Annotated in this window: 47 protein-coding genes and 3 rRNA genes (2 of these 50 only partly in view); 2 read left to right on the top strand and 48 right to left on the bottom strand. The window is 30.0% G+C overall.

The genetic code is table 4. From position 1 onward, the window contains the following. The 27 genes from ftsZ to SCLAR_RS02425 form a co-directional block, all read right to left on the bottom strand. Window positions 1-906, bottom strand: partial view of a cell division protein FtsZ gene (gene ftsZ, locus SCLAR_RS02555; RefSeq protein WP_100254382.1) — the 5' portion only. It extends 315 nt beyond the left edge of the window; the window shows 906 of its 1,221 coding nt (coding positions 1-906); its start codon is at window positions 904-906; the stop codon falls past the left edge of the window. Between the two features lie 67 nt (window positions 907-973). Next, window positions 974-2,575 carry a hypothetical protein gene (locus tag SCLAR_RS02550; RefSeq protein WP_100254381.1) on the bottom strand — a complete coding sequence of 534 codons (1,602 nt, stop codon included), beginning with the start codon at window positions 2,573-2,575 and terminating at the stop codon, window positions 974-976. A gap of 2 nt (window positions 2,576-2,577) precedes the next feature. Beyond that, a complete protein-coding gene (rsmH, locus tag SCLAR_RS02545; RefSeq protein WP_100254380.1) occupies window positions 2,578-3,522 on the bottom strand; it encodes a 16S rRNA (cytosine(1402)-N(4))-methyltransferase RsmH in 945 nt (314 codons plus the stop codon). Next, window positions 3,522-3,953, bottom strand: coding sequence for a division/cell wall cluster transcriptional repressor MraZ (mraZ, locus tag SCLAR_RS02540; protein WP_169921840.1), 432 nt, complete (start codon window positions 3,951-3,953; stop codon window positions 3,522-3,524). Before mraZ ends, rsmH begins: the two co-directional genes overlap by 1 nt. Window positions 3,954-4,085: 132 nt before the next feature. After that, window positions 4,086-4,397 carry a hypothetical protein gene (locus tag SCLAR_RS02535; RefSeq protein WP_100254378.1) on the bottom strand — a complete coding sequence of 104 codons (312 nt, stop codon included), beginning with the start codon at window positions 4,395-4,397 and terminating at the stop codon, window positions 4,086-4,088. Window positions 4,398-4,497: 100 nt separating this feature from the next. Next, entirely contained in the window at window positions 4,498-4,674 is a 177-nt protein-coding gene (gene rpmF / locus SCLAR_RS02530; protein WP_100254377.1) for a 50S ribosomal protein L32, read from the bottom strand. Window positions 4,675-4,697: 23 nt separating this feature from the next. Next, entirely contained in the window at window positions 4,698-5,198 is a 501-nt protein-coding gene (locus tag SCLAR_RS02525; RefSeq protein ID WP_100254376.1) for a YceD family protein, read from the bottom strand. Next, the gene (gene pheT / locus SCLAR_RS02520; RefSeq protein WP_100254375.1) at window positions 5,198-7,612 is read right to left on the bottom strand and encodes a phenylalanine--tRNA ligase subunit beta; all 2,415 of its coding nucleotides are present in this window, start codon (window positions 7,610-7,612) and stop codon (window positions 5,198-5,200) included. The genes SCLAR_RS02525 and pheT overlap by 1 nt, the downstream gene beginning before the upstream one ends. 19 nt (window positions 7,613-7,631) lie before the next feature. Continuing rightward, window positions 7,632-8,684: a phenylalanine--tRNA ligase subunit alpha gene (gene pheS, locus SCLAR_RS02515; RefSeq protein ID WP_100255217.1), complete on the bottom strand. Its 1,053-nt coding sequence runs from the start codon at window positions 8,682-8,684 to the stop codon at window positions 7,632-7,634. 127 nt (window positions 8,685-8,811) lie between these two features. Continuing rightward, window positions 8,812-9,672 carry a hypothetical protein gene (locus SCLAR_RS02510; RefSeq protein ID WP_100254374.1) on the bottom strand — a complete coding sequence of 287 codons (861 nt, stop codon included), beginning with the start codon at window positions 9,670-9,672 and terminating at the stop codon, window positions 8,812-8,814. After that, a complete protein-coding gene (locus SCLAR_RS02505) occupies window positions 9,650-10,366 on the bottom strand; it encodes an ABC transporter ATP-binding protein (protein WP_244900144.1) in 717 nt (238 codons plus the stop codon). The genes SCLAR_RS02510 and SCLAR_RS02505 overlap by 23 nt, the downstream gene beginning before the upstream one ends. A gap of 4 nt (window positions 10,367-10,370) precedes the next feature. Continuing rightward, window positions 10,371-12,911 (bottom strand): endo-beta-N-acetylglucosaminidase, encoded by a 2,541-nt coding sequence (locus tag SCLAR_RS02500; RefSeq protein WP_100254373.1) that lies wholly within the window; start codon window positions 12,909-12,911, stop codon window positions 10,371-10,373. A 32-nt stretch (window positions 12,912-12,943) separates the two neighbouring features. Further along, window positions 12,944-13,588, bottom strand: coding sequence for a hypothetical protein (locus SCLAR_RS02495; RefSeq protein ID WP_169921839.1), 645 nt, complete (start codon window positions 13,586-13,588; stop codon window positions 12,944-12,946). Window positions 13,589-13,921: 333 nt separating this feature from the next. Further along, on the bottom strand, window positions 13,922-14,371 hold the full coding sequence (locus SCLAR_RS02490; protein ID WP_100254371.1) for a hypothetical protein: 450 nt from the start codon (window positions 14,369-14,371) through the stop codon (window positions 13,922-13,924). Between the two features lie 573 nt (window positions 14,372-14,944). Beyond that, window positions 14,945-15,050 (bottom strand): 5S ribosomal RNA (gene rrf, locus SCLAR_RS02485). Between the two features lie 101 nt (window positions 15,051-15,151). Next, a 23S ribosomal RNA gene (locus SCLAR_RS02480) occupies window positions 15,152-18,061 on the bottom strand. Window positions 18,062-18,370: 309 nt separating this feature from the next. Continuing rightward, window positions 18,371-19,890: ribosomal RNA gene (locus SCLAR_RS02475) — 16S ribosomal RNA — on the bottom strand. Together the 16S, 23S and 5S rRNA genes form the textbook arrangement of a ribosomal RNA operon. A gap of 542 nt (window positions 19,891-20,432) precedes the next feature. Continuing rightward, window positions 20,433-22,658 carry a glycosyl hydrolase 53 family protein gene (locus SCLAR_RS02465; RefSeq protein WP_100254369.1) on the bottom strand — a complete coding sequence of 742 codons (2,226 nt, stop codon included), beginning with the start codon at window positions 22,656-22,658 and terminating at the stop codon, window positions 20,433-20,435. Window positions 22,659-22,680: 22 nt separating this feature from the next. After that, the gene (locus tag SCLAR_RS02460) at window positions 22,681-23,031 is read right to left on the bottom strand and encodes a hypothetical protein (protein ID WP_169921838.1); all 351 of its coding nucleotides are present in this window, start codon (window positions 23,029-23,031) and stop codon (window positions 22,681-22,683) included. Between the two features lie 440 nt (window positions 23,032-23,471). Continuing rightward, on the bottom strand, window positions 23,472-24,092 hold the full coding sequence (locus tag SCLAR_RS02455; protein WP_100254367.1) for a hypothetical protein: 621 nt from the start codon (window positions 24,090-24,092) through the stop codon (window positions 23,472-23,474). A gap of 213 nt (window positions 24,093-24,305) precedes the next feature. Beyond that, entirely contained in the window at window positions 24,306-24,434 is a 129-nt protein-coding gene (locus SCLAR_RS07300) for a hypothetical protein (RefSeq protein WP_257789169.1), read from the bottom strand. Between the two features lie 38 nt (window positions 24,435-24,472). After that, entirely contained in the window at window positions 24,473-25,333 is an 861-nt protein-coding gene (locus SCLAR_RS02450) for a hypothetical protein (protein WP_100254366.1), read from the bottom strand. A 69-nt stretch (window positions 25,334-25,402) separates the two neighbouring features. Further along, window positions 25,403-26,263 carry a hypothetical protein gene (locus SCLAR_RS02445; RefSeq protein ID WP_100254365.1) on the bottom strand — a complete coding sequence of 287 codons (861 nt, stop codon included), beginning with the start codon at window positions 26,261-26,263 and terminating at the stop codon, window positions 25,403-25,405. 643 nt (window positions 26,264-26,906) lie between these two features. Beyond that, window positions 26,907-28,751: an ABC transporter ATP-binding protein gene (locus SCLAR_RS02440; RefSeq protein WP_100254364.1), complete on the bottom strand. Its 1,845-nt coding sequence runs from the start codon at window positions 28,749-28,751 to the stop codon at window positions 26,907-26,909. Window positions 28,752-28,765: 14 nt separating this feature from the next. Next, window positions 28,766-30,571 (bottom strand): ABC transporter ATP-binding protein, encoded by a 1,806-nt coding sequence (locus SCLAR_RS02435; protein WP_244900151.1) that lies wholly within the window; start codon window positions 30,569-30,571, stop codon window positions 28,766-28,768. A 409-nt stretch (window positions 30,572-30,980) separates the two neighbouring features. Continuing rightward, window positions 30,981-31,331, bottom strand: a complete 351-nt coding sequence (locus tag SCLAR_RS02430) for a hypothetical protein (RefSeq protein ID WP_100254362.1) — start codon at window positions 31,329-31,331, stop codon at window positions 30,981-30,983. A 13-nt stretch (window positions 31,332-31,344) separates the two neighbouring features. Then, on the bottom strand, window positions 31,345-31,572 hold the full coding sequence (locus SCLAR_RS02425) for a hypothetical protein (protein WP_100254361.1): 228 nt from the start codon (window positions 31,570-31,572) through the stop codon (window positions 31,345-31,347). A gap of 197 nt (window positions 31,573-31,769) precedes the next feature. On the opposite strand from SCLAR_RS02425, the gene SCLAR_RS02420 reads away from it, so the two are divergent. Continuing rightward, window positions 31,770-32,633, top strand: a complete 864-nt coding sequence (locus SCLAR_RS02420; RefSeq protein ID WP_100254360.1) for an ROK family protein — start codon at window positions 31,770-31,772, stop codon at window positions 32,631-32,633. Window positions 32,634-32,657: 24 nt separating this feature from the next. On the opposite strand, the gene SCLAR_RS02415 is transcribed toward SCLAR_RS02420, so the two are convergent. The 7 genes from SCLAR_RS02415 to SCLAR_RS02385 form a co-directional block, all read right to left on the bottom strand. After that, on the bottom strand, window positions 32,658-33,560 hold the full coding sequence (locus tag SCLAR_RS02415; protein WP_100254359.1) for a ribokinase: 903 nt from the start codon (window positions 33,558-33,560) through the stop codon (window positions 32,658-32,660). Window positions 33,561-33,566: 6 nt separating this feature from the next. Then, a complete protein-coding gene (locus SCLAR_RS02410; RefSeq protein ID WP_100254358.1) occupies window positions 33,567-34,535 on the bottom strand; it encodes a substrate-binding domain-containing protein in 969 nt (322 codons plus the stop codon). Window positions 34,536-34,547: 12 nt separating this feature from the next. After that, entirely contained in the window at window positions 34,548-36,302 is a 1,755-nt protein-coding gene (locus SCLAR_RS02405) for an ABC transporter permease (RefSeq protein ID WP_100254357.1), read from the bottom strand. A gap of 14 nt (window positions 36,303-36,316) precedes the next feature. Then, complete coding sequence (locus SCLAR_RS02400) at window positions 36,317-37,822, bottom strand: sugar ABC transporter ATP-binding protein (RefSeq protein ID WP_100254356.1); 1,506 nt, start codon at window positions 37,820-37,822, stop codon at window positions 36,317-36,319. Then, the gene (gene rbsD, locus SCLAR_RS02395) at window positions 37,822-38,214 is read right to left on the bottom strand and encodes a D-ribose pyranase (protein WP_100254355.1); all 393 of its coding nucleotides are present in this window, start codon (window positions 38,212-38,214) and stop codon (window positions 37,822-37,824) included. Before rbsD ends, SCLAR_RS02400 begins: the two co-directional genes overlap by 1 nt. 116 nt (window positions 38,215-38,330) lie before the next feature. Then, window positions 38,331-38,762, bottom strand: a complete 432-nt coding sequence (rpiB, locus tag SCLAR_RS02390; RefSeq protein WP_100254354.1) for a ribose 5-phosphate isomerase B — start codon at window positions 38,760-38,762, stop codon at window positions 38,331-38,333. A gap of 14 nt (window positions 38,763-38,776) precedes the next feature. Then, window positions 38,777-39,433: a ribulose-phosphate 3-epimerase gene (locus SCLAR_RS02385; protein ID WP_100254353.1), complete on the bottom strand. Its 657-nt coding sequence runs from the start codon at window positions 39,431-39,433 to the stop codon at window positions 38,777-38,779. 266 nt (window positions 39,434-39,699) lie between these two features. Between SCLAR_RS02385 and SCLAR_RS02380 the strand changes: the two genes are divergently transcribed. Next, window positions 39,700-40,386, top strand: a complete 687-nt coding sequence (locus SCLAR_RS02380) for a MurR/RpiR family transcriptional regulator (protein ID WP_100254352.1) — start codon at window positions 39,700-39,702, stop codon at window positions 40,384-40,386. A gap of 27 nt (window positions 40,387-40,413) precedes the next feature. Here SCLAR_RS02380 and SCLAR_RS02375 read toward each other — a convergent pair whose 3' ends face one another. The 14 genes from SCLAR_RS02375 to SCLAR_RS02310 all read right to left on the bottom strand — a co-directional run. Beyond that, complete coding sequence (locus SCLAR_RS02375; protein WP_100254351.1) at window positions 40,414-41,778, bottom strand: glycoside hydrolase family 1 protein; 1,365 nt, start codon at window positions 41,776-41,778, stop codon at window positions 40,414-40,416. After that, window positions 41,778-42,647 (bottom strand): alpha/beta hydrolase, encoded by an 870-nt coding sequence (locus SCLAR_RS02370; protein ID WP_100254350.1) that lies wholly within the window; start codon window positions 42,645-42,647, stop codon window positions 41,778-41,780. The genes SCLAR_RS02375 and SCLAR_RS02370 overlap by 1 nt, the downstream gene beginning before the upstream one ends. A 59-nt stretch (window positions 42,648-42,706) precedes the next feature. Next, complete coding sequence (locus SCLAR_RS02365) at window positions 42,707-44,290, bottom strand: hypothetical protein (RefSeq protein WP_100254349.1); 1,584 nt, start codon at window positions 44,288-44,290, stop codon at window positions 42,707-42,709. A gap of 102 nt (window positions 44,291-44,392) precedes the next feature. Continuing rightward, the gene (locus SCLAR_RS02360; protein ID WP_100254348.1) at window positions 44,393-46,213 is read right to left on the bottom strand and encodes an ABC transporter ATP-binding protein; all 1,821 of its coding nucleotides are present in this window, start codon (window positions 46,211-46,213) and stop codon (window positions 44,393-44,395) included. Then, window positions 46,206-47,294 (bottom strand): ABC transporter ATP-binding protein, encoded by a 1,089-nt coding sequence (locus SCLAR_RS02355; protein WP_100254347.1) that lies wholly within the window; start codon window positions 47,292-47,294, stop codon window positions 46,206-46,208. The genes SCLAR_RS02360 and SCLAR_RS02355 overlap by 8 nt, the downstream gene beginning before the upstream one ends. A gap of 5 nt (window positions 47,295-47,299) precedes the next feature. Beyond that, window positions 47,300-47,665 (bottom strand): ABC transporter permease subunit, encoded by a 366-nt coding sequence (locus SCLAR_RS02350; RefSeq protein WP_157795129.1) that lies wholly within the window; start codon window positions 47,663-47,665, stop codon window positions 47,300-47,302. 151 nt (window positions 47,666-47,816) lie between these two features. Further along, complete coding sequence (locus tag SCLAR_RS02345) at window positions 47,817-48,530, bottom strand: hypothetical protein (protein WP_100254345.1); 714 nt, start codon at window positions 48,528-48,530, stop codon at window positions 47,817-47,819. Window positions 48,531-48,748: 218 nt separating this feature from the next. After that, on the bottom strand, window positions 48,749-49,615 hold the full coding sequence (locus SCLAR_RS02340) for a hypothetical protein (RefSeq protein ID WP_100254344.1): 867 nt from the start codon (window positions 49,613-49,615) through the stop codon (window positions 48,749-48,751). Between the two features lie 3 nt (window positions 49,616-49,618). Next, on the bottom strand, window positions 49,619-52,006 hold the full coding sequence (locus SCLAR_RS02335) for a carbohydrate ABC transporter permease (RefSeq protein ID WP_100254343.1): 2,388 nt from the start codon (window positions 52,004-52,006) through the stop codon (window positions 49,619-49,621). 16 nt (window positions 52,007-52,022) lie between these two features. Continuing rightward, the gene (locus SCLAR_RS02330; RefSeq protein WP_100254342.1) at window positions 52,023-52,517 is read right to left on the bottom strand and encodes a hypothetical protein; all 495 of its coding nucleotides are present in this window, start codon (window positions 52,515-52,517) and stop codon (window positions 52,023-52,025) included. A 9-nt stretch (window positions 52,518-52,526) separates the two neighbouring features. After that, window positions 52,527-53,447, bottom strand: coding sequence for an ROK family protein (locus SCLAR_RS02325; protein ID WP_100254341.1), 921 nt, complete (start codon window positions 53,445-53,447; stop codon window positions 52,527-52,529). 1 nt (window position 53,448) lies between these two features. After that, window positions 53,449-54,825, bottom strand: coding sequence for a glycoside hydrolase family 1 protein (locus tag SCLAR_RS02320; protein ID WP_100254340.1), 1,377 nt, complete (start codon window positions 54,823-54,825; stop codon window positions 53,449-53,451). A gap of 142 nt (window positions 54,826-54,967) precedes the next feature. After that, window positions 54,968-55,747: a MurR/RpiR family transcriptional regulator gene (locus SCLAR_RS02315; protein ID WP_100254339.1), complete on the bottom strand. Its 780-nt coding sequence runs from the start codon at window positions 55,745-55,747 to the stop codon at window positions 54,968-54,970. A 185-nt stretch (window positions 55,748-55,932) separates the two neighbouring features. Continuing rightward, window positions 55,933-57,671, bottom strand: partial view of an ATP-binding protein gene (locus tag SCLAR_RS02310; RefSeq protein WP_100254338.1) — the 3' portion only. Its footprint extends 277 nt past the window's final position; 1,739 of the gene's 2,016 nt are visible here — the last part of the coding sequence; its start codon lies off the right edge, out of view; it ends in the stop codon at window positions 55,933-55,935.

Raw genomic sequence — 57,671 nt, 5'->3', positions numbered from 1 at the left:
GATTTCATCATCCAAATGCTCATTTACTGAGAAACCAATAATTGGGTCTAATTCAACTCCAGCAGCTTGGTTAATAATGTCAATTACATCTTCAGCATCTTCAAGAGAGTGGTTAACACCTCCAGTAATGTTGATTAGAGCATTTTTTGCACCATAAATTGAGGTTTCTAGTAGTGATGAAGTTACAGCTTTATTTGTAGCTTCAATTACTTTATTTGGTCCTCTACCAATTCCAATTCCAAAAATTGCATTACCTTGACCTTCCATAATAGTTCGCACATCAGCAAAGTCAACGTTCATAATAGCAGGTACTGCTGTTAAATCAGTAATTGCTTGAACTCCTTGTTTTAAAATGTTATCTGCTTCTTTAAAGGCTTTCATAACTGGCAGAGTTCCCCCAATTTGACGTAAACGGTCATTTGAGATCACAATAATTGAGTCAACATTTTTTCTTAGTTCATCAATACCATCCATTGCAAAAATTGTTCTATTTTTACCTTCTCATTTGAATGGTTTGGTCACAATAGCCACAACTAAAGCACCTGTTTCTTTGGCAATTCGAGCAACAACTGGAGCTGCACCAGTTCCAGTTCCTCCACCCATTCCAGCAGCTAAAAAGATTAAATCAGCACCTTCTAGTGCTTTTTTAAGCTGTGGTTCTGCTTCTAAGGCTGCTTCTCTCCCAATATTTGGTTTTGCACCAGCTCCAAGTCCTTTTGTTAATTTCTCCCCTAAAACAATTTTGTTTTCAACTGGACTTTTATATAAATCTTGTAAATCTGTATTGGCAACAATAAATTCAACACCATTAACCCCATCTTCAATCATGCGATTAACAGCATTTCCACCACCGCCTCCAACACCGATGACTTTAATTTTTGCAATATGGTAATTCTTTTGATTCATTTTTAACCCTCTTTTCCTTGCTATATTTTCTAAATTTTAACCATTTACTCTATATTACCACCTAAAACTAAGAATTGTTATGGTTTTTATAATAATTTTGTCCATAGTTTTGTTGATGTTGGTTTGAATTTTGGTTTTGGTATTGGTATTGATTTTGATATTGATTTTGGTATGGGTGTTGCACTGGTTGGTTGCTCATACCATTTGGATTAAAGTTTCGGTTTGGTTCAGCTACTCGCTGTCTTTGAACGTTAGTTGGTTGAGGTACATAATGACTTGGTGGCATTGGATACCACTGTTGATTTGGATTAAATTGACCTCTTGGGCTTGGTGGCATAGTAGTGACATTTTGTGTTTGATACTGTGCTTGTGGCTTCATTCCATATTGGACTGGGTTTGGTTGGGGATTAAAGTTTGGTTTTAAATTAAAGGTAGGTATAGTCTTGGTTTGATTAATTACTTGAGTTTGACCTAAGTTTTGGTGTAAAGTTAGATCTAAAATTCCAGTTGATGTTTTAAAAGTGTGTGTGCTATTCTTATTTGCTTGTCTTTGTTGTTTAACTGCACCAATTGCTGAAGTTAATCACAATTCATTGCCACCAATCATATTTGAGTAATAAACTTTGGTGCGTTTATATAATTCACTTTTCATCAAAATATCTGGAAAACCAGTGACTTCAGTGACTCTACCATAGTAAAAAACATTGTAATCAATTGCTAATGGAATTTCAGTCTTGATTCTATCATCAATAATGTCAATACATTTTTTAAATTCTGTGTAAATGTATTCTCGCATAGTTTGTGCATTATAAACTAGTGATCTTTGTTCAGTTGAGCTGTATTTCCTAAAAACTAACTCTTCACTACCAAAAGTTTCTTTTGAACAATCAATTAGTTTAAATAAGTATTTTTCTATATCTCTTGTTTTAACACTTAAAGCTTCAGACATGCGCTTGATAATTCAAGCTACCCCAAAGTTTAAAGAAATCACTTTGTTAAGTGCTTCTCTAGCATAAAACCCAACTTTAATTGTATCATACCCTCAATTAACTACAACCTGAGCATTTCTAAATTCTCGCTCACTGATAATTGCTTTACCAATTGAAAACATGTCAATGGTGATTGTTAAAAGCTCAAGGTTGGCAGCAGTTAATACTCCAAGATGAGATGTGTAAACCTCAGCAGCCACTGTGTAAATTTTTGTTCTAATTAGTAAGTAATTACTTTTAATTGTAATTGGAGCATAAGGACTTTCTGCACCATCTTGAGTTTTAAAACTGTAAGGTCTAATTGAAACAATTTGACGTCCAGCAGTTTTGTTATCATTTTTAATTTTTTCAAGCATACTAGTGACAACATTTTCAGAGATACCTGCTTTGTCACTCAAATCCATACTATCATCTTTATCCAAAATTTGTAATGTTTTTGATGGTAGCACTAAGATAACTCTTTGAATTTTTTGGTTAAAAGTTTTTTCAAAACTATCAATAACTCGACGAAATTTTTGAGCAGCATGCTTATGATCATTTACTATATCATTTTCAGATAATCACTCCCCAGCAATTTTTTCTTTAAAAATTACTGAGGTTGAACCTTGACGATATCTCACAACAACAACTCTAAGTTCTTTTTTTCTAATTTCTAAAGTTGCATAGATTTCAGTATTCATAATTACACCACCTTTTGGATTGCTCATAGTTTAGCACTATGGCTTCTTCTATTGTTTTCTAATTCTGCTTGATTTGGTGAAATTGGTTTTTTATGAACCAATGCAAATTCTTTGGCTTTAATTAAATTATCAATTGGTAATTTAGCTAAAAATTTGTCCTCACTGTTGGTTGTTTTGCTTTTAAACAATTCTTTGACTATTCTTTCTTCATGAGATTGAAAAGTAATAACTACTACCCTTCCTCCAGGTAATAAAAGATCTAGTGCTTGATTTAAGGATTTTTTTAATACTTCTAATTCGTTATTAACATAAACCCTTAATGCTTGAAAAGTTTTCTTTGCTGGATGCTTTTTTTGTTTTAAAACTTTTTGTGGAAGTGCTTGCTTTATAACTTCCACCAATTCATTAGTTGTAGTGATTGCTTGTTTTGTTCTTACTTTAATAATATTTTTAGCAATTTGGTATGAAAATTTTTCATCTCCATATTGATAAAATATATCAGCTAACTGTTTTTCACTAAAAGTATTTACAACAATTTGTGCAGTCATTTGGTTGTTGTTAACATCCATTCTCATATCAAGAGGTGCATCAAAACGGTAACTAAAGCCCCTATTGCCTTCATCAAATTGTGGTGATGAAACACCTAAATCATATAAAATTCCATTAACTTGTTTGACATTGTTTACAGCTAACATTGCTTTAATATCAACAAAATTACCTTCTAAGATAGTAAAATTTTCACCCACTTTTTTAAGTGTGGTGTAACTAGCTTTGATGGCTTCTTCATCTTGATCAATAGCATATAAATGCCCAGTTGTTAATTGTTTTAAAATCTCAACACTGTGTCCTGCACGGCCCAACGTGCAATCAACATAAACTCCTTCTGCTTGAATATTTAACAAAGCAATTGCTTCATTCAATAACACAGAGACATGTTTTTGTGTCATTATTTTACTCCGCCCAATTTTTCAGCAGCATCATAAATCTCACTAGCATCCATTTCAGATTCTAATTGTTCATATGCTGATTTATCTCAAATTTCAACTCTATCTCCTAGCCCTAGAATATAGACTTGCTTGGTAATACCCACTTTCTCTAATAGCCCATTAGAGATTTTAATTCTACCTGCATTATCAAATGATAACTCCTCAGAATTTGAAAGTATTAAACGTTCAATTTTACGAGTGGCTGCGTTGAAACTACTGTTTTTACCTATTTCTTCACGTAGTCTTTCAAAAGAATCGGGGGTGCGAATTTCTAAACAGTTTTCAATACCTTTAGAAACAATGACTAATTCTCCAAGTTTATTCCTTAATTTTGAAGGAACTGTTAATCTTGCTTTATCATCAAGGTTATGTTCAAATGTACCTAATAACATGGTCAATCGCCCCACTTTCTCCCACTTAGTTATTATTATATACCACTTTGACACATTTTCAATACTTTTTACAAATTTTTTCCCACAAATTGCATAAATTAACTTAAAAGGTTAATTAAATAAAAAAAGTTGTTAATGAACAACTTTATTTTGAAAATTATCTAAGAATTGAAGACAGGCTTCCAGTTCTCAACGTTCAATTAAATCTACAAAATTACTGAAATCTTGACAATCTGCTAGTCTATTAACAAACATAAAGTAAGTGTTAATAAATGTTCGAGTAATTTTCTCCCTTAATGGTTCTTTGAAGTTTGCTAGAAATTCACCCAGTGTTTTGAACTTTAGATTAAGAAACTTTGAATCAATGTTATTTGTCACTAAAGCCACTAATAGTGAAGAGGTTGCTAATTTTTTGAGCAACTCTTTTAATTCATATTCTGACACCTAACCACCTCCTAATATATTAATCGCTTAATTTGAAGGAATTTTGCCAAAAATATTTAACTTTTTTAATAAAAAAAACAAGCTTTAACTTGTTTAAGAATTAATCAACTTTTTTAACTTCTTTGTTTTTGTAATAACCACATTCACGACACACACGGTGTGGTTTGATCATACTTCCACAGTTTTGACATGAAATGATTGCAGAACTTACTAATGCTAAATGACTTCTACGTTTATTTTTAACAGCCTTACTGGTCTTTCTAAATGGTACAGCCATGATTACACCTCCTATTTACTTGACTATTTATCAACTTTAAAATCTTTAAGAACTTCCCAACGTGGATCTATTTTATCTAATTGTTCTTGTTCAAATTCTTCTTCGGATAGCAATTTAAAATCTTTACCGACAAATGAAATTTTACCACAATTTTTTGTGAAATTTAAAGGAATATTTAAAACTATTTGCTCAATTGCATAACCTTTAATGTCAAAGTCATCTCCCAAAACTAAGTTGTGTTGGTCAGCTGCAATTTGAGCAAAATAATATTCATCATCTCATTCAAAACTTTGATTTTCACTAACAATAATTTGACCATCACGAGCATCAACTGCTTCAATTGTGGCAAATATTTTGGCTTGAACTAATAGACATTTTAAATTATCTTGATAATTTAAAGTTCCAACCACTGAAATATTGTCAATTTTTTTAATTAAATCATGGTGATATTGATCAGTTGGTTCATAACTAAAATTTAGATCAATTTTTTGATGTTTATTCATTTCAATGATTTTTTTTAACATTATTTCACCTCAATTTTTAATTTAGCTAGTTTTTGTAAAACTTGCTCTCACTCTTTACTTACCATTTCATCAGTTAACTGGGTTGTAACACTGTTAAAAACAAAATTAACTGAAACTGCTTGTAAATTTTGAGTTTTTAAAGCTTCATCTTGGTAAATATCTACCAAACTAGTGGTTTGTAAATATTTTAAACCTTTTGTAATTTCTTTAATGACTGAATTATATTGGTGTTTATCACTCAAAAGCATTGTAACATCTCTTGATGTTTTTTGGAATTTTGAAACTTCATTAACAACAACTTGTAAATTAGCTAATTGTTCAAGTAGAGTTAAATTAAGTTCTAAAACAAAGGTACTATCAAGTTTTTGAGCTTGTTCAAACCTTGGATTCAGTTTATAAATAAACCCTACCAATTGATTATTTACTTTAATTTCCCCATTAATATATGGGTGAATTTCTTCAAATAAATTTGTGAAATTGTTTATCTCTACATGATTTGTCGAAATTTGGTACTGTGCACAAATTTCATCAAAAACCCCTTTTAAATAAGCATAATTTGGTTTTAACTCAAGTTTGTAAGCTTTTTGACTAAAACTATCTCCAGTTACTAACATTGCTAAATGTTTTTCACGAGTATTGTTTAAGTTATAAACGTCTCCCACTTCATAAAGTTTTAAATTTTTATTACCTTTTGTTGAATTAAAGCTAGCAGCTTCAATTAAACTTCTCGAAAGACTCAAACGATAAGCTTCTCGATTTTTACTTAATGGAGCCATTAATTTAATTGGGTCTTTTAAACCAAATAAATCCCATTTTTCCACTTCTTGAAGGTTCAGCAAAGCATAAGTTTTAACATTATAAAAACCTAAACCTGTTAGATAATTTTCAACTTGGTTTTTTAAAACTACCTCAAGTGCTTTTGGTTTTGCTAGAACTTTAATTTCTGGAGCAAAACTTGGAATTTTATTATAACCATATAAACGAGCAATTTCTTCAACCAAGTGAGCTTGGTGACTAATATCTGTTCGAGCAAAATCAACTTTAAAACTCAACAATTGTGGATTAATTTGTTTTACTTCAAAATTTAAACCAGAAAATAACTCCTGAATAGTTTTAAATGGCAATTCAATTCCCAACATTTGGTTTAAATAAACCAAATCTAACTCAATTTCTACATCAACTTCTTTGCTTGGGATTTGTACTTCTAATTGACTTGAAGCACCATATAAATCATATTGGTCTAACCAATGCACTGTGTGTTTTGCTGCAATTTCATAAAGACGTGAAGAAATTGGTTTCATTCAACGTTGTAAAAAAACTGAAGAACTGTTAAATGATTTTTGTTGTTTTCTCATAGCAACTGGATCTAGACTTAGATAAATTGCTAAAATTTGCTCACTATCAACTGTTGGTAAAAAAGCCTCATTAAAGTCAACACCCAAAGTTGCCACAACATCTTTACCATGCATTAATTGAAAATTAACTGGGTTAGTTTCATTACTATTATCTTTAATTTCCAATTGTTTATTAAGTTTTTTTGGATCAACAAATAAAACAGGTTGTCCAGTTTCAATTGCAATTGCATTTGCTAAATCTAAAAAGAAATTGTCAGTAGTTTTAGCTTGAGAAAATTTCAACCAAACATCTTGGGTTGAATAAATATTTAAAGTTCTTTCATCAATTGTCAACACTTTTTTTGTATCAAATTGTTGTAGTGCTAAACTACGCACCAATTTTTGACTAAGCTTATTATTCACAAATGAAACTGGAACAGGGTTTGGGGATTTTTTTTCAGTATAAACATCTGCTAAGTTTGTTACTGTTTTTGCAAAATAATTTGCCAATTCTTTCACCAGTTGTAAAGCACCCAAAGCATCACTACGATTTAAAGTAAGATCAACTTCTCAAGTTGAATCTTTAAAACCAATAACTTCTAAAGCATCACTATTTCCAATTAACTGGTAAGCCTCTTGTTTAGTATGAACTTCATAAATTCACTCATCGATTTCTGCTGGGGTTAGCACACTTTCGCTCATTCCAACCTCCAACAATGAAACCATCATACCTTCACTAGTTTTACCTTGTAATTCTTTAACACTCAGTGTAGTACCATTAGCAATGGTTTTACCAGGATCTGCTACCACCACATATTGTCCTTCTCTAACATTTGTGGCTCCTGTGACAATGGGAGAAACTAATTCCTCACCTTTATCAACAAAACAATAGTTCAAATGTGTGCCTGGCATTGGGGCTACATTTGTTACATAACCCAAAGTTAAGTTATCATTAAGTTCTTGATAAGATTTATAAGCATCAACTTCAAAACCTAGAGAGTTTAGGGCAATAGTAATGTCTTTGTCTTTAACACCAGTAAGGTCAATAAAGTTTTCTAATCATCTTCTTGTAATTATCATATTCTAAGCTCTCCTTCTTTTAATCTCCAAAAAATTTAAATTGTTGTAAGAAACGAGTATCATTTTCATAAAAGTCTCTAATATTTTTAATCCCAAATTTTAACATAGCAACTCTTTCAACCCCAATTCCAAAGGCAAGACCTCCCACTTGACTTGGATCTAAACCATTTAATTCAATGACTTCAGGAGCAATCATTCCAGCTCCTAAAATTTCAATTCAACCTGTAAATTTACAGATTTTACATCCCAAACCAGCACAAGTAACACAAGTAATATCAACTTCAACACTTGGTTCAGTGAAAGGAAAGTAACTTGGGCGCATTCTAATTTCAGTGGTTGGAGCAAACAAACGTTTACACATGTACTCTAAAATTCATTTTAAGTTGGCAAAACTAATTTTCTTACCAACAGCAAACCCGTCAATTTGGGTAAATTGGTGAGAATGAGTGGCATCATCATCATCACGACGAAAGACATTACCATAACTAATTGCTGCAAGATTTTTCTCAGCAACTTTGGTTTTTGCTAAATTTGTCAATAATCTAGCAGTCATATTGGTACAATGAGTTCTTAAAACTGTGTTTTTATCAACATAAAATGTATCTTGCATATCTCTAGCTGGATGACCTACTGGGAGATTAAGTTTTTGAAAACAAAATTCATCAGTTTCAAACTCTGTACCATCAATCATGTCATAACCTAAACCTTTAAAAATATCTGCTATTTCTTCAATTACTAGGTTTAAAGGGTGTTTTGTTCCTTTGGTTAAGTTAATTCCAGGTAAAGTTAAATCAACTTTTTCATTTTCTAATTGTTTTTTTAACTCTGCATACTTAAAGTCATCTTGGATTTGATTAATTTGTCCAAAAATCTTGGTTTTAGTTTCATTAGCTTTCTCGCCAACTAATTTTCTAGTTTCAGGATCAACTTCTCTCAGGTTTTTTAACACCTGAGTTAGTGGTGAATCCTTACCAGCATAAATACTTTTAACATTATCTAAATCTGCAGGGGTTTTTACTTGTTTAACTTGTTTTTCAAAATCAAGTAAAATTTGTTCTAATTTTTTTAACATCATTCTAAGCCTTTCTAAATGTTTTTCAATCTAATTATACTAAAATAACACACTATTTTTAATTAATCTACCCTTTTTTCACAGAAAGTTGCCTAATAAAAAAAGGTTTTTAAAACCTTTTTAATATTTATTTGGCGTTTCATCTAAATGAGTAATGGGCTCCAACTCCTAAAAGAGCTAAAAACCCTGTTCCACTAAATAAAGCAGCTCAAATATTTAAACCAAAACTAAAGTGAATCCGAAAGGCACTAACATCATTATTAAAAATCAAACTTGGTAGCCCATCACTAGCTCCAATAAAACTTGTTCAGACACTGTACTTGTAAGGTAAAAAGTAACTAATTGCAGTTAAATATTTGTCTTTTCCAACAAACTCTGGACCCAAAAAGTTATCTGAAAAAATTAATGAGAATAAAATAATCAATGTAGTAATTGTTTGAGATAATGCTACACTTTTTAGCAAACCACTGGTAATAATTCCTAGTGTAATTGAAATACCAATAGTTAAAAAGACTCCATATCATGTGGCGATTCAACCACCAAATGAAATTAATCTTAATTGTGCAGTCACGTGAAGTGACTTGAAGAAAATTTGACTTAGAATTAACAAGTAACCAAAAGAAATTAACACTGAAACTATTCCTAGCACAAAGATAAAAATAGCCATAGAGATTAAAAAGTTGACTTTGCTAACACCAGCAGAATGAATACGCTTTAAAAAGACTGAGTTTTTTCATTCAGCAATAGTCACATTAACCAAGAAAATTAACATAAATCCAGGCACATGTAAAAAGCTAACTATTCTTGAAATCTTGATTTCTGATGCTAAATTTGTATTTTGATAAATAAATAAAGCTGTCAAGAAAAAGATTGGAATAATAATAACATATAAATAAGTTCTTAAATTTTTTAAAATTGATGAGGCAATAATTTTGAAATTATTTCAAATATTGACAAAATACAATTTACTTTGATTTTGAAATGACATTTGATTTTAACTCCTCTTTATAATATTTGATCATCATATTTCTGATAGATCCAAATTCTTTTATTGCCTTTGCAACACTTGCCTCATAATAAATGTGACCTCTTTCAATAATCACAAATGAATCACACAAAACCTCCACTTCCTCAGGATTATGTGAAATTATAATAATGGTTTTTTGGTGTTTTTTCAGCTCACCAATTCATTCGATTAACTTAAGTTGCATTTTTAAGTCTAATCCAGTAATCATCTCATCTAAACATATATATTTAGGGTCATTAATAACTGCTAATAAAGTATTTAGTCTTTGTTTTTGACCCCCACTTAATTGATTTAAATCAAGTTCTAAGAAATCTTTGATCTCAAAAAGTTCTATTAACTTAATTACATATTCTTCAGTCAATGCTTTTTGTTTTCTTCTAAAATATTGAATTAGAAGTTTGGCAGTGACCCCTTTGGGTCAACTTCCTTCTTGAAATTGAATTCCGACATTTTTATATCCATCTTTTTTACCATCAATTGAAACAGTTCCAGAAGTTGGTTTTTGTTGGCCAATAATTATATCTAACAAGGTAGTTTTACCACTACCATTTGAACCCAATAACCCTAAAACTTCGCCATCTTTTATAGTTAAAGAGATGTCTTCTAAAACTATTTTTTTACCAAATTTTTTATGAATATTTTTTACTTCAATCATACTATTAAACCTCAAATTTTACTCAATCTATTGAATTACTTGCTTTATTAATGCTTTTTACATAAAATTCAGAAATTGATGCTGCAACATTTTTTATATAATAATTGTTGGCATTTGATTGACCAACCATTGTTAAGCTAGCATCTGAGTTTTTTTGATAAATTTCATAATAACTATAAATACTATCATCAATTATATGGTTAAAATTCAAACGCAGGTTCATTTGATTATTTCTTGCTACTAAATATTCACTGGTTAATTCTGGGGTAGTTGCTTTTGGTGTATTTCGAACAGAACTATCTTTCACCGCAATTTCTCCAACATTTAAAGTAAGTTTAGCAGCTTTTGCAGTAAATCCTAGTCCAATTTGAGAAATTTGACTTGATGCTTGTGCACTTATTTTCACCCAACCATTGGCAAGATTTGTCTTAGTTGGTGTAAATTTAGTCATTTCACCTGATTGGTCAGTTACATTAATTGTTAAGTTTTCTAAGTTAACTTTATCTGTGTCACCTTTAACTACCATACTAATTTCTCTTTTGGTGCTTGAATAATCTGCACCCATAATAGTTCAATTGTAAGTTGCATCCTTTGTAAAAGTTCCTTCTTGAATTTTTCCAGTAGTGTCATAACCTCCACCTAAAGCAATTGAATTTCCTTTTAAGTATGGGTTGTAATAATCATAATATCCAGAAACTCCATCAGTTTTATTTAACTGAACCCCAGCATCAGTAGCCACTTTTCATTTGTAAGTTGGTTGAGTGTCTGCAATATTTGTATTGCTTCATGGGTAGTTTGAAATTGTTGATATTGAACCATCTTTAGCTTGAGTGTTAAAAACAACTCCTTGCCCAGTTGAAAAATTGGTTACAAAGTCTGGATTTGAGTCTACCAAAGTAGTTTTTTCTGAAATTAAATTTCCAACTCCTGAAGATTTCTCCTCAAGTTGTGCATCAAGTTCAGGGTCTGGATAATAACTCACTCCAGTGTCATTATCTGAAAGAGCTTTATTTCTTCCTGTATGTAAAATGTCATCATAGTCACTAGCATAAACTAAACTGTAAATATCCTGGGTAGCTGTACGAGTGTCACCCATTTTACTTTCTGCTAAGTCATTTGGGACATGTGAAGCAAACATAGACAATGAATTTATGGCTTCTCCACTATATTTTCAGTTTCCTTTCATATAGTCTTCGTAAAATTTTTCCTGCCCAACTTTTGTTGTTAAATCATAAGGGGTATCATCAGATTGAGTCACTAAATGAGTTAGTTGTCTAAAATCTGTAGTTCCAATACGATCTTCATTTAAGTAGATTTTATCTCCAACTCAAGCCCCAGTATTTAACATGTTAAACACTTTAAAAGCATCAGCAGTTGGTTTATTATTTGCATCTAACAAACCATTTGCTTTCATAAAGGTTTGCATTTGAATTGGAAAACGATAAAAATCATTAACATAATAATTTGTGTTTTTTCAAATTTCATTTGCCTCTAGGTCTGCTGGGGTTTTTCCATCAACATCAAGTGCTAAAGTACCATGGTTTCTGTAACCATAAACTATTAAATTTTTCACAGCAGGATCTGTGCTTGCTGCAATTTTTGCTTGCATTTGTTTCATAATTTCAACAGTTTCTTTGTAATCAACAATGGTTCCATTGGGTTGTTCACCATTTGGTTCATTATTTCAAAATCATCCGTCAAAACCCATTTTTGCTGCAATATCAATTAAGACATCAGCCACTTTGTAATTTCCATTGCTATCTTTTTCAAGAAAACCTGATAGTTTTTCTTTAGTTAAACCATGATAACCATCTAAAAAGACATTTCCTAAAACTTTTGTTCCATTTAAATGACCTTTTTCAACTTGGTTTTTCCCAGGAGGAACAATAATTCCTTCATCAATAGCACCAGCCCAAGCCACCATAACATCATTATACTGATAGTTATTAAATGATCTTTCATAAGCACGGTTATTACCAATAATAGTATTTGCCATTGAAGTGTGTGGAATAATGGTGTTCATGTTCATTTCCATAATGCGGTCATCTTGACTTGAAACTCATTTTGTTTTTACTTTGCTTGCTTGTTGCAAAGGAATTCGGGCAGTATTGTATTTTGCATCTAATGAAGTGTCATAACTTCAATTAACTAATTGATTAATTCTATCATAATACTCTGCTTTTGAGACTTCAGTCACAGTTGTTTTTCCTTGACCATTTGGTAAAAATTTAGCATTTAATGGTACTCCTGTAGCTGCTTGTTTTTTAATTTCAGTTTCAATTTGAAACCCTGTATTAAAATCTGCTAAATTTAAATAACTATTTTTATTTTTAATTGTAATTTTACCAAGATCGGTTATTCCATTTGAAGGTAAAGCACTTGCACCAACTTGGTTGTAACCTTCAAAATATGGTTCTTCAGCAGTTCAATCATAATCTTTAACTTTACTTAAATCAGTTCCAAATTTTGGACTTTTGCAAGCAACAACTGCTGCAATTGGGGAAGTTAAAGAAATTACTGCTAAAAGATTCAGTATTTTTTTCATTGATTTTTCCTCTTTTCTATATTCTGTAATATTTAAAAGAGAATTGGGGGTTGGGTTGCTTTCAAAAAGGATCTAATCAAGATGATGTTTCGGGCAAATAAAAACTGTTCTTCAGTTTCAGGGTTATTATTAGATTTGAATTGATTTTCAGATTGTAAAATCAATTTTAATTCTTCATCAGCTTTTGCAAAATTTGATTTTTTATCACTAATAAAGATATCAATTTTGTATAAAATTCAACTTTGATAAGTTAGACAAAACAATTGGTAGACCATAAAAAAGGCACCTAAAAACACAATTAAAATGATAACACTTCTAAATCAATTTGAAGCTGAATTTGTAGTAGTGTAATTTAAGATCTTAAACATTCTGTAACGAAGACGATAAATTAAGATATTTCTAAATGAAATAATTATCTCTGAACCAATCAAACTGTTTTGAAGGTTAATAATGTCTTTGGGAATAATTGAAGCATAAAAAAACATTAAAAAAATAATTAAGATATTTAAAATAAACTTATTATCAGTGATAGTTTCAAAAAAGACCACTCTTTTTGAAATTATGTTATTATTTGCCTTGATTTTTTTTAAGAGACTTTTTATTAATAAAAATGAACTAACTACAGCAATTAACAAAATCAACAATGATTGTAAAAATTTTAAAGTATAATAGGTCAATGAATAATTATTGTGATTACCTCAAAAATTAGTAATTGATAGGAGAATCAAAAAAGTCAAAATGGCTAGTATTTTGATACTTAATAACAAGCTTGATCTATTTTTTTTATACCAAAAGAGCATTTACTTTTCCCCCACTCACTATCATTATTATATAAAATTTAAACTAAAAAATTTAGAGTTTTTAGAAAAAATGCCTATAATCTAAAATTTCCTTATTAATTTCTAAAATTAATCACTTAAACAACTTTTACTAGCAGATTAGAACAAAATTTTAGTTATTCTAACTACTTTAGGACCTTAATCTTGTTTTTTTAAAAAAGACATGTAAAACTAAGTTTCAATTTTTTTAATTTTTCTAGTTAAAAGACTTTGACAAAGCTGATAAAAGTCATCAATGTCATAAACTTGGTGTTGGTACTCAATATCTTCATGGAGATAACTGTACAGAACATAGGCAAATAAAGTTTCATTAATAAAATCTCGAATACTTGTGTAACATTTTAAAAGATAATTTAAAATTAGGTTTTTGTTACTAACTGGGGATGAAATAAGTTCATGATTGAGCAAACTTCTTAAACAGTCAATTTTTGACACTAGATGATCCTCTTGAGTTTTATTTAACTTCATTTTTAGTCTTGTTTCAATAAAGGTAAAAAAATTATTAGTATTAATAATTTCACTAAATCCACAAAACTCTCAATAAAATTCTATGTTATGAATTTTGGTTTTATTAATAGTTTTAGTGTATTTATTATTAAAATCAAGTAAGATTTGTTGCATTACAATCCTCCCAAATAAGTACCCTGTTTGAAACTCTACACCTTAAAATTCTACACTACTTATCTTGATTATTTAAAGTTTTTTTCAAGAAGTGCTTATAAAATACAAAAACAACCTCATTCTTAAAGATAAATCCTTTAAAATACTGGTGGTTGTTGCAGTTAATTTATTATTAGTTAAATATGAGTAAGACTATTGAACCTAAGCATGACTTGGGTACGCACGTTTAAAATCTACAAGAAGTTTTGCTTTATTTAATTTTTTACATTCAATTTTATAAATTTTATCAATTAATTTTTGATAATTACCTTTTTTAATCATTTCCCCACCTCCAATATATTTTTACCATACTTATTTGATTTATATAAAATAATTTCCAAAATAAAAAAACTTCGAAATTTGTAAAATAACTTTTAAGTTTTTGTAATTTTAACAATTTTTTTCCAAAATATTGTATAATATTTTTATACACTAATTTTTTTTGACAAAATTCCCCTAAAAATCAGCATTAAGAAGATCTTTAGAATTAAAAAATCAGCAAAAAAGCACATCAATTGATGTGCTTTTGCTTTAAACTGGCAACGTCCTATTTTTGCATGATACTATCTTCGGCGCAGCTAGCCTTGACTACTGTGTTCGGCATGGGAACAGGTATTACCCTAGCGCTATGGCCACCAGATCTTAAATTTTTTCGAGAGTTGTTGACTTGCAACAAATTGTACTCTCAAAACTGAACATTAGATAAATTTATTCTATAAGCAATTTTTTTTAGGATTCTTTTTAGAAAGACTCTCGATCTATTAGTATTGGTAAGCTGAACACATCACTGTGCTTACACACCCAACCTATCAACCATGTGGTCTACATGGGATCTTACTTCTAAAAGAATGGGAAAACTCATCTTGAAGGAGGCTTCTCGCTTAGATGCCTTCAGCGATTATCCTTTCCGCACATAGCTACCCTGCTGTGCCACTGGCGTGACAACAGGAGCACCAGGGGTGCGTCCATTCCGGTCCTCTCGTACTAGGAACAGCTCTTCTCAATTTTCCTACGCCCACAACAGATAGGGACCAAACTGTCTCACGACGTTCTGAACCCAGCTCGCGTACCGCTTTAATGGGCGAACAGCCCAACCCTTGGAACCGACTACAGCTCCAGGATGCGATGAGCCGACATCGAGGTGCCAAACCTCCCCGTCGATGTGAACTCTTGGGGGAGATAAGCCTGTTATCCCCAGAGTAACTTTTATCCGTTGAGCGACGGCCCTTCCACACGGGACCGCCGGATCACTAAGTCCTGCTTTCGCATCTGTTCGACTTGTAAGTCTCGCAGTTAAGCACCCTTATACCTTTGCGCTCTTCATACGATTTCTAACCGTATTGAGGGTACCTTTGAGCGCCTCCGTTACTTTTTAGGAGGCGACCGCCCCAGTCAAACTACCCACCAAACACTGTCCCTGACCCGGATAACGGACCTAGGTTAGAACCTCAATGTAACAAGGGTGGTATTCCAAGGGTGACTCCACAGCCACTAGCGTGACCGCTTCAAAGTCTCCCACCTATCCTCTACATGTTACACCAAGATTCAATATTAAGTTATAGTAAAGCTTCATGGGGTCTTTCCGTCTAGTTGCGGGTAACCAGCATCTTCACTGGTACTAAAATTTCACCGAGTCTATAGCCGAGACAGCGAAGGGATCATTACGCCTTTCGTGCGGGTCAGAACTTACCTGACAAGGAATTTCGCTACCTTAGGACCGTTATAGTTACGGCCGCCGTTCACCGGGGCTTCAATTCAATGCTTCACCGAAGCTAACATCTCCTCTTAACCTTCCGGCACTGGGCAGGCGTCACCCCCTATACTTCGTCTTACGACTTTGCAGAGAGCTGTGTTTTTGCTAAACAGTTGCCCCTCCCTCTTCACTGCGGCTCACCATAAGTGAGCACCCCTTCTTGCGAACGTACGGGGTCATTTTGCAGAGTTCCTTAGCTATAGTTATCTCGCTTGCCTTAGGATACTCTCCTTGACCACGTGTGTTCGTTCTAGGTACAGGCACCGCCAAAATTAACGCTAGAAGCTTTTCTTGGAAGCGTGGAATCATTGACTTCGTTACTAGCCGCAGCGTTCACTCCCCATCACACTTCAAGGTTATAGTATGCGGATTTGCCAACATACACCCCTTTGTGCTTAGACCGGCATGTCCAGCAGCCGGCATCAACTATCCTTCTCCGTCACTCCATCACTTTTGGTGGTGGTACAGGAATATCAACCTGTTGTCCATCGACTACGCCTTTCGGCCTCGCCTTAGGTCCTGACTAACTCTGGGTGGACGAACCTTGCCCAGAAAACCTTGGTCAAACGGCATAGAGGATTCTCACCTCCAAACGTTACTCATGCCGGCATAATCACTTCTAAGCGCTCCACCAGTCCTCACGGTCTGACTTCATCGCCCTTAGAACGCTCCCCTACCACTCACATTGCTGTGAATCCTAATCTTCGGTAGTATACTTAAGCCCCGGTACATTTTCGGCGCAAAGGCACTCGACTAGTGAGCTGTTACGCACTCTTTAAATGGTGGCTGCTTCTAAGCCAACATCCTAGCTGTCTGTGCACCTTCACATCCTTACACACTTAGTATACATTTTGGGACCTTAGATGTAGATCTGGGCTGTTTCCCTCACGAGCATGGACCTTATCACCCATGTTCTGACTGCCGAGTATGAAATTATGGCATTCGTAGTTTAATTCTACTCAGTACCCCTAGGTGGGGCCATCATAGATTCAGAGCTCTACCTCCATAATCCTAAACCTCGACGCTAGCCTTAAAGCTATATCGGGGAGAACTAGCTATCTCCTGGTTCGATTGGAATTTCACCCCTAGCCACAAGTCATCCGCGGTCTTTTCAACGAACGTCGGTTCGGTCCTCCATAAGGTTTTACCCTTACTTCAACCTGCTCATGGCTAGATCACCAGGTTTCGTGTCTACGACATCGTACTAAACGCCCTATTAAGGCTCGCTTTCACTACGGCTCCGTGGATTCCACTTAACCTTGCACGATATCGTAACTCGCCGGCTCTTTCTACAAAAAGCACGCCATCACCCATTAACGGGCTCTGACTTCTTGTAAGCATATGGTTTCAGGGACTATTTCACTCCCCTCTCGGGGTACTTTTCACCTTTCCCTCACGGTACTGGTTCACTATCGGTAAAATGGTAGTATTTAGGCTTACCCAGTGGTCTGGGTGGATTCCGACAGGGTTTCACGTGCCCCGCCGTACTCAGGATACTCAATCGAGATTAGTGCATTTCGCATACGGGGGTATCACCCTCTACGCCGCTGCTTCCCAACAGCTTCTGCTATACACTAATTTTGTAACTCTAACATGAGTCCTACAACCCCGGCCCGAAGACCGGTTTGGCCTGTTCCGCTTTCGCTCGCCGCTACTCACAGAATCACATTCGTTTTCTCTTCCTCTAGGTACTAAGATGTTTCAGTTCCCTAGGTTCCCTTCTCTTGACCTATGTATTCAGTCAAGGATACTATGAGATTAATCATAGTGGGTTTCCCCATTCGGACATTTCCGGATCAAAGCTTATTTCCAGCTCCCCGAAACTTTTCGCAGGTAATCACGTCCTTCATCGGCTCCATTTTCCAAGGCATTCACCATATGCCCTTACTATACTTTCTTAAAAAGAAATCCTATTGCATTATAGATAATCTATTCTATATAAAAATTTGAAATTTTAGATTTTTTCTTAGTAATTTTTTAATATTTAAATTAAGTTACTGTCATTTGTTTCAATAAATTGAAACGTAGAAAAAATAAAATGTCTTTTTTCATCTAATATTCAGTTTTCAAAGAACAATTTTTTTCAGAGATTAAGAGCAAAAAAATGCTCTAACAATCCCTGAAAACTAGATAGAACCAGAATATAATCAAAAGCTGTTTTATCGATTCGCTCAGCTTTATGTACTAATCTATAGTTAACTCCATAGAAAGGAGGTGATCCATCCGCACGTTCCCGTACGGATACCTTGTTACGACTTCACCCTAATCGCTAGTCCTACCTTGGTACGCTCTCTCCTAATGGTTAAGATACGTGCTTCTGGTATTACCAACTCTCATGGTGTGACGGGCGGTGTGTACAAGACCCGAGAACGTATTCACCGCGACGTTGCTGATTCGCGATTACTAGTGATTCCGGCTTCATGAAGTCGAGTTGCAGACTTCAATCCGAACTGAGATTGGCTTTTTGAGATTAGCTCCCCCTCGCGGGATTGCGACTCTTTGTACCAACCATTGTAGCACGTGTGTAGCCCAGGACATAAGGGGCATGATGATTTGACGTCATCCCCACCTTCCTCTAACTTACACTAGCAGTCTCATTAGAGTCCTCAACTGAATGTTAGTAACTAATAATAGGGGTTGCGCTCGTTGCGGGACTTAACCCAACACCTCACGGCACGAGCTGACGACAACCATGCACCACCTGTCTCAATGTTAGCCTCCACTACATCTCTGTAGCTTTGCACTGGATGTCAAGCCCTGGTAAGGTTCTTCGCGTTGCTTCGAATTAAACCACATGCTCCACCACTTGTGCGGGTCCCCGTCAATTCCTTTGAGTTTCACTCTTGCGAGCATACTACTCAGGCGGAGTACTTAATGCGTTAGCTGCAGCACCGACGTATGCCGACACTTAGTACTCAACGTTTACGGCGTGGACTACTAGGGTATCTAATCCTATTTGCTCCCCACGCTTTCGTGCCTCAGCGTCAATAACAGGCCAGTAGACCGCCTACGCCACTGGTGTTCCTCCATATATCTACGCATTTCACCGCTACACATGGAATTCCATCTACCTCTCCTGTATTCTAGTCAGCTAGTTTTCAAGGCGAACCGGAGTTGAGCTCCGGGCTTTAACCTCAAACTTAACTAACCGCCTACGCACCCTATACGCCCAATAAATCCGGATAACGCTTGCCACCTATGTATTACCGCGGCTGCTGGCACATAGTTAGCCGTGGCTTTCTGGTAAGGTACCGTCAAACTAAAAGCATTTCCTCTTCTAGCATTTCTTCCCTTACAACAGAGCTTTACAATCCGAAGACCGTCATCACTCACGCGGCATTGCTTCATCAGGCTTTCGCCCATTGTGAAAAATTCCCTACTGCTGCCTTCCGTAGAAGTCTGGGCCGTATCTCAGTCCCAATGTGGCCGATCAACCTCTCAGTTCGGCTACGTATCATTGCCTAGGTGAGCAATTACCTCACCTACTAGCTAATACGCCGCATCCTCATCTTCTAGCGGCCCAAACAGGCCTTTCAACGTCTTCTGATGCCATAGTGACGTCACATGCGGTATTAGCAGTCGTTTCCAACTGTTATCCCCCACTAAAAGGTAGATTAGATACGTGTTACTCACCCGTTCGCCACTGGGTGCAAGCACCCCGTTCGACTTGCATGTATTAGGCATGCCGCCAGCGTTCATCCTGAGCCAGGATCAAACTCTCATTAAAAATATTAATGCGAATGTATTGATTCTTGACTATATCTGTTTTTATGTTGTATGTTTTCTCAAAAAATTGAACTTTTTTAATTGTACAAATTTTGGTTGTTGTTCTATCTAGTTTTCAAAGATCGTTTTTAACACAAAAGTGCCATCTTTAAATATACATTAAAATTAGTCATTTTTCACTAATTTTTAAAAAAATTTTTCAATTTTTCTAGCTTTTTTAAAGATTTCATTGCGCTTGTGTCAACTCATTAATATTAGCACAAACATAATATAAAAAACAAGTACTTTTACAAAAAAAATTAATTTTTTATCTGCCAATTTGGGAGTAAAAGCATTATTTATTCTAAAACTAATCTTTGTAAAATACAAGTCCAAAACTAATTTATTTTAAATTTTTTTCACCTGCAAAAAGTTTGACAATTAAACTATTTTATGTGATTTACTTATAGTTTGTTTATTAAATCTAGCTTTAACACTACTAGGATATTGCTTTTTTAGCAAAATCAAAAAACCCAAAGGCTTTTGGGTTTTAACATAAAAATTTTAACTAGCATTAACTCTATATTTAACAGCAACTGTTTTAATGTTTCGTCAGTTTTCAATGCCATAATTATTAAAATCAACTGATTTTGTATAATAAATTAAAAGGTCATGAACTCCTGGTGTCAAAGTGTCTTGTCATGCAGTGACTGCTTGTAAAGTATCATAATTTACTGAATTATCATAGTTAATAATGTCGTAACCTGCAGGGTCAATTGCTAAATAGGCAGCATAATAGCGATTTAAGTTATTATATTTATCTCAATAAGCAATCACCCCACTGTCTTCACGAAAGACAGTGTATCAATAATCTTTTTTAAATTCTGCAGTGATTGTTGTAGTTAGTTTATCTGTAACTGTTTTAATTTGGGCCTCATGAGTTGAGTTGACCTCAGATCCAGCAAAACCTCAATTTAAACCATTGTATCAATCTTGACCTTCAACCTCAATTGTAAAGTCTTCTGTAAAATCTAGATATTCGTTTTTTAATGGTTGGACTGCAAAATAAATGGTTTTACTTTGAAAATCACTTTGATAATAGAAGTTTTTAGCACTTAATTTTAAGTCAATTGTACCAGTTTGAGCAACTTCATCATATTGTAAATTAGAGAAACTAATTTGCGATGTATAAATTGAATCATTAACTTCATTAAATTTTTTGATTAAATCTTGTTCAAGGTTAGTGCTACTGTTTAAAACAAAATAATCTTGTTTTATTCTAGCATTTAAATCTTCAGCATCTACTAAAAGATTTTTTGTGTCAACTAGCGGTGCTTTTTTAAAGATTACATCAGAATTAAAGGTTGGATAATAAAAATTAGTTTCCAAAGCATTAATGTCAATAACTTCTGTAGACTCATAAACTCTTTTATAGGCTTTTACAGCTTTTAAAATTGGTAAAACTTGACCGTCAAAATTAAACCAACCTCGATTTCACCAACTATTACCAGTTAAAAAACTTGCTTGTTTTTCAAGATCTTCAGGTTCGGCATACTTAATTCCAGCAGGAGTAGCTCAACCAGTTTTCCCCCCCATTAATCAAGCCGGCTCTCATCAATAAAACCCTGTTTTTGCATTAGGTAATGCCTTACTAGTAGTTTCCATAAGTGAAGTTAATAATTTGGTATGCATTTGGTTACTAGTGTGATATTCTTTTTCATATTCTTTGTTTTGTGAACCTGTGATGTCACCAGTATAATCAGATTCACCTCAAGTATAAGGTGTGGCTGCTTCTGAAACAAAAGAATTTAAGTTAAATTTGGCTTTTAATTTTTTCATTAAATTAAAAAGTTTAACATTATTACCATTTCAATTTTGATAATGAGTAATACCCACTTCTTCTACTCAACTAACACAGCCTCCAGCATACAAGTAGTCATGAACAATACTTACAAACCGATCAACTGAGGGCGTGCCATCAATGTGAATTGCTGCAATAACATCTTGGGTTGTAGTTTCTTTTGCAGAAACATAGCTTTCAAACTCTTTTAAACCTCGAGCTGCTGCATTTAAAAACCCTGAAGTTCTAATGAAACTTTCTTTTGAACTAGAACTGTCTGCTTGTTCCCTTCAAAATGATCCATAAGTAATTTCATTACCTAGTTGCACTATTTTTGGAACTAGTTTTGTTTCATCATAAAACTTTTTCAATGCATTATATGTGTATGTTTGGGCTGCATTTCTCACTTGACTATCTGATAGATTTTGTCAAGCTTTAGGTAGATATTGTTTTGCTGGATCTGCTCAAAAATCTGAATAATGAAAATCTAATAAAAAATCTGTAAAACCAAATTTTTTGGCTTGATTGGCAATTCAAATGTTGGTCTCAATATCATTGTGACCACCCCCATATGAGTTACCTTCAGCATCATATGGGTCATTTCAAACTCTCAAGCGTAATGAATTAACTCCATTATTTGCCAATATTTCAAACAAATTCTTGTTTATTCCATCATAGTTTGTGTAGATTTCTTGATCTGTGGCAGTTAAATCTAAGTAATTTTTATATTTTCCTTCATTATAAGTTGCTTGTTCAATAACCTCAGCATATGAAGAAATATCTGCACCCTTGATAAAATCTGGGTTCTTGATTTCTACCTTTTCAAAGTTTTTGTTGTATCATTCACTTTCATTTTCAATTAAAAGTGCTGTAATTAGAGCAGCAGTTGCCCCAAAAACTATTAAACCAAGTAAGGTGATTGGTAAAATTAATTTTGTTCTAGTTTTCATATTTTATTCCCCTTCTTAACAATTAGTTCTGGTTTTGTGAAAATAAAAGAACTTTGTTATATTTTTTAGAACCATTTTTAGTGGTTTTTTTGTAATTTGCAATTAAAATTGCTGGTAAACTAAGTAAACTGCATAAGCAAATAATACCAATTAGACCAGTTAAAACAGTTGAAAAGATAAAGACATTATCTCTTCAAGTGATAGCTTTAGTTGTTGTAAAGTAAAATAACCCTTTGAAAATATCTCAAAAATCAAAAGTGACTGTAATTAAACCTGTAAATAAAAATAGCGTCAAACCACTTTTAAAAGATCAGGAGATAATTTTTTTATAGTCTGCAAAAATTTTTTTCTCATCACATCTTTGCAAAAACATATCCATTGGGATTGTTATAAAAAAGTAAAGATGGTATAAAATAAAAAAGTATTTAACCCTATTTTGGGTAAACATCCTAACTCAAAAACAAACAAAGCTTATAAATTGAATCAAGATTGTAATTTTAAATACTAGTTGGATGTTAAAAATTAGATTAAAAAGATTAGTTTCTTTGAATTGAATCAGCATATTAAAAAATAGTAAATATACCGTAGTTATTATTATCAAAACAAAATGAGTGAGTAATGCACTTAATCATAAATTTTTTGCTGTTTTTTCCATATAATTAATCCTTTGTTGATGATTTTTTAGTTAAAATTAATTTTTTTAACACCTTTATATTGTATAGTAATTCTTTTAAAATAACAAATTACTGTTGGTTGTGGGATTTTACCATTGTTATCAAAACAAAAAAGGACCAAAGCCCCATTATTTATCTCTTAATCAGTTTTATTATTAATTACAGCTTTTGTAACTTCTGCTGCTGCCATATAATTTACCAATAAAAGGTTAATTGGTTTTGAGTCAACTCTTTCTCAATTTGTAGATAAAAGATTACTAAAGGCACTAATGCTTTCATTACTTGTTATGTACTTAGGTCCTCTAAAAGTTCCTGTAAAACCTTTTGAGTCATAATCAATTCAATAAGCATTTTTAACTGGTTGAAATGGTTGAATTTTTTCTTCATCTGCTCTAGTTAACTTCATTTCACTTATATCTGGGATTTGATTTGGTGACCAAGAAAAATTCCCATGTTGATATTTAATGTTCAAAGTTTGTTCAATTCATTGTAAAACTTGATCTTTTGTCATATCAATTCCAGAGACATTGTACTTATCTGTTTGAGTACCATTTTCAAGTTCTTTTCTTATAACACTTTCATAATATGACAATGCATCATTTTGATTTTCAAACTCAATATTTTGTTCACCATTGAAATTGTTGACCATAGTAACTTTTTTTATGTCTTGGAAAGTATCAATTGCTTCACTTTTATCTGTATAAGCAACTCCATCATTTCCTTGATAAATATTTATAAGTTTTTCACCAGAGTTGGTCACAACATCATCAGATAATTGATTTGAAGTGTCAATGATGTAATCATTGACATTTTTATATGTTTTTTCTTCAACAATTTTGTTTTTTGTTGCAATATCTTCTGCAATTGCTTTTAAACCATTAACTGCATAAGCTTTTGAGTCATATAAATAAAAATCATTTTGTGTTTCTTTTGGATTATACTCTAGATTGTTAGTGATGTATTCATCTAATTCTTATTTGGTGTTGAACCTTCTACCATCAAATTCATAATGAAATGAATTATTGGTATGTGGGACAACAATCATTACAACAGTAACAATAGTTGCAGAAAGTGCTAAAAAGATTGCTGCCGTAAAAGCCATTATTCTTTTTCTTGTTTTAAAAAATCATTGCATACTTACTAATAACCTCAGTCAATAAATTCTTTTTCTATAAAAATTTCAGGGCTTGATTCTAAGAATAATTTTGCTTTAATTTTATAGTACTTAACACCACCAATTTCTTTATAATCTTGGCAATCTAATATTTTTACATTAATATTGTTCAATAATGAATCAATTTCACTATCAGCTTCCATTCTGCCATAATATGCATTTGTTAAATACTCAACTTTAGAAGTTGGATTATCTTGTAATTCTTCTAGTTCACTTTGTGAAAATAATGCAAAATTTGGTGCTCCTCAGGCTGTATATCTTTCTTCATCCTCAGTTCTACTTGTATTTATTTCAGTTGGATTATTTCTAAAGAAATATCTAGTAAAATAGGCATTGAAAATTTCTTCTAATAATTCAGTTCCTGTCATTTTGTTGGTTTGTTTAAAATTTAATGTGAAGTTTAATGTGTCATTCTTTTTTTCATCCTTTTGTGATGTTGTTCTGAATGGCATTGAAATTCTGATTGTTATCATTTCATTAGTCTTAAAAATAATTGAATTATCATCAAATGAACCTGTTAGAAAGGCAAAGTCATTATTTGTATAATTATTGCTAAGTTCTTTGTACAAAGTTTCAATAGCAATTTTTCTTAAAAAAATACTAGTAACTGATGTTCAGTCATCAAATTTGTTTCCATCATTAAAAACATATGCTCCTGTGTAATTTACTGTAGGGTCATTGTCAAAAAACTCATCAAATATTTCTTGTGTCAAAACTGGCTTTTCTTCATTATTGGGATTTTCTACTGGATCTGTACAAGCCACCACATTTAGTGCTCCAATCTGTGAAAAACAGATCACACCAAATAAAGTTAATAATTTTTTCATTTTTTACTCCTCCTTTTGAGTTTTAATTTGTTTTAAATATTAAAATGTTTATATAAAAATACTGCATACTTATTCATAACCTCTGTCAATAAATTCTTTTTCTATAAAAAATTCAGGGTTTGATTTTAAGAATAATTTTGCTTTAATTTTATAGTATTTAATACTATCAACTACTTTATGATTGTGTAAATCCAATATTTTTACATCTATATCTTGTAGTAATGAATTTGTTTTTCTATCTTCATTCATTCTTTCAAAATATGCATTTGTTAAATAATTAATTTTAGAAATTTGATCAGGATATGATTCTAGTTCACTTTGTGAGAATGCTGAATATGTTGGTCCCCCTCAAGCTGTATAATCTTCTTCATACTTGTTTCGACTAGTATTTATTTCAGTTGGATTATTTCTAAAAAAATATAAAGTAAAATAGGAATTAAAAATTTCTTCTAGTAATTCAATTCCAGTCATATTGTTGGTTTGTTTAAAATTAAATGTAAAACTTAAGGTTCTATTCATATATTCATCCTTTTGTGATGTGGTTCTACAAGGTGTTGAGGTTTTGATTGTAACCATTTCATTGGTTTTAAAAATAATTGAACTGTCATTAAATGAACCTGTTACAAATGCAAAATCATTGTTTGTATACTTATCACTAAAATCTTTATACAAAGTTGCAACTGCCAACTTTGATAGAAAAGTACCTGAGACTGTCAGTCAATCACCAATTTCGTCTCCATTATTAAACACATATGCCCCTGTGTAATTTACTGTGGGGTCATTGTCAAAAAACTCATCAAATATTTCTTGTGTCAAAACTGGCTTTTCCTCATTATCAGGATTTTCTACTGGATCTGTACAAGCCACCACATTTAGTGCTCCAATTTGTGAAAAACAGATCACACCAAATAAAATTAATAATTTTTTCATTTTTTTACTCCTCCTTTTGAGTTTTAATTTGTTTTAAATATTTAAAATTTTAAAAATTTAAAGTATCCACACATTTTGTTTATATTTACTAAATTTATTTTTTGCCGTAATTTATTATAGTAAGCAATAATTTTATGGATATGAATTCTCTTCTTATTTAGATAAGCAAAAAAATGAATTATTTCCTGTTATCACCAAATACAAAGAACTATCTGCACAATATTTTTAGTGAAGATCATCATTAAATAATTTAAGGACTAAAATTTTTATATTATTTTAAATATTTGCATCTATTTTAAGAAAATATATACTAAAAAAACTAATATTAATAGTGTTTCTTAAAAGTGCACAAGTTTAATCAGTTAGGTTGAAAACTTAGGTTAAAGAGAATGATTGTTTACAAGAAGTGTCAGTATAACAATGAAACAATTATTACTTTTAACTATTTATTAATTTTTACCTGCTACACTTATATAATAATATAGTTTTTAGAAATTATTAATCTTTTTTAAAACATTTCCTTAATATAATAGATTACCATTTATAAAACCTCTGTTTTCCAATATGGTTTATTAAATTCTTTATTTAACTAACAAAAATATCAAATTTTAGTTTAAAAAATTTTGCAAAATAAAAATCACAATTAAATTGTGATTTTATCAGCTTTCATTAAACCAGCTTCATAAAGGTTTTTAAAATGACCAGGTTGATTTCTTAGTTCATCAAAAGCTCCCACTTGAACAACTCCTTGACCAGGAGCTAGTACAATAATTTGGTCACAATTTTTGATAGTACTTAATCTGTGTGCAATTGAAACACTGGTTCTTCCCACCATTAGTTTTTCTAACTCGGCTTGAACTTCTTTTTCAACAATGTTGTCAAGAGCACTAGTGGCTTCATCTAAAATTAAAACTTGAGGATCTTTTAAGAACATACGAGCAATTACAAGTCTTTGTTTTTGCCCTCCACTTAACATAAAACCACGTTCTCCCAAAATTGTGTCATATTGATGTGGTCAAGACATAATTAAGTCATGTAAATTAACTTTTTTTGCTGCTGCAATAATTTCTTCATCAGTTTTTCAGGGAGTTGTATACTTAATATTGTCTTTAACAGTACCAAAAATAATTTGGGGTTCTTGTTCTACATAACCCACTAAGTCTAAATAAGACTTTAATTTCACGTCTTTTAAGTTAGTATCACCATTAATTAATATTTGTCCCTCAGTTGGGTCATAAAATCTTAATAAGAGTTTAGAAATGGTTGATTTACCACTTCCAGTTTCACCAACAAAAGCATAGCTTTTACCTTTTTTAAAAGTAAAGTTAAATGCTGGTAAGACAGTTTTACTTGGATCTTCTGGATATTTAAAAACAATATCTTTAAGGATAATATCTTGATCTAAACTTGTTACAATTTTTGCAGCATCATTGTAGTAATGAGCATCAAAACGAGGTTCAGAGTCAATGATTTGATAAAGTCTTTTTGTACACTCATCACACATAAAGAATCCAAAAATTAATCTTAAAACTTGGTAGATTGGTGAAGTCATTGACCCTAATCCAGACATAAAAGCAGTAGTAATAATCAACAGTTTATCTGGACGATCATGATAAAACCCATATGCTGAACTTAAAATCAACAGTTGCATTCCCATAACAGCAATAAAACCACTTGTAATCACTAAACTTAGTCTTCTAAAAAAGGCTTTTACTGTTTGAAAGAATTCAACATGAATATCTCTAAATCTTTGCTTTTCATAAACTTCAGTACCACTAGCTTTTATTAATCTAATAGTGGCAATTCTATCAGTAATATCCCCATTCACATAAGTTATGGTAGTTCTTAATTGTACAATTCATTTTTTAATTCTTGAAAAGAATAAAAACATTGATGATAACCCTAAAGTTACAAATGACATTGCAATTAATCCAAGTCTTCAGTCAATTGAAATTAACACAATTGAAGAACCAACAAAGTTAAAGATTGCTAGTAGTATCAAGGTAGGAATATTTTGAGTTTGTTCACCAATAATTCAGGTGTCAGTCCCAATTTTTGTTAAAATTTCCCCAATTTTTTTATTTGAATAATAAGAAATATCTTGTAAAATAAGTGCTTTTAAAGTTTCATTTCTCAAATATGTTTCAATCCTTTTACCCAATGTTCCCACTGAGAAATTTAAAGCAAAGAAACAAAATCCTAATAAAACAAATAAACAAACTTGAAAAATAATTCAGTGTTGTAAACTAAAATCTCAAACAATAAATGTGGTAGTTCCCCCAGTTTGAATACATGTCATCAACTGACGCATTACCAAAGGTGCTGAAACTCCAATGGTTGAAGTTAACATTGCAAAAAATAAAATGGTAAAGGCGAATAAAGGATGTTTTTTAAAATAACGAAAGAGCATCCTTACATAACCACGGTTTTTTCTTTCAGCTTCAATTTTTTTAGTAATTTCTGATTTTGCTAATTGTTCAAATGCCATAATCTCAGCTCCTTCTATCCCATTAATCCTGCATCATACAGTTTTTTAAAGTGTCCTGGTTGATCTTTTAGTTCATTAAAAGTCCCAGTTTGAATAATTCCTTGGGCATTTGGGCCCAAAACAATGATTTGATCACAATTTTTGATGGTACTTAATCGGTGTGCAATCACAATTGTGGTTCTCCCAATCACTAATTGATCTAATTGGGCTTGTACTTCCTTCTCAACAATGTTGTCTAGAGCACTTGTAGCTTCATCTAAGATCAATAATTGGGGATTTTTTAAAAACATTCGGGCAATTACAAGTCTTTGTTTTTGCCCCCCACTTAACATAAAACCTCTTTCTCCCAAAATTGTGTCATATTTATCTGCTAATGTTAAAACAAAATTGTGAATTTGGGCTTTTTCTGCTGCTGCAATTACCTCTTCATCAGTTGCTTCAAAATTACCATAACGAATATTATCAATCACTGTGCCATATAAAATTTGGGGCTCTTGTTCAACATAACCCACATATTGTAAGTAATTTGGTAAATCAATTTCTTTTAAATCAATGTCATTAACTCTAACACTACCTTGACTTGGATCATAAAACCTCAACAATAACTTAGCAATTGTTGATTTACCGCTACCAGTTTCACCAACAAAAGCATAGCTTTTCCCATTTTCAAAAACTAAGTTAGTTTTTGGTAACACTTGTTTAGTTGGTGATTCAGGGTAAATAAACTCAAGATCTGCAAAGGTAATTGTTTTAATCCCTGTAATTTTGGTTGGTTTTTCTAAAAATTTAATAATTGATTTTTGAGTATAGATGAATGTCAAACGAGTATTACAGTTTAAACAAGCAGATAAAGCTCTTAAAATAATTGGTAGTAAAAAAACCGCTCCAGCCATGATTGACATTGTTGAAATAAAGGCAATTGCTCGTGATGAAATAAATTGGGGAGTTTGATCTTTGTACAAAACAATTACTAAAATTGTAGTAATTCCTGGTAAAATTCAACTCAAAAAGTTTGAAAATAGTTGCATAGTAATTCTAATTCTAATTGTGCAACTAATTTTTTTCTGATATTGTTTGTTTGCATCTTTAACATTTTCAATTTCTTGTAATTCAGTTCCTGATGATTTGATTAAACGAATATTCATCAATTTATCAGTATTATTAGTATCCATTTGTTGTTTAAAATCAATTGAAGTGATTAAAGCCTTTTGATAAGCTAAAAAAACAATTCAAGAAATGATTAATAATCCAAAAAAGATTCCTAAACAAATACCTGCAATTAAAGGATCAATTGAAAAAGTTACAATGTTTACTGTGGTAAACATAATCAAAATGTAAATAAAGTTGATTGAAAATTCATTTAAACTGTCTGCAACTCCTTGTGAATCCCCAACAATTTTGGTCATAATATTACCAATTTGGTTTTTTGAATAAAAACTTAAGTCAACATCCACAAGGTTATCTAAACATTTAACTCTTAAAAAAATCTCAATTTTTCTTGTTCATACCCCACTTAAGAAGTTAAGAATGAACTCAATTATAGCATAGGCCCCGACCATTGATACACCAACAATTACTCAACTATATCAGTACATTTTAAGTCCTAATAAGCTGTTTCCCCCTGTGTTGTTAATACTTTTAACAATGTTAGCAATCACAAAAGACATCCCAGAAAATAACAAGGCATCTAAGATTGCAACAATTAAGAAGACTGAAAATAGTCCCGGATATGCTCTAATTGCATCTTTTAACATTAAAAAAAGGTTTTTAAACTTATCTTTTGAAAAAAACCTTATTCTATCATTTAAATCTTGTTGCATTTTTTTCACTTATCCTCTCTTTTATCGACTTTATTTGTTTTTTTAAAAAAAGGCTAACCAAAAAAATATGAGTTTGCTTCCCCATTTTTTATCAATAAAATCTAATTACTAAGATTACTCTTTTTATTGAAAAAACCCTCAAAAATCTTTTTTAAACAACCTTGTTTTTTAAATAAAACATTTGTCCTTATTAGTATACATCCAAATTACCTTAACAAATATTTTTTTTATTAAATTTTTACTAAATTTTATGAATAAAAACAAAAATATGCATAAATTATCAAAATAAGCAGAACCCTTGTGAAAATTCCTAACACTTTCCCTTGAATGAAATAATTAATTTAAATTTTTATAAAAAAATAGTTTCTTAACTTCAGAAACTATTTTAAACCTTAATATTTAAAATTCACTAAAATATAGGTGTTAACAAAAATGCAAATAAACAGATTATTCCCAGTGATAATACCAAAAATATTAAAATACTGCAGATAAACCTAACCCGAGATTTTTTAATCCTTTCAGTATAACATTCTTTATGGAAATATACAGTGTTTGAGAGATAAACCACAGCTGGTGATTTACCTGGTTTTGTTCAAGTAAGTAGTGGTTCAGTTCGACTAATTTCAGTTTGACAACCATCACAAATTACTCGAGGTAAAGCAACTGTAGCATCAATGCTACAATTTTCACACAAATTATTTGGTTCTGCATCTTCAAGCAACTGTCAGTGACAGTTTGTACAAATTTTATATGGGGTCATTTTTAATCATCTCCTATCGAATGAACTTTACCAAAATTCAAACTGCAACAAGCGTTGTCACAAGAACCAAAGCAACAATATGTAAAATAATTTTAGTCAGCAACTCTCTTTTATAAGCTTTCTTATGACATTCTAAGTGGTAAGTTTGTGGGTTTTGACCACTTCTGTCTTGTCTGGGTATAATTAGATAAACTTTTTCATCATCTTGAAACACTTCCAAACATCAATTACAAGTTCTCATCAAGTTTTTCCTTTCTAGTGTAGCGCACTTTTTTGCAATTTACATATGTATTATACATCAATAAAGTGTTTTGCTAAAATTTGTCCTGACCTCTTATTAACCATTGACAAATTCCTTTTACAAAAAGTAGTGATGGGTATTTAAAACTGTTGGAATACAACAGCAAATAACTTATAAAATCAAAATGGAGGTGGATTATGAAAGTTGGTATTGATATTGGTGGTACATTAACCCGAATTGGGTTAATTCATCAAAATAAAATTGTGGCAATACATGTTTTTGATACAGATGCAAATGATTTTAACAAAACTTTTGCAACTTTAAAACAAAAGATTATTGAATGATCTGAAAAAAATAAAATTAGTTTAATAGCCATTGGTTTACCTTGTCCAGTGACAAAAAATATGGAGGTAATCCCAAAAACAAACAATTTACAAGGTTGAGAGGGAGTTAATTTAGTGGCAGCTTTTAAAGCAGTCTTTGCAATCAAAGTTGTTGTTAATAATGATGCAAACTTTGCAGCATTAGGTCAAGCCATAGTTAAAAATAAGCAAGACCTAGTTTTTCTAACTATTTCAACTGGAATTGGTTGTGGCATTATTATCAATCAAAAAATTTATCAAGGTTTTACAGGAACTGCTGGTGAAGTTGCAAATTCAATGATGACAACAATTGGAGAAGAATTTGATAGCAATCGTAATGGAATCGAGTTTTTAGCAAGTGGAGCCAATATTGTTAAAAATTTAAATATGCTAGGTTTGCATGTCTCAACTGCAAAAGAAGCCTTTGAAAAATTAACTGAGGCAAAACCAATTGCAGTTAAATTCTTTGCAGATTTAGCAAACCATTTTGTTGCATTTTTCTCTACACTAATTTATATCTTAAACCCACAAGTTATAGTTATTGGAGGTAGTGTAGCAATGAACAATCAACAATATTTTCAAAAAATTTTTACTAGAGTTATTAATGTTACCAAAGACATTAACTATCAAACAGGTTTTGAATTTGCTCAAGAGATGACTGAAAACACCTTGATTGGTGCAGTAAACTTTGAAGATTAAAAAATTCCCAAATTGGGAATTTTTTTATACTATTTCTTTTAAATATGGTAAGGATTCTTGGGCACCTTTTCTTGAAATGGTGACAGCACTTGCTTTTGTTGCAAACTGCATTGCACCTAAAATATCCTTACTTTCTAAATATTTTTTCAAGAAAGCTGCAATATATGTATCTCCTGCAGCTGTTGTGTCAACAACTTCAACTTGAAGTGATGGACAAAATAATTCATTTGTTTCATCCATATAAATTGAACCAACTTCACCCAAGGTCACTATTCATTTGTTTTTTAGTTCTAAAGCCTTTTGTTTTAATAAAACCTTTAGTTCATCTAAATTTTTAGGATTTGGTGAATTTGTTAGAATTGCAAGTTCATGCTCATTTGGTATTACTAAATTAATTTTTTTTAAAATTTCATCTTCTAAATGATATGCAGGTGCTGGATTTAAGACAATAAATTTCTTTTTAGAATGTAAGTAGTTGATTAATTTTTTAATAAATTCAACATTTATCTCAAGTTGAATTAAGAAATAATCATAATTATCAACAAGTTTTTTGACTATCTCAAAATCTTCATCATTAAAATTCAAATTTACCCCTTGATTTACTATAATTCTGTTCTTACCATTTTTTTCTAAAATAATGACTGCAATCCCTGTATCTTTTGTTTGACTTTTTAAGATAACTGGCATATTGACACCATCGTTTTGAATTGATTCAATTGCCTCATATCCATTATTGTCTTCACCAATTTTTCCAATAAAGTCAACTTGGGCTTCAAGTCTAGCTAAGGCCACTGCTTGGTTGGCGCCTTTGCCTCCAAGTGAGTAACTTGATGCAGAACTTGTAATTGTTTCACCTTCAAGTGGAGCTTTGTCAACATTGATTGTAAAATCTTTGTTGATGCTTCCTATAACCAAAATTTTATCCATAAATTATTAACTTGCACTAGGAAAACCAGAAATTAATTTACCATCAACTGGTGTTATACTAGCATAAGTTGTTGCTGCCTCCCCTTCTGCTTCTATTAATTCTATCATTTTATCTATTGCCAATTTAATCATTTTTTCAGGATCTTGTTCAATTGTTGAAAAAACATTTTCTTTAGCTTCTTCTGTTCATTTAGCAATTGATGCTTTTGTATCATCATTTCCATCAAAACCAATAATGTATCCAGTTTTAAATCAATCTTTATTAGTGGCTGTGTTTAGAGCTTGATATGCTCCCATTGCCATTTCATCGTTTTCAGCAAAAATTACATTTGCTTGATTTACTGTTGTAATATCAGTTGCAACTTTATCTGCTGCTGTATTTCTTTCTCAGTTTGCAAAGTTATTTTCAGATGTTCCAAGCAAATTAATTTCAGATAAATTATCTGTAACAAAACCTTTGTATCTTTTGTTTGATGCATCAGCACCTGAAACTCCTCTAAGAACATAAACATCAAGTTTATCTCCTGCTGCAGGACTGATTTTTGCTTTAATATTATCAAATAGTTTTTTTGCTTCTAGGGTATTATCTGTCACAAATGAAGCTGCTCCTTTTTTACCATCAAACTCTCTGTCAACAGTTACTAATGGAATTTTTGCACTAATAATTGGATCAGCATTAGTAGCTGCTTCAGCATTATTTGGGTTTACTATCATTCCTAGGTGTCCTTTAGTAATTCCATTTTCAATATTTGTTTTTTCTGTGGCAGTATTATCATTTGAATCATAAAATACTGGTGAATATTCTTTATCTTTTAAATAATCTGTTGCCACATCTTTCATTTTTGAAAAATATGGATTTGCTGTTGTGGATAAAACAATTCCAATTGTTTTTCCTCCAGAACCACAAGCAACAACGCTTGCTGCAGTACTAGTTAAAATTGATGCTCCCATCAAAGACATAATTAATTTTTTCATATTTTTTTCTCCTTATCATGTAAGAATCTTACATTGAACATTTTTAAATTTTTTATTTAAGTATCTAATCAAACCATAGTTTGATTGAGAAATAATTGCTATTAAAATTACTAAACCTTTTACGATTGATTGAACATTTGTGTCTAAACCAACAATTACTAAGGCATTTTTTAGCACACTCATAACAAATCAACCTATTAAAGTTTGTAAAACTCCACCTTTACCTCCACTAAGAGCAGTACCACCAAGCACAACACAGGCAATTGCATCAAGTTCTCAAGCATTTCCTGTTGTTGGAGTAGCTACTCGGTTTTGAGAAATATACAATAAACTACCCAAAGCAAAACACAATGAAGCTGTAACATAGACTGAGGCTAAAATAAATTTAGCTTTAATTCCTGATAATTCACTTGCCTTGTAGTTAGCACCAACTGCATAAACTGCTCTACCGTAAACTGTAAATTTTAAAAGTACAAAAGTTACAAGTACTAAGGCAAAGACTAAAATAATTGGTAATGGAATTGAGAGAATTTCTAAAGAGGCAATTTTTGCAAGGGCATCATTTTGAACTGGTACCACTTTATTGTTTAATAAAACATAAGTGGCACCCCTCCATACCAACATCATAACAAGTGTCACAATAAAAGGTTGGAGCTTTAACAAACTGACCAACACTCCTGAAATTAAACCTCCAAGAGCACAAAAGGCAACTAAAGCTATGATGACTAGACTAAGTTCATAGCCGTCAACAATCATTTTTGCGACCAAGGCACTTGCAAAGGCCAAGGTTGATCCAATTGAGAGGTCAATTCCACCTGTTAAAATGATAATTGTGACCCCAATTGCTAGACAAGCTAGGTCTGCATTTTGCAAGAAGATTAGTTTTCAGTTTCTAGTTGAAAAAAACACTGGTTGTAGAATTCCCACAACAATAGCTATCAACATAATGATGATAATTAATTTAGCTTGGTCCAAACCAAAACCAACTTGATGAATAATTCTTTTTTTATTACTAAATGAAGTTACAAAACCTTGTGAAAGTTTTCTATTTTCTTTTACAAAAGCTTTAGGTTTATAATTTTTATTAATACTTTCAACTAATTGATTTTGAGAAATTTCATTTTGAATTAGTTGCTTTTCATAAGACACAGGTCCAATTTGTTGTTCTTGACGATTTTGATTTAACTCTACTATTTTTCGACTATACTTTGATTTATTAAGTTTGTCTAAAAATTTGTTATATTCATTTTCATCAAGAACTCCAATTTCATTTTGTTTTTTATTAAGACTTAGTTTTAACTTTTCAAATTTCAGCAAATTTTTTTGCTGAGTTTTTTCTGAAAGAGAGTTAATTTTTTTGATCTTTTCTTTTTCACTAACTCTTTTTTTGTTAATCAAATTATCTCACTTGGTAATTTTTCGAGTTTTTTTAATTTCAAGTTTTTTAATAGCTTCTTGAAATTTCTTTGCTTTCACTGGTAACTCATTGTTGATTAAATAATCATATTGTTTTTTGTCAATCACTAAATCTTCAAGTTGAAAATCATATTCTTCTTTAATCTTAGAAATTTTTAAGTTTAAGCTTAAGATTTTTTTCTCGATAGCTTCAATTTCCTTTTCTCGCATTGAGGAAAGGAAAAATACTTTATTAAATAAGTTTTCATTTTTCTTTTCAAAATATTCATTAATATAATTCTTTTCATTTAAAAACTTATTATCTAAAATACTTATTAATCTTTCATATGAATTAAAATTATTAAGTTTCAAAATCTTTACCCTTCCTATATTGCATACTGCATAATGTTTTCTGCATTTATTTCTGTTGCTAAAGTTTTTGTAATTTTACCCTCTTTAACAACAATTACCCGATTTGACATACCAACAATTTCAGGCAAGTCACTTGAAATTAAGATAATTGGTACACCTGATTTTTGAACATTGACAATTAAATCATAAATTTCTCGTCTGGCTCCGACATCAACCCCTCTAGTGGGTTCATCAAAAATTATTAGTTTTGGTTGTGCTGCTAATGCCTTTGCTATTAAAACTTTTTGCTGGTTTCCCCCAGACATTGTTTTTACTTTAGCACCAGCATTACTGGCTTTAATTTTTAGTTCATTAAAGTATTTGTTAACAGTTTCTTTTTCTAAGTTTTGACTTAGTATTCCGTAATGTGAAACAGACTTTAATGATGAGAGTAAAATGTTATTTTTAATTGAATCATCTAAAAATAACCCCTCAACTTTTCGATCTTCAGTAACATAATAGATTCCAGTTTTAATTGCTTGACTTGGACTTTTTAAGTTAATCTCATTTCCATGAAAAGTCACAACTCCAGCTTGTTTTTTTATTAAACCAATTATGGTTTTAAAAATTTCAGTTCTTTTTGATCCAACTAAACCTGAAAACCCTAAGATTTCACCTTTCATAACTTCAAAAGACACATTTGAAAATAAATCTGTTGTTAAATTTTTAACTTCAAGGATTTTTTCATTTGATTTTGAGTTAATTTTATCTGGGAATTTTTGTGTTACTTCTCGACCAACCATGTGGTTAATAATTTCATCCTCATTAATTTCACCAACAACAAACTCACCAATGTACTGACCATCTCTGATGATTGTAATAAAATCACAAATTAAAGGTATTTCGTCAAGACGATGAGAAATATAAAGGATTGCCTTATTTTGCTCTTTTAATTTTTTAATGATCTTAAATAAAACATCAGTTTCTTTTTTAGAAAGTGAACTTGTTGGTTCATCCATGATGATGATTTTTGATTCTTTTAAAATTGCTTTAGCAATTCCAATCATTTGTTGTTGAGCAATTGTTAATTGTGACATTAAAGTTCCAGGATCAATATGCATCCCAATTTCAGTTAATGCTTCAAAAAATAATCTTTTTTCTTTTTTGTAGTCAATTAATCCAATTTTGTTTCTAATTTCATGACCTATGAAAACATTGTCCAAGACTGTCATGTCTTGAAATGCTAAAATTTCTTGATGGATAATTGTAATCCCAAACTTTTCAGCATCTTTAATATTTTGAAATTCCATTTCAAAATTATGTTCATCAAGTATTTGTCCAGAACTGCGTTTGTGTACACCGCTTAGAATATTCATCAAAGTTGATTTTCCTGCACCATTTTCACCAAGAATTGCCATAACCTGACCTGGAAAGACTCGTAAATTAACATTATTTAATGCTTGAACATTACCAAAATTCTTTTTAATATTTTTTAAAGTGATAAATGGTTTTTGTTTAATGCTTTCATTAAAGATTTGCATTAGAAATCAACCCCCATTTCCAAAATGATGTTAGAATATGGTGAACATTCTCCAGTTCTAATGACTGCAACACAAGCACTGGTTTTTTCTTTTAATTCTTGATGAGATAAGTATTTTATTTTATCACTCACAATCAAGGAACCAATTGTTTGACTAGTTTTTTTGTTTTTAATTTCAATTTCAGAAGCTACATATGCTTTTTGTAAGACAAAATTGTCTAAAATCACTTTTAAAGTATCTACAAAATTTGGTAAATTTTTAGTAACTGCTAGATCAATTCGTTTGACAGCTTTTGGGATTGGTAATCCTGCATCTGCAATACATAATGTATCAAAATGACCCATCTTGGCAATTGCATATAAAATTTCTGAATTTAATAAATCATTTGACATTTTTTCCTCCTTTACAACTATATTTTATAAAACTAACTTGCTTGAAAATTTTTAAATTATAAACAAAGAAAAAAGACCTTAACCTAGGTCTTTTTAGAAGTCATTTTGTTGTAATACTACACCTCAAGCATGTCAATTCTTTTTTTATGTCGACCACCTTCAAATTTTGCAGCTAACCACTCATCAATAATCATCAAAGCTAAATTAGATCCCACAACCCTTGAACCTAAGCCTAAAATATTTGTGTTGTTGTGTTCTTTTGAAAGTTTGGCAGTATATGGTTCACTACAAACCACAGCTCTAATATTGGGAACTTTATTGGCTGCTAAAGTGATACCAACTCCAGTACCACAAATTAATATGCCTAAATCTGCTACTTGATTGGCTACTAATTTCGCTACTTTTTTACCATAAATTGGGTAATCTGTTCTTTCAAGACTGTTGGTTCCACAATCAATTACTTCAAGATTTGGTTTAGTTTTAAGATGATTTAAGATTGCTGCTTTTAATTCAATGCCAACATGGTCATTTCCAATTGCTATTTTCATTTGTTACCTCCCAACTATTTAACTACTTTAATTTTGTCAAATTGAGTTTGAAAATCTTGATTTAACAAGAAATGTCCTACCACCAAAATATCAGCCCCAGCTAAAATCATTTCTTTATATGTGTCTTCACGAACTCCCCCATCAACTTCAACAAGTAGATTTGGGTTAAGTTTTTTAAGTTCACAAGCTGCTTTAATGCGATTAATAACATCTTTATTCATGTTTTGACCAGGAAAACCAGTTTTAATTGACATCAAAGCCACTATATCTAACTCAGTTACAAAAGGTTTTATTACATCAATATCTGTGTCTAAATCCAACATTAGTGCTGCTTGCATTCCATTATTTTTAATTTCTGCAAGTAGTTGCTTTAATTTAACACCGTCTTGTACTGCTTTGTAATGAAAGTTAAAAATATCTTTTCCTGATTTTGCAAATTCAGTCACATAATTTTGTGGTTCTTCAATCATTAAATGAGCATCAATGATGACATTGTCATATTTTTGTTTAATATCAAAAATGTGTCTTTGACATAAAGCAAAGTTTTTGACAAATTTCCCGTCCATAATGTCAATATGAAAATAATTAATTTTTGCTGCTAATGCAGCCTCAATAGTTTTTGTTAAATTTGTCAAATCAAAGATATGTAAAGAAATATTCAGTTTTGTCATTTTTTTCACCTCTTTATTATCATATTTTGAAATAATCAAGAATGTAAATTATTGTTTAAGTAGTTGCTTTACAACATTTTTTATAATAAAAAATGCAATCTTTTAAAATGATATAATTAAAAAGTAAAGGATTAATTTTAAAGATCGCAAAATTAACTTATTATGAAGAACAAACTCTAAAAAAGATTGATGAAGATTTAGATTTTTTTATAAACAATTCTTTAAAAAAAATATCTCAAGTATACAGCATTTCTGATGCCAGTATTGTGAGACTATTTAAAAAATTAGGGTATAAAACTTTAAAACAAATGCAGATGAATTATTATAATAAACGAAATATTATTGAAATGACTAGCATCAAAAAACAGTCTATTAATGAAAAAATGGTTGATGACATTATTTCTGAAGTTTCAAGTTACTCACTGTACTCAGTTTTAAAAACTAATGAATGTTTAAATAAAAAAATGATTGAAAATCTGGCACTTTTTTTGCTTAGTGCCAATAAAGTTTTAACTTTTGGAATGGGTAACTCAGGAATTGCTGCTCAGTTTTTAACTTCGTCCTTAAATAAAATTGGGATCAATTGTTTTAATCCTGTTTCTATTCATGACTTGATGATTCAAAAAGAATATTTAAAGAACAATGATGTTTTGATTATTTTTTCAACAAGTTTAGAAACTAAAGAAATTAAATTCATTTTACAAAAACTTGATAGTTTTAAATTTAAAACTTGCCTTGTTACTGAGGAAAAAAACAAAAATAAATACCCTGTTGATTTTACTGTCTGTTATTCAAAACATGATTTAGAAGTAACTTCATTTCCTGCAATCAGCACTCTAACAAGTCAAATTTATTCAGTAAACATTTTATTTAATGTTATTATGTATAAATTATCAGACACTAAAATTAAAAAAGGAAATCACGATAATTTTGAATGAAACAAAAGTATTTAAAACCCAACTTAAGCTGGGTTTTTAAAACTAAGATCTGTTTTCAATTAATTTTTTATATCAATAAGCAGATTTTTTAAATCTCCTTTCTTGATTTTTAAGATTAACTTCAATTAAACCATACCTATTTTTGTATGCATTTCTAAAACTTCAACAATCAATTGCAGCTCAAACATGGAAGCCAAAGCAATTTGAACCCATATCAATTACTCTTTTGATTTGTTCTAAATGTTTTTCTAAAAAATCAATGCGATAATCATCATTAATCATCCCATTTTTATCTCTATATAAATCCTCATTTTGTACACCCATACCACATTCACCAATATATCATGGAATATTTTGAAACTCGTTTTTTAATGCCAATCCTATATCATACAATGCTTGAGGATAAATTTCTCAACCCCGGTGAACATTCATAATAGCATCAGCAGGAATTTTTTGAGTCACATTATCCATTTCAAATCTTGGGTTATTGCATTCTACATAAGCAGCACGCTTTGGAAAATAGTAGTTTATTCCTAAGAAATCAACTTTTACTTTTTTTATTATTTCTATTTCGGATTTTGTATATTTTGGTAGCATTTGGTATTTTTTCAGTGAATCCACTAAAAAGTCATCAATAACACCTTGTGCTAAAATTTTTAATGGTCCTTTATTGATATATGCATCAAAAATTTTGGCACTGTATTTATCATTTTCAGATTCTGAAAATGGATAAGTATAGTTTCAGTCAAAAACAATTCCTATTTTTGAATCTTTATGATAATTCTTTTCTCTAAATATTTCAACAACTTTTGCATGAGCTAATATCATTCCATAAGCTTGTTGAATTGCTAATCTTGGATCATTTACATATGGTTCAAAACCATCACCAAGAAAACCTCCAACAATTGGGTTTAAAGGTTCATTAAAAGTTGTGAAATATTTTACTTTGGCACCATATTCACTAAAAATAAAGTCAGCATATTTTATAAAAGACTCAATTACAACTTCAGAACTTCAACCTCCAAGTTCTGAAGCCCAAGCAGGCATATCAAAATGGAACAAGCACATGTGAGGAATTATGTTATTTTTAATACACTCATCTAGATAGTTATGATAATATTTCACAGCCTCATTATCAAGGTTTTTGCCATCTGGGTAAAGTCTGGCTCAAGAAAAACTGGTTCTTAAACTTGTTAACTTGATTTCAGATAACATTTTTAAATCAGTTTTGTAGTTTCTCATAAAATCAGATGTTATATTTGGTCCAATTCCTTCAAAAAATTCAGCTTTCTTTTTCTTGTATTGCATTTCAAAAATAGTGTCACCTTTTTTGGTAAGCCCAGCACCTTCAGTTTGAATTGCACTAATAGCAGCACCAATTTGAAAATCTTTACTAAACTTCAACATTATTTAACCTCTCTTTCATTCAACCAATAAATTGCTTCAGTAATTCAAGTTGATAAAACTTTATTGTTATTTCTTGAAGAACCATCACCAAAACCATGTCCACCAGTATTATAAATATGTAATTGATATTTTATGTTTAAGTTTTGAAGTTTCTTTACATAATCAATTGTTTCTTCAATTAAAGTAGTGTCATCATCTCTTGCTTGAAAAATGAATACTGGTGGGTGTTTTGCAGTAATATTTTGGATTGGTGAGAATTTTTGTTGTTGTTCAAAACTAGGATCTGCCACTCCAAAGAGGGCTAAGTTTCTTTTTGTATATCACTTGATTGCATCATCAATGTTAGCATTGGGATTTGAAGAATTTATTAATGAATTATTTGCATCAATATTCAAAGAATTATATTTCAGCCTTGGGTAACCAACAATAATTTTATTAATTTTTGGTCATTTTTTTACATCAAAACCTATCACTGCTTGATTTTCAAAATGATTATTAAAATTCAAAACTAAATTACCTCCAGCTGAAAAGCCTAATAAATTAATTTGATTAATATCAAAATTATAGCTGTGTGCATTCTTTAGTATTCAGTCATAAACTTGGCCTAGTTCTTTTAATTGCTCACCTTCTTTAAAGTTTTTTTCAGTATCATAAACACTATAATGTAAAACTACAATATGAAAATCTTTGTCTAAAAAACTAAATCCAATATTTTCAGCCTCATTTTCAGAGCAAAAAACAAAACCTCCACCAGGACAAATTATTAATACTGGCAATTGAGTAGTTTTTGAGTTTGGAGTTTCTAAGATAAAGGCTTCAAAATAAACATTTTCATTTTCTTGCTTCAAACCAATTTTTAAATTTATCATACTAGTACCTCTTTTTAAAAATAACAAAATTTCTCACTGAGAAAATTTTGTTATGAATTTTATTTAAATTCTTTTTTTCTTGCTTCATAATCTTTTAAGAGATTTGCTGCAAAATTTTCAACATCCGCATTATCACCTTTTTTAATTTCTGGTAAAAATGCTGTATCATATGCTGCAAGTATTATACCAAACAATGGAGTTGCAGATTGTCAAATTCCTCCACCATCTTCAAGATCAGCTGAATATTCTATTTCAGTTTGATCAATTAACTGCACAAATAAATCTTTAAATTCTTTTGTTGAAGTTTCTTTCATATATTTTGAAGCAGCTTTTTGTTGTTTTTCTAAACCTGGTATTAAGCCAAACTTATCAGTAATTTGTCCTGAGTAGTCTGCTGAACTTATTTCTTTTAAAAATTTCAAAGCAGCAGTTGGTTTATCAACTAAATTACCATCATTGTCTTCATAAGTTTGAGTAGTGTTGATTGTTGATTTCACAGTTCAAGATCAAGCACCCATGTTAACTCTTCCATTTACATATTCTTGGGTTGCTGCACCAACATCTGAGATATTAAATTTTAATTGATTAATTGGAGTCACTTTGATATCTTCAACACTAGCTCCACCTTGTTTTAATTGGTTTGCATATGTTTCTAAATAATCTTGAGTAGCAATTGCAAATTTTGTTGTTCCATTTTGCAATTGTGTAGCCATTGATGAATTTGATTGTTCATAACTTGAACCAAATCCATAAATTAACTCATCTCCTACTGTTTTTGAAAAATCTAACAATTGTTTTGCCATATTTAAGAAGTCAGTTTTCATTGGTTCTTCTTCTAATAAACTTGAATATGATTCAATTTTATTTAAATCTGTTTGCTCATTTTTTAGTCATGAAACTGTTGGGAATTCATCACTTGTTTTACTACTGATTTCATCAAAATATTTCTCAACAATTCCATTAAAAGCAAACAACATTAATCAACCTCAATTTGATCTAAATGCTATAGTTCCTTTTTTGTCAGCATTAATTTCTTTAAAACCAGTTAATGATGCATCATAAGTGTTTCCATTATAAGTTATTTCACCATCAGCAATGTCAACGACACTGCTATCTCCAATTCCAAATTGAGAGTTTACAAAGTATGGAACTCCTAATAATGGTTTTTGCCCATTTACTTCTCAACCTTGTGATAAAGCTCAAAGTGAATGTGAGTTTGCAACATCTAATTTTCCATTTTCATCAAGTTTAATTCCATAGTCAATTAAATCGCTCTCACCATTAAATGTTTTTGCAGCTTCACTTGAAAAATTGTATAACATATTTTTGCTATGTCACTCAGGAAGCATAAACACTTCAGCTGGGAATAAATCTGGTATTGATTTACTTCTTACTCCTGAAACTTGTAAGTTTGAAATAGTGTCATACCAACTTGTTTCTTTAAGTTTTACTCTTCATTTTAAACCATCAGCTTCAAATTGATTGTTTACTTTTGTAGCTGCTTGTTCATAAATACTATAAACAGGTGTTCATGTATCAACTGTAATTTCTCAGACTTGATCTTTTGCACCACATGCTGCAACACTTGAAGTTGTTGCACCAATTAATAGTGCAGCTTGTAATGATACTAATAATTTTTTCATTTTATTTCTCCTTTACCCAATTTAAGTTTATTTTAAAATTAAGAAAATAAGCTTGATTTGATTATAAAAAATTATAATAAGGTGATTATTTTGTAAAATATTTTACAAACTTGAATCATATAATTTTTTAAATGGACCAGTTAACTTGATTAGTTCATCTCAGTTTCCCTCTTGAACTATGCCTTTTCCTGGTGCCATGACATAAATTTTGTCAACATTTTTGATTGTGCTTAATCTATGAGCAATAATCACTGTGGTTTTATTTTCCATCATTTTTTCAAGTTGAAGTTGAATTTCTTTTTCAACAATATTGTCAAGAGCACTAGTGGCCTCATCGAGAATAAGAATTTCCGGGTTTTTTAACAAGAGTCTTGCTAGTACCAATCTTTGTTTTTGACCACCTGAAATTAATGTGCCTCTTTCTCCTAAAAGAGTTTCATACCCATTTTCTCAGCTTTTTACTACTTCATGAACTTTTGACTGTATGCAAGCCGTCTTAACTTGATCATCACTTGCCTCAAAACTCCCATATTTGACATTATCATAAACATTTCCATAAATGATTTGAGGTTCTTGTTCAACATAGCCAACTCGACTTAAATAACTTTTTAAGTTAAAGGACTCAATTTTCTCACCATTAATTAAAATTTCACCTTCACTTTTATCATAAAATCTTAAAATTAGTTTTGCTATTGTTGATTTACCACTCCCAGTTTCACCAACAAAAGCATATTTTTTTCCTTTTTCTAATTTTAAATTAATGTTATTTAAAATTATTTCTTCTTTTTTTGGATACCTAAAGTAAACATTTTTAAACTCAATTGTTTCAACCTCTTGATCTAGTTGTTTTCCAGAAGTAAAATTGTCATCAAGTAAAATTTCACTTGTAACTATCTCCATAACTTTTTCAGTTGAAGCTCCTGCTCGAGCAATACCTGGGATTATTCCTGAAATTTGTCAAAGTGGTCTAGTTAATTGAGTTAAACATGAAACAATTGGAATTAATTTAACTAGGAAAATATTAATATCATTTTGTATATAACCATATCAAAAGACACCAACTGAAATGACAATGATGTTTACTATGGCATCACAAACTATTAATGTTTGTAAAAGTAATCCCCCTGTTTTTGCTAAGGGTTTAAAACTTTTTAAGTATGGTTTATGAATTTGTTTAATTCTTTCATACTCATATTCACGAGTTGCTGATGACTTAATCAACCTAATTGCTCCAATTCTATCTATCACATCTCCATTTATATCTGAAATGGTTGTTCTGACAATGGTAGTTCTTTTTTTATAGTTTGAAGTAATTGCAATTAGTATAAAACTTAACAAATATATTGTAACAACTGAAGTTATTCCTAAAGGTACATCAATCATAAATAAAACAACTGAAGAAAAAATCATAACAATTGGAGCTTGAATAATTGCTGAAAAAAGGCCATTAATTTCATTACCAATAACATTTGTGTCTCCAACAACTTTTGTCATAATGTCACCAATTTTTTTATCATAGTAAAAAGAAATATCTTGTTTTAAAAGTTTATCTAAGATAATCTGTCTTAATTGAATTTCAATTTTAATTGCAATAATGGTTCCTAAATATTCTTTAGAATATGCTCCTAGTGCCATACCTAACAAGACTATTCCTGACATAATTAAGAAAAACCATCACTGCATTTTGTGGTTGTTTCCAACACCAGTGTCTGAAAAGTCAAAAGCAATTTGTTCAATTGTTAAATTAATTATGTAAGAATTGATACTAATTAAAAGTGAGTTAAAAATAATCAAGGATACAAAAACACAAAATTGAACTCTATTTTCTCTTGTTAGTTCAAAAATTAACTTAAAAAAGTTAATTTTTTTCTTTTTGAAAGTATTTAATAATTCATTTTTGTTAGCATTTAACTTTTTAATCACAAACCAAATTTTCAGTTATTGAGTTGAAAATTAAATATTTACTATAGTTAACAAAAATTTTATCATCAATATTCTTATCAAAATCTTTTCTTGTTGTTATAACAATTTTTTTACCATTTCTAGATTCACATGTAACTTGTTTGTTCATACCTAAAAGTTCAACATTAATGATTTTAAATTCACCATGTGCTTCATTTTCATTTTTAACAATTTGAATATCTTCAGATCTAACTCCCACTGTAAATTTTGTTGTTTTTTCTTTTTTCAAAATTTCTAATTGATCTTCAGTAACTTTTAAATTAAATTTATCAAAGTCATCAAACTTTAATTGGTCTTCAAGAAGGACTGTTTCAAACAAGTTAATTGTTGGAGTACCTATAAATTTTGAAACAAATAAATTGTTTGGTCTGTTGTAAAATTCTTCAGGTCTCCCAATTTGTTGAATAACTTGATTGTTCATCAAAACAATTTTGGTAGCCATAGTCATGGCCTCAAGTTGGTCGTGAGTTACATAAACTGTTGTAGTTCCCAACATTCTGTGAATTGAAACTAACTCTGTTCGTATGCTTTCTCTTAATTTTGCATCCAAGTTACTTAAAGGTTCATCCATTAAAAATAATTTTGGTTTTCTGACAATTGCTCTTCCTAAGGCAACACGTTGTTGTTGCCCTCCTGAAAGTTCTTTTGGTTTTTTAAATAAATGTTTTTCAATATTTAATAACTTTGCAGCACCTCTAACACGATGATTGACTACATCTTTTCTTTCTTTTTTCATTTTCAAACCAAAAGCCATGTTTTTATAAACATTGTAATGTGGGTACAAAGCATAACTTTGAAAAACCATAGCAATGTCTCGGTCTTTTGGTTCTATATCATTAACTTTTTGATTATCAAAGTATAAATCACCTTTTGTAATTGAATTTAAACCAGCAATAATTCTTAACAAAGTTGTTTTACCACAACCACTAGGTCCAAGTAAAACACAAAAATCATTATCATCAATTTGTAAATTAATATTTTCTAATGTATAAAAAGAATTACCTTGATATTTTTTTGAAATATTTCTTAAATCTACTTTCATTTTATTTATCCTTTCACTCCAGCAGCTGAGAGACCTGTTGTAATATTTTTTTGTAACAACATAAACATCATAGTAATTGGAATTGCAATTACTAGGGCACCTGCTGCAAAAGCACCTTCTTGTCTAACGCTTGTTGCATTAATTAATGATTGCAATCCACTTGCCATAGTCAATTCACTTGAATCTCTAGCAAGGATTGCTGGGAGAATTACATCGCCAAATGGTCCTAAGAATGATCACAGGGCAATTACAGATAGCATAGGTTTTGCTAATGGTAAAATTATTTTTGTAAAAATTGCTCAATTACCGCAGCCATCAATTTTTGCTGCATCATCAATTTCTGTTGAAAGATTATCCATGTAGCCCTTCAATAAGAAAGTGTTCCTGGAATACTTCCAAAAACATAAATTGAAATTAACAATACTTGTGGTGGAATACTAGAATTACTTTCTAAAATACCAGCAATTACAATGTAAATAATAAAACTTGCAATTGTGGGAATTGTTTGAATTAACATAATTGTTAATAATCCAGCTTTTTTCCTTTAAATCTAAATCTACTAAATACATATCCAGATAATGCACTTAAACAAATTATTAATGTCATACTTATAAATCCAATGTAAATTGAATTTACTAACCATTGTTTGAATAAAGTTTCATTTCAAAGGTAACTAAAATTTGCAAATGAGAAATTGAAAAAAGCATTTTTACCAGAATATTCAGCAGATGAATAATAGTTAAATGACTGAATGATAACTAATGTGATGGGGAAAATAATAATAACCGATCACATTAAAATTATGGCATAGCTGAAGCCCAAACCAATTTTTGCATTCAAGGACAATTTGGGTTTATCTGAAAGATATAGTTTGCCAAATGTTTCAGTAATAAATCTCACAATACTTTTTTGAGAACTAATATTTTCAATTTTTAGTACTTCATTTATTTTATCAAGAATATCACTTCTTTTTAAGTAGTAGTCATTTAAATCAACATCATGATTATCAAAGAATGTGTTAGATTTTTTTGATAAATTATAATAGTATAGCTCATTCTTAAGAATAAAATATTTCAAAACATCTTGTAAGAAGTCATTTTTTAAATCCATTTGCTGACAGATTCAATTTAACATTCATTGAAATTTATAGTAGTTGGTTTTGAATAAATATTCTTTTTCAAAAATTGCTTCAACTTCTGCAAAACTATACTGATCATCATTAATAATACCTATCAATTGTTCACAAGCATTTTAGTTAATTTCATTTGCATGTTTAATCATTAAAATTTCAAAAAGTTTTTTTGATTCAACAAAATTTATACTATTAAATTTTTTATGAATATTGTAACTATAAGCAAGAGTAGATAATTTGATTAGGACTAAAGCTTTTTTTCTTTTTTTGACTATCAATTTTTAATGATTTAAAATATGATTCAGCAATTGCTGTTAAATAATTATTTTGATCAAACTTCAAAAAAAACTTTTTTCGCATTTTTTAACATATCATTATTAAATTTATATGTCTTATTATTGATTTTTATTTTGCCATCCATTTTTGCAATACTATTTAAATTATTTTCAGCTGATTTAACAGGTTTTGTTAAATTTTTAAGCTCATCATAAATTTTATCTGTTATACTTTCATCTAAGTGAAGCTTAAACTTATAATCTTTTTTTGTAAATTTTTTAAATCATTTATCTTTATCTTTTTCGTTTAGAATTTGTTGTAAGAAAATAGATTGAGATTTTACTAGTTCAGAAAGTTGTAAGACAGAATCTTTGTTTGTAAAAATCTTTTCAAGCTGGACATAGATTTTTTGTTCAACTTCATTTTTAAGGTTAAAAATGAAGTTCTCATTGAGATTTGAATGCAGTATTACATTTATGTTTTTAAAATCTAACTGGTTCATTCTTTCCTCATAAAATAATATAAAGTAGACAAATCAATCTAAAACGAATTCTTGATTTAAATTTTTATTATAGCTCTTAAATTCCTTATAAATAAAATATCAAAAGTAAATATTTTCATAGTTTATTAGATCATTAAAATCATATTTATGCTCAAGAATATTTTTAAACTGTTCAAAATCATCTTTGTCTCATAAATTTTCAAAGACATCATCATAATATTGTTTTATTGGGGTCTGACCATTTTTATCAAAAGTTGAATAAATGAATCTATAAAAATTAGCACTTATTTTTTCTTCATCACTAGTATCAAAGTTATTATTAATCATTGTAAAACTAACTAGCATTTTAAAGTTGGGTTCATTAATCTTTATAACTTTTTTAAATTTTTGAAAATCAAATTTTTGAGTCATAAATTAAACAACTCCTTTCTTAAATGCTTTCATGTTTCTCATTCCCATAAATGCCATTGAAACTGTAAATAATGAGAAAATAATAATAAATGCAGCTCCAAGACCATAGCTGTAATTTTGTTGATCATTTGTTATTTTATAAACAAATGAAATTAAAATATCTGTGATGCCAGGGTTACCAGCCATCAATTCACCATTACTACTCAAAACTGAACCATTAGAATTAAACAGTGCAATTATTCCAAAATTAGAAAATGCTCCTGTAAATTGACCAATTAGTAATGGACCCGTTTGACTAAAAAGAATTGGGAGAGTAATTTTAAAAGTCTGACTTGGTTTGCTTGCTCCATCAATCTTAGATGAATCATAAAGATCTTTTGAAATTCCTTGTGAAACTCCTGTAAATAATAAGAAGATATAGGTTTGTGATAGTCATGCATTTACAAAAATTAATGCAATTCTTGCCAATGCAAGTTCTGTTGTTCAGCCATAAACCCCAAAAATTTTATTTGTGAAATTATTAAAAGTTTGTGATGAAAACAAAATACTAAATAACAATACCATCACAAATCCCGGAACTGCTCCTGGAAGAATCATAATTAGTCTAAATATTTTTTTACCATACATTCTTTCATTATTAATTAGTAAACAAAATATTGTTCCTACTACAATTCCACCAAAGCCTGCAAAAATTACTCAAATTATTGTTCATTGAAAAACAAATACAAATGATGATCCATACTGTCCACCAAAGATTTTTTTAAAATTATCAAATCCTATTCAGCTAATATATTGTCCAGGATTGGCAGGGTCACTACCCTTTCCATAATCAGTAAAGGCTATAACAAAAGTTGCTACAACTGGGAAAACTACAATTAATAGAATACCAATTAATGAAGGTAAAGTTAGCACATACGGCACGCCTTGACTTTGCAAATATTTTCTTGTATTCATTCACAATGATGGTCTTCCACCAATTTTAATTTGTTTTGTTGTTATCCATGAGTTATAGTAATTAATTGCAAAGAAGGCAATTACAATAAATAATAATAGCATTCCCAAAATACTTTCAACAAAGTAGAATCTCCCATCAATATCAAAGAAATTATCGGTTGTTTCTGCACTTTTCCCAAAGTCAATTAAACCAAATATCCCATTTCCTCCAACATTGCCAATACCAAATGAATATAACAATAAAATGATGGCAATTGGTAAGCCAACAAAAAACAATAATGATCCTTTAATATATTGCTTGTTAATAAACTGACAAACACCAGGGATTATTCCCAATGTTATTGAAAGATTTTTGATTAAACTTCCTCTTTCAATTGGTAATGAATCTCTAAAGTTTGAAACATTTGTTTCAAACATGACTTTATTTTTTTTGAGTTTTCTTTTGTAAGAACTTTTTGAAAATTTAATTTTATCTTTTATTAAAGTAATACTATTTTTGAATTTGATATTATTTAAACTATCAAAATATTCAAGTTTTAAATCATCAATTTCATTTTTATTTGTGGTAAGTTTTAAGCTTTCTTTAAATTCATTTCTAAGTTTTTTTAACTTTACTTTTATCTCAGAATTAATTTGAGTCTTATTTTTTTTGTTCTCTTCTAATTCTGATTGAAGTTTAATAATTTCTTCATTATGCTCTTGAGTAAGAATGTTTTTTTCTTGTACATAATCTCTTTTAAAGATTAAATAATTATGTGCAAACTCAATGTCATAATCAAAGATCTGATAATTTTTATAAATTTCAATTTTTTTGTCAATTTCATTTTTACCTAATTTTTTAAGTTCACCTTTAAATAATTTTTTGGCATCATTTAATTCTTCAGGTTTGTATTTAGAACTTTTCTTATAAAAAACAGTATCATCATTTGAAATAATCATATTTACTTCTTTAAATTTTCTGATTGCAATTTTATAACTTTTATTTATAAAATTATTTTGAAATTTGTAAACTTGTTTTGCTTCTCATAATAAAACATTTAATCACTTCTTATTGTAAAAAGTCTTGAAATCTTTTATCTCTTTTACTCTTGTTTGATAACTCATTGTTGCAAGTTGTTTTCTTGCTGAAATATTAATCATATTTTTAAGATATTGATCATCTTTGTTTTGAAATTCTTCTTCAACTTTTGATATATCAATAATAAATTTATTATCCTTTTCAATTAAAAATTTATTAAATTCATTTGTTTTATAAGTTGAAAAATTATTTTTAATTTTTGTTTTTAAAAAATCTGTTGCATTTATAAAAAACTCATTATAACCAATAGCAGAGTTGTTGTAATTGTATTTATCAATATCATTTAGTTGTGAAATAACAACTTCAATTGGAGAATTATCAATTCACTCTTTTACATCATTTAAATTTTTAAATTCCAAACTGCTCCCCTCTTTTCTATATTTTTAAATAATTTTTAGACCTCATATTTGATCTTAAGATTAATTTACTTTTTTGAATATTTTTGTGAAACAAGAACATCCCAACAATGATTGAAAAAACGATTGCTAAATTAAATCCATCAAAGACTCCAAATTTTTTATATAAAATTATTGGAGCAATTAAAAATCCAATTCAGACTGCATTTCAAATTATAATAAATAGATAACCTCATTCCATTTTCTTGACACCAAGTATCACAAACAATAAAAATGTCATCAATAAGAGCATTGTAGAAATATATTGAAACATTCATTGTCTTTTAATTAAAAATACAAAGTCTTCAATTTTTTGAGTTTCGCTAATTGTAATACCAGATTTAATTGCTAGTTCTTTTGCAATTGCTATATCTCATAGCATATGTGCTGTTGTAAAAATAATATAAGCAATTGCAGCAATTACAAAAATATACAAGACACTTTTTTCAATGTTAGCTTTATTGTTTTTTTGCATTTTAATCTCCTAACTACTTACCAATTTATAAAACATTCCATAACATCCAGCTTTATTTTCTAAAGTACAAGACTCAATAAATTTTGGGTATAAGTCTTTTAACTCTTGTTCTTCATAGTAATGTGCTAATTTTAATTTGATTAAATCAACAAAAATTTTATCACTACTAATTCCACCACCAATTAAGATTGCATCAGTATCAATGCAAATATTTATGTTAAAAATCATTTTTGCTAATGCTGTGGTTGTGTTTTCAACAACTTTTAATGCATGTTTGTCTTTTTTTAAGTATTGTTCCATAATGGTTTTACCACTAACTTCTTCAATTGGTTTACCAATTGCTTCAGCATATTTAATTCTCATTTGCATTGTTGAACATTCTCCAGCAGCTTCAGCATCGTCATCTCATTTTAAGTTGGCATACATTTTTGAAAATTCACCAGCTAATCCATTAATTCCACTGTGGATTTTTTCATCGATAACAATACCTCCACCAATTGCAGAACCAATGGTTATAATAATTGCACTATTAAGTTTTCGACTTAATTTAAAATTGTTGTTTGAAAACTCCCCATATGCTGCAGCTTTTGCATCATTTTCAATAACTAAATTAGTTATTAGTTTATTTTTTTGTAGATATTGTTTAATATCAAGATCTTTTCAATCCAAGATAAAAGATCTACTTTTAACTTGAAAGTTTTGACTATCAATAATTCCTGGAATACAAATTCCAACTTTTACTTTTTCATGATTTTTACAAATATATTCATCAATGTGATCAAGTAAGTCAGTTAGTTTCACAAAATATTTATCCAATGCTAAATGATTGTGATGTAAATAATCAACAATAAGTTCCTGACCTTTTGAATTAAATTTAATAATTTTTATTCCCATTCCTCCAATGTCAAAGGTTAATATGTTTTCTTCCATTTTAAAATCCTTTCTTTACAGATAGTTCCTTAAATCATGTGGCTGATTTTTTAGGAATTTTTTTATAGGTTTCAAGATCTAGTTGAATTAATCCATATCTATTTTTATAAGCATTCATATAAGACCAACTATCAATTGGAGTTCAAATCAGATAACCACTACAATTTGAACCTGCAGTTATTGCTTTATGAAGCTCTTTTAAGTGTTCCTGGTAAAATTCAATTCGATAATCATCAATAATTTTACCTTCAAATGTATAATCAACAGCTTCATCTTCAATGGCAATACCATTTTCAGTTATGAATCATTCAATGTTGTGGTATTTATTTTTCATCATCATACCAATTTCATACATGGTATCAGGTTTGATAATTCAACCTCTAGATTTATTCATTGTGACAATAGGCTTGTCTCAATTTGAAAAATATCTTTCAAATTTTTTTAGATCAGCATTAGGTTTTGGTTCTTTAATGTAACTTGGAATATAATAATTTATCCCAATCCACATTGATTTATTTTTTGAAATCAAGTCCAGGTTTTTACTTAAGTTATTTGAACAACCAAGTTCATCAATCATTTTAAAATATAATTGTGGAACTTCTCCATTTGCTAATGGAATTAACAATGACTCTTCTCGATATGCTGTAAAATATTTCACAGCCTCAAGGTCTTTTTGATTTAATGAATTTCTTGGATATGCAGGACTTAAATCAACCACTATTCCAACTTTTACTTTTTTATTTGTTGTTTTTAAATAAGCAATTGTTTTTGCAGTGGAAATAATAACATTGTTGATTGCATCAAAATATTTTTGCATATTAAATTCATGAGGATAAAAACCACCTTCACCTTGTACTAAAAAACATGAACCACATTGAATGATAGGTTCATTAAAAGTTGCTATGAACTCTAATTCAGCCCCATATTCATCAATAATAAATTGTGACATTTTCAAGAATTTGTCTACAAATACCTCACTTGCCAATCCACCTTCTAAAGCCATTCATTCAGGCATATCAAAGTGCATTATTGTCATCATTGGTTTGATGTTATTTTTTTTCATTTCTGCAATTAGTTCATGATAGTATTTAACCAAAATCGGATTTGGCTTTACATCAGCAGTTGGGAATAACTTTGATAATGCAAAGCTATGCCTAATTGCATCAATTCCACAGGCTTTTAATAAAACTAAATCTTCTTTGTATGTATTCATAAAATCACAAGTTTTATGATGACCAATTTTGTTAAAAAACAAGTCAGATTTCTTTTCTCAAACTAGATCATAGTTTGAACGATATGCTTCAAATGGTCCTTGACCATCATTTTGAATTGAAGACATTGAGCCTCCAAAAACAAAACTATCTTTAAATTTAATCATTTCTGTACCTCCACAATTAGAATATGATATTTAACTCCAATACTGGTGCACTTGGTCTGATATATTTTTATCTTTTTCAAACTATATGTGAAAAATTTCACAAACTAATAAATTTTTGATCCCTTTTGGATATAGTCTAGATTTATGTTTTGGTTTCTAAAAAATACTCAATAAAAATTAAATCTAGTATATATTGCACTACGAATCTTGATGTACAAGGTACCTCTTTTTCATAGGCTGGCATCAAGGAAATATAATTTCCGTATAAATGCATATCCACTTGTTCTTTTCAACTAAAAGTTTTGGTAGCTGTAATTGCCACAATTTTTTTAGACTTAAAATTTTGTGTAGCAAAATCTATGACTCTTTTTAATGTTTCAGTTTGTCCAGAAACTGAAAGTAAAATAAACAAACTTTCCCTACTTCTATTGATATATTTAAGTTCTTCAAAGTACTTTACACATATTACATTTTTTTGAATCTTTTTAAATTTCTTTTCAAAATCACTACCAACAATCCCCATGAACCCTTCTCCAAAAATTATCACCTGACGATATAATGAAATAGAATTAACCATTTCTCCAATATCTTTTTTATTGATTGAAGCAAACGTCTCTCTAAGTGACTTGGTGTAGATTAACTCTTCAATGGCTTGATGAGTATTTGTTTGTTGATCATTTTGATACAGCTCATTTGTTAAAAGATCTTTTTGTAAAAAAAACTTTAGTTGCTTAAAGCCTGTTATACCAAGTTTGTTTAAGGTTTTGTCAATCATGCTTGTGCTGACATTTAAGTTTTGCGAAATTTTTGATATGGTAGTTTTAAAGACTTCCTCTTTGTTTTCTAAGATATAATCTGAAATTTTTCTTTCTAAGTCAGTTAACTTAGTTTCATTTGTTTTTATTATTTCTTCTAAATTCATTAAAATTCACCCCTATAAGCAATTATAATGGAAAATATTCAAAACAAAAAAATAATCCTAGATTACCAAATAAATTCATTTAAAATCCTTCATGTAATTACTAACATAGTTATAAATTAGAATTTGACAAAATAACTAAAAACCCCCAAGATTCACTTGGGGGTTTGTATTAAAAAGCAATTATATTATTTTTTAATGTACTTTTTCATCCTGTCAACTAGTTCTTCGAAGTTTAGTGCCATCATTGGTGAACTGATGGCATTTGAACTGTGTCTTAAGTAATTTGAAATCTGTTTTGCCATTTCAATATTTACATCACCTTTTTGATTATTAATAGCTTCAATAGTTTTACTAAATATGATTGTTCTTGCTATATTTAATGAATTTAAAAGTGTGAAATCAGATTCATCATTTAAATTTTTGTCTCAAAAATTTATGTTAAAATCTAACTTTGAATTGTTCACTATTTCTTCAAAATCTCTTAAAATATTTTCTATAACTTTGCAATTTTCTGCTGCCCCCATTAAATCTAGAATATCTATTTTTTTATTTTCAAGTTCTTTAAGATTATTTTTCCACCTATAATATATAAAATCCTTTAAAGAAATAAATTTACTTACCAATTCACCATATTTTTCATTATTTAATTCTGATTTAAATTTCTTATATATTTCATCTGTATAGTTTATAAAATCACTAGTTTCCCATTGTAACTTTTCAACAAGTTTTACTTCAATAACCTTCAAAAGAATAACTATAAATGATCCAATTATTAACTCTCTATCACCAAGTTTAATTTCTGGTATTAGTTTTAATAAAATAAGCAATAACAAATTATCTGACATATTGAATATTCTATGATCTATTTCAATTAATTTTGCATTTGTTAAAACAAACATTTTAATGTAATCTTTATTCTCTGTTTGTTGTAAATAAATATTTGAAAAATAGTAATTGTGTGTGAGAATTACTAAATTTATATCATTTTTCCCAATATATTTTCTAATTAATCATTTTATAATAAAATATGAATACAGATCTGAGCCATCTACAACATCATCAAGAACAGCAAAAATTTGTTTTTTAGAGAAATTATTCTTTAATTCCATAAGTTCAACAAGGTAAAACATTAGTGCAACCAAATTTCTTTGTCCATAACTTATTGAATCGACAATGCTTTTGTTATTAGAATCAACAATATCCAATAATGGTTTATATTCAGTATTAGTTATAGCTGTTGATGGTTTGATTATTACCTTTAGTCCAAAAGGATTGATATTCAATTTATCCATTTCTTCGAATTGCAGATTAATTTTATTTGCAATAACTTCTAATTCCTTTTTTTCTAAATTAGTTATATGTTTATTTAATTCTTTTTTTTCAAAATAAAACAATTTATTTTGCATTATTGGCTTTATGCATTCTATCTTATCTTTTAAAAATTTTTTAAAGATATTTTCATTTATGTTACTTTCATTAACTTTTATACAATCAAAATTTTTGTTAGATTCACATTCCAAATAAATTTTAATATTATCTTGAATATTTCTATCAATATCAATTACTTGACTCAAATATTCAGCTATGAATTTATCCAATAATCTAACTTCTTTAGATAAAATGCTAGCAAAAATTGGTTGATATATCTCGCTAGCAAAAAGTTCCATTGCAATTCCACAAATTTCCCCAATGGTTTGTTTGATTGTAACATTAACTTTATTTTTTGTTTCTTCAATTCTATTAGATAAAATTTTATTAACATTATCAATTATTGTACTATTATCAGAATCCCTCTTATTTGAGCAATATAGGCAAGTCTTTTCAATTCCCAAATTTTTATGGATTTTAGTACCTGCCTCACACCATTCATTGATACCTATCATATCTTTATTTCTTAAATCTATTTTTGTATCGCTATTTCTTT

The sequence above is a fragment of the Spiroplasma clarkii genome, assembly GCF_002795265.1.
Classification (GTDB): Bacteria; Bacillota_I; Bacilli_A; order Mycoplasmatales; family Mycoplasmataceae; genus Spiroplasma_A; species Spiroplasma_A clarkii.
This window is presented reverse-complemented; position numbering and strand designations above follow the sequence as displayed.